This is a genomic window from Vibrio sp. PNB23_22_6, assembly GCF_052877535.1.
Window position 1 is genome coordinate 1 of record NZ_JBNFXP010000026.1, and the last position, 51,155, is coordinate 51,155.

Sequence of the window (51,155 nt, forward strand, 5' to 3'; positions counted from 1 at the left end):
CCCTGGGAGTATTTAGCAAGGTGTGAGAATAGGAAAAACTCTAAGTTAGAGTGCCACTAATCCAGGGAGGGTTACACATCGAGCATTTTAACTAAAAATGTGCTTCCCCATATCAGGACAAGTCACGGTGCTTAAGAACGGTTTTGTCCCCGCGCTGAGTGAACGTCAACCCCAGCTTTGCTTTCTAGCCATCACGACCTCCTGATAAATGCCTTCCCCAATGGAATGAGGATGAACATCATAGGCTCATACTTTGTGCCGTTAAAAGAGAACTCATACCGTGAGATACTCCTTTATCAACTGATCGTTCAATTGTTTAATATCTCCCTCTGCAACCTGACGACCACGGTCAAGAATACAGAAACGATCGCCCACTTTGCGCGCAAATGGCAGTTTCTGCTCTACCAATAATACTGTCAGTCCCATCTTCTCATTGAGCATGCGAATAATGTCACCAATCTCTTGCACGATATTCGGTTGAATCCCTTCTGTCGGCTCATCAAGGATCAGCAATTTTGGGTTCACAACTAAGGCACGACCGATCGCGAGTTGCTGCTGTTGACCGCCCGACAAGTCACCACCTCGACGATGAAGCATCTCTTTTAACACGGGGAACAAGTCAAAAATAAACGCTGGGATTTTACGATCCCCTTTTGCTCGAATTGGCAATCCAACTTCTAAGTTCTCTTTCACGGTGAGCATAGGGAAGATTTGACGTCCTTGCGGTACATATCCAATCCCTTGTCGTGGACGCTCCTCCACATTCAACTTAAGCAGTGATTGTTCTCCCATCTTAATATCGCCACTTTTCACCTTAACCAAGCCCATAATGCACTGCAACAAAGTCGTTTTACCTACACCATTTCGCCCCATTAGCACGGTACACTTGCCTTCTGGAATGGTCATATCCAAGTCCCACAAGGTGTGGCTCTCACCATAAAATTGGTTTAGTGATTTGATCTCTAACATCCTATTCTCCGAGATAAACTTGTTTAACTTCTGGATGAGACTGCACTTGGTCCATGCTACCTTCTGCCAGTACATGCCCTTGGTGCAAGACCGTCACGTGACTGGCAATCGAACGGACAAAGTCCATATCGTGCTCCACCACTACCACAGAATACTTTCCTGCTAGTGAATTAAGCAGTTCAGAGGTACGATCCATCTCTTGATGTGTCATGCCTGCAACCGGCTCATCCACGAGTAAGAGCTTGGGGTTTTGCATCAAAAGCATACCGATCTCTAGCCACTGCTTTTGACCATGAGAGAGGTTTCCGGCACTGTTGGTCGCTTCATCTTTAAGGTGAATCAGCTCCAACACTGATTCCAACTTGGCTCTCTGCTCACCGCTCATGCGGGCAGTGAACGTCCCCCAAACCGAGCGAACGCCCGACATGGAAAGCTCTAAGTTTTGCCACACACTCAAGCACTCAATCACTGTTGGTTTCTGGAACTTACGCCCGATACCCGCATTGGCGATTTCCGCTTCACTCATTTTTAGGAGGTTAATATTTGATCCTAGCCAAACCTTACCGTTGTCAGGCTTTGTTTTGCCAGTGATGATATCCATCATGGTGGTTTTGCCCGCGCCATTCGGCCCGATGACGCAGCGTAACTCCCCTTCTCGTATATAGAGGTTAAGGTCATTGAGCGCTTTAAAACCATCAAAACTCTTGTTTACCCCTTCCACATAGAGCAGAACGTTATGCCGCGTATCAATTGCAGGATGAACATCAGGCTTTAGAAAAGAAAACACTTCATCGCGACGCGTGAAGGTCTGATAGCCGACTTTGAAATGCTGAATAGATTGCAGGGCGCTCATGCTGTCACCTCCTTAACTTCACCCTTTTTTGCCTCTTGGTGAGCTTTGGGTTTAGGGTGAAATCGCATACGAATCGCCGCTGTAAGGTCGCTAACGAAACCAATCACACCTTTCGGGAAATACATCGTAGAAAGAACAAAAATACCGCCAAGTGCAAACAACCATACTTCCGGGAATTCCACCGTGAACCAACTTTTGGTGTAGTTGATGATCAGCGCCCCAACAATGGCTCCAAACAAAGTTGCACGCCCCCCGAGAGCAACCCATACCACCACTTCTATCGAGTTGAGTGGGGCAAATTCTCCCGGGTTAATAATGCCCACTTGAGGAACATAAAGCGCCCCTGCAAGTCCGGCAATCACAGCAGAAAGCACAAATACCCAAAGTTTGATGCCATCAACGTCGTACCCCATAAAACGCGTCCGTGATTCGGAATCTCGGATCGCTAAAGCCACTCGACCTAGGCGGCTCGTCACAACCATTCGGCACACGATGTAACTGAGTATCAAGACCACACCAGTGATCACAAACAGAGCCAGTTTAGTGCTGTCACTTTGCAAGCTAAACCCAAGGATGTCTTTAAAGTCTGTAAGACCGTTATTCCCACCAAAGCCCATCTCATTGCGGAAAAATGCCAACATTAAGGCGTAAGTCAGTGCCTGAGTCATGATAGAAAGGTAAACCCCTGAAACACGTGAGCGGAAAGCTAGATAGCCAAAAAAGTACGCTAGTGCACCGGGAACTAACGCCACCATGGCACAGGCAAACCAGAACTGGTCGAAGCCTTGCCAAAACCACGGTAACTCTTGCCAGTTTAGAAACACCATGAAATCCGGCAAAATCGGGTCACCATAAACACCACGATCACCGATTTGACGCATTAAATACATGCCCATAGCATAACCACCAATGGCAAAGAAAGCGCCATGGCCCAAACTCAATATACCGAGATAGCCCCAGACTAAATCAAGTGCCAGCGCCAGCATGGCATAGCTAAGGTACTTCCCCATCAACGAGACTGTAAACGTCTCGACGTGTAATGGATGTCCACTAGGTAGTAGGGTGTTAGCAAGCGGAACAAAGATAACAGCAGCTAGGATTGCCAATAGGGTCACTTGCCCACCTCGGTCGCCTTGCATTGCTGAAAGAACAAAAGATTTCGACTGCATATTGTTTTCCTTAACTTTCAGCCGTACGACCACGTTCAGGGAAAAGTCCTCGTGGGCGTTTTTGAATAAATAAAATGATGAAAATCAACACTAAAATCTTCGCCAGTACAGCCCCTGCCCATGGCTCAAGTACTTTATTGAACAAGCCTAGGCTCAATCCAGCGACTAAGGTTCCCCATAAATTGCCCACACCGCCAAACACCACCACCATGAACGAATCAATGATGTAAGCCTGTCCCATATTTGGCCCCACGTTGGTTAATTGAGAGAGGGCCACACCTGCGACACCGGCAACCCCTGAGCCCAAACCAAAGGTCATGGCATCGACCCGTTCAGAGCGGATCCCCATCGCACGGGCCATACCTCGATTTTGAGACACAGCACGGACCTGCAATCCAAGCGACGTTTTTTTGAGCACCATCAACAATCCCCAGAACACTAAGGCACAGAACAATATGATGTATAAGCGGTTATAAGTCAGTGACAGCATCGGGTTGATTTCTAACGCACCCGACATCCAATCCGGAGTGCTAACCGAGCGGTTTAAAGGAGAGAAGATAGAGCGCACCGCTTGCTGCAAGATCAAGCTGATACCAAAAGTAGCTAAAAGGGTTTCTAACGGGCGTCCGTATAAGTGGCGAATCACGCTACGTTCAATCGCGATACCGACAAAGCCTGAAACAATGAACGCCATCGGAATAGAGAGCAGCAGCGCATAGCCGATGTGGTTGGGCATTAACTGCTGCATCACGTAAGTGGTGTAAGCGCCAATCATAATTAACTCCCCATGCGCCATATTAATCACGCCCATCACACCAAACGTAATAGCCAAGCCAATCCCCGCGAGTACGAGTACGGAACCAAGACTGAGACCAAAGAAGATGGTTTCTGCCCCTGCATAAAACGATTGGGATTGCTGATAACGTGTCAGCGCCAGATTGGCGGAACTCTCAATCTCAACTGGTGGCTCACTGGCTAAAATACGATTTATCGTTTGAGCCACAATAGGAAACTTGTAGTCACCCAAGGTTTCAATCGCAACCACACGCTCTAACTCGCTGCGGCTCGCATCTTGAGCAACATCGATAGCCAGTGCAAGCTCAATAATTTCGGCGACTTTGCTGTCTCTTTCGACCGGCAAACGGGAGTATAATGCATTCAGTAGTTCATCATCATTGGTACCTAGCAAAGTCATCACCGCCTCATAGCGAACGCTCGCTTCAGCGCTGTTGATTCCCAGCGAGGCGAGCTCAGTGCGGATCTCTTTGCGTAATCGGTTATTTACTCTGACTTTCTTGAACTGACGATTGTTTTCAATCGTCAGAGATTCATTTCCCCAAGCGGACGTTGCCTGTTTTGCAGACTTCAGGTTGTCGACAACATACAGCGCTTGGTGATTTTCGGCGAACTTGTCACTGAAGTAGTAAAGATTGCCATCGAGCCAAGCGTTAAGGACTCGCTTTGCGATTTCCGCGTTTTGCGCTTCTACTAACCACTCAATAGCTTGTAATTTTTGACTGGTACTCTTTCCGATAAGAGCATCACTAAAACTCTCTTTTCCGGTCACGGCCGCCCAACTAACGTTTACTAAAAGCAGCATCAATAGCACTGCTTTAAACACATTTTTCATGACTTTCGTCCTTCATCAACCGAGCTTATTGTTTGCTGCCAGAGCACTTTGCCTAATATGTTGTTTTTGCTCGGGAACCCCGAGAAACGGTGCTCCACAGTGGAGCACCGCATAGGCAAATTAGTTACTGCCTGCGCATTTCTTGGTCTCAATGTTGAATGCACCACAGGAGAATGGTTTAGACCAGCTTGAGAAAAGCTTCGCGGATTCAGGTAAGTATTTCGACCACGCATCACCAGCAACTAAGCCTGTGGTTTCCCATACGATCTCGAACTGACCATCGCCTTGGATCTCACCAATCAACACCGGTTTAGTGATGTGGTGATTTGGCATCATGGTTGAGTAGCCGCCAGACAAGTTGGGGACCGAAACACCGATCAGAGCATCTTGTACGGCTTCCGCATCTGTTGTACCCGCAACGGTAACCGCTTGCGCCCACATATTGAAACCAATGTAGTGCGCTTCCATCGGATCATTTGTTACGCGTCCTTCACTCTTGATAAACTTGTGCCAAGCCTCAACAAACTCTCCATTCGCTTCGGTGTCGACACTCATAAAATAGTTCCATGCCGCTAAGTGACCCACCAACGGCTCAGTGTCCATGCCTGACAGTTCTTCTTCACCCACTGAGAAAGCGATAACAGGGATGTCCTCTGATGAGATACCTTGCGCACCAAGTTCTTTGTAGAAGGGAACATTTGCATCACCATTGATCGTGGACACCACTGCGGTCTGTTTACCTTCAGAACCGAACTTCTTGATATCGGAAACAATGGATTGCCAATCAGAGTGACCAAACGGCGTGTAGCTGATCATGATGTCAGCGTCGTCAACACCTTTTGATTTAAGGTATGATTTTAGGATTTTATTCGTTGTTCGTGGGTAAACATAATCGGTACCGGCAAGCACCCAACGTTCGACTTCTAGATCATTCATCAAGTAATCGACTGCTGGGATTGCCTGCTGATTAGGGGCAGCGCCCGTGTAAAAAACGTTTTTCGATGACTCTTCACCTTCATATTGCACTGGGTAGAATAGAATACTATTGAGCTCTTCAAACACAGGTAGCATTGATTTACGCGATACCGACGTCCAACCACCAAAGACAACATCAACCTTTTCCTTTTCGATCAGTTCACGCGCTTTCTCTGCAAATAAAGGCCAATTCGACGCAGGATCGACAACAACTGCCTCAAGTTTTTTCCCTAATAAGCCGCCTTTTTTATTCTGCTCATCCACCAGCATCAGCACAGTATCTTTTAGCGTGGTCTCACTGATCGCCATTGTGCCTGAAAGTGAGTGCAAAACACCGACCTTAATCGTGTCTTCTTCAGCGGCCGCTGCACCAATAGAAAGTGTTAGAGAGGTCGATAGTGCAGCAAGCGTTAATTTGAACGTCTTGTTCATAGTGGAAACTCCATCTTGTGAATTATTATTCAATTAGATGGGGTACAAGAAGAGTGCCAGATTAACACCAAAGTGGCACTAATCATTTATTCTCTAATTTTCAGTAGATTAAAACAAAACACCAAACTAGGTGCAGAAGCAACGCCGTACAATGAATCATGATGGTGCAATTCCAGAGCACTTGAACCAAAATGAGGATACTCATCGCCAAGTAGTTAGTCACTTAGAAGGTTAAAGTCGACGCTTCTATGAATTTCACCTAACTGCCGTCCCTCAATCGATAGCGATAAATCGCCTTTACTAACGTTAGACACTGCCCTTGCATAAAATTGCAAGTGGATTCATGTTTTCTTTCTACTTTATCAATGGTGGTAGACACCTTGTGTAGTCTTCTTGATGGCTACGGAGCCAAATTGAATTTTCAAAAACATACCAGTGAATTCAATGGAGAGACCATTACTACAAGGATGAAAGAGAAAATGACTGCACATTCAATCGGATTAATGTCGACGATATTTTAAATCGGATGCAGCGGCGATGACGATAGCAAAAATATTGCAGCGGAGATAACTCCTCCTACCGCTGTCGAAAATTCGTCCGCGTGTTTCAATTAAGATTTGTATCGTTTGGTACTGAAGTGTTCGAAGAATATTCACTGTCATTTAATCGCGCTAAACTCGGCACCTATACTGGACAACAAACCGTGTCGAGAACATTGAGCTATGAGGGTTATAATAATGTCTTAGAGATAGAAAGCGACCACAGGTGAAACGTTCACGTCCTCTGAAGAGCTTATTTCTGCAACAATTAATGGTAATCCGATTTAAAAGACAAAAGACACCCACGAATTTTGTTCTCCAGAACTGAAGTCTGTAAAATTAAAGACTTGGGGTCACTTTTGTCTAACACGAGACCGGCTATACGTGACGATGAATAATGAAAAACCATGTGTCTATTTGAAAAAATTGGCTTTATTAAGGAAAGAATATCAGCTAAAAACGGGCTTGGTTATAACGTTTCCAGTAAGGTGTTTTGTAACGAGACATGGAACTACAATGATTAACTGATGTAGCCGATCAGATCGTAAGTTCCTGATTTAGTTCCATCGAATTACGCAACAAACCCCTCCACTATCTTTTCCTACCATTCCAACGCATATTGGTATCTTTATCTTCATCAATCAGCTCGAAGTACGCAAAGGGGAGCGCACTGTTTTTGACCTGAACTACTCATCAAAGCCCGAATGAACCAAAAAAATACAACTATAATGATATCTAGCAATAAACAGAATGGTGTAATGATGACTACTTAAGTAAATGATCTTATACGTGCAATCATAACTAGTGACAAAATTGTCGAAGAAAAAATAAAATTAATCAATGAGGTTAGAAAAACTCGGCCTCCACTTAATGATAGATGGCTCTATCGCTTGGTCTATGGTTCCTTGGTGGCGTTACCATGGGCACAATAATTTTTTCGTTCCATACGGATGATGGCATTCCTGATGGTACTTTAGCGCTCGGCTCTGCTGCTGTTGGGGCATTAGCGGGCTTATCTCGCCACAGACAGTGGGCAATGGTGACAGTCGATAGCTAAACGAAGCCGAAAAAAAGCATGAACGCATTCGGATTGAGTGTAAACGAGCAGCAACACGTGATGTCATTCTGGGCGGGGATCACTGAAGATTACACGGTTGGCTGGGCCGATGTGACCAAATACTTCCTAACCAACAATATTTCCGGCGCTTGGTGTGGCTCATTTTTGCCAACAGTGAACGCTGGGATGCCTTACCTGAGCACCTAAAAACGTTATGCCGTTTGTGTATGGATAGCCACACGATTATCGCCAACATTGGGATTGTGGCGGCGAAGCAAAACTGCCTGTTCATGGAGACAAACTTGAGTTAACCACCATTCCAGATAAAGAGTGGAAAACGGTCGGTCAAAAAGCGCGTAAGTTCTGGGATGAAATAGCAAAAACCAGCCCAAGAAACAAACGGGTGATCGATATACGCAAGCAATATACTGTCGATATGGAAAAAGCAGGCAAACCTTACCGTTATAGCTAATCAGGTATTACACCGGATCCAGTAGCTAGTGCAAAGAGGAACAACGAATGGACGCAAGATCAGTAAAGACCATTGAAGATGCCAAAGCGATCGTTGAACATCGTAACCTTTCTCATGTCAAAGTCGGCTTATTTGATAATGATGGCATCATGCGGGGTAAATACATGTCGAGAGAGAAGTTCTTCTCCTCACTTGATAAAGGCTTCGCGTTTTGTGATGTCGTTTTAGGTTGGGATAGCAAAGACCAGCTCTATGACAACGCCAACTACACGGGTTGGCATACTGGCTATCCAGATGCTCCGGTCAAAATTCTACCAGAAACCTGCCGTGACGTGCTCGACGAAAAAGGCATGCTGCTATTTATCGCCGAGTTTGAGGAACCTGCCTCTGCTATTTGTCCACGCAGCACACTTGAACGAATCATTACAAAATATCAAAAACTAGGACTTAATCCTTTTTCTGCATTCGAATATGAGTTTTTCATTTTCAAAGAAACACCGCAATCAGTACGCGAAAAGAATTACCAAGATCTGGAGTCAATTACGCCTGATTGGTTTGGCTATTCCATGATAAGGAACTCCACCTACATCGAGTTGTATCAACAGATCTTAGATATGGGTGAAACCATGGACTTTCCGATTGAAGGGATTCACTCAGAAACAGGACCAGGCGTGATCGAGGCCGCCATTGCGGTTGATAGTGCGATGAATGCCGCCGACAAAGCCGCGCTTTTCAAAACCTATACCAAGGTGTTGATGCAAAGAAATGACATGATGGCGACCTTCATGGCGAAATGGAGCAATGACTACCCCGGACAAAGTGGCCATATTCATATTTCACTGCAGAACGACGATGCTAGCTCCGCATTTTACGATCCTAGCAAAGAGCACAATATGAGTGAAATTCAACGCCATTTTGTCGCTGGTTTACAGCGATTGATGCCAGAGTTTCTTTGCATGGTTGCACCAACCGTCAACAGCTATCGTCGCATGATTCCTGGGTTTTGGGCGCCGACCCATTCCACTTGGGCTGTAGAAAATCGCACCACATCATTACGAGTCATCCCTGGCTCAGAAAAAAGCCAGCGTGTGGAATACCGAATTGGCGCGGCCGATGGCAATCCGTATTTAGCCTTAGCGGCCGCTTTAGCTTCCGGCCTATGCGGTATTCTCAATAGATGGCAGCCAGGAGAAGCGATCGTTGGTAACGCCTACGAACAAGAGGTACCGGAAGAGCTCAAACTGCCTGCCACATTATGGGAAGCAGCTCAAATGCTAAAAGCATCCCCTTACGCGCGCGAAATGTTCGGCAATGAATTTGTTGACCACTTTGCAGCAAGCCGAGAATGGGAAGAGCGAGAGTTTCGTAAAGCCGTTACCGATTGGGAACTCAAACGCTACTTTGAAATTATCTAACGGAAAATAGGAGTTCGTGTATGGAACAGCACACCGTCTCTCCCGTTGATGGCTCCATTTGCGTATCGCGGGCGTTGTCCTCCACCGAGGAGATTCACGCAACAATTGAGCGCGCGAGCCAAAGCCAAAAAAAATGGCAATCGACCTCGCTTGAGACTCGCAAATCGATTTGCAAACAAGCCATTGCAAACTTTGTGAATAACCAGCAAGTCATTAGACAAGAACTCACCATGATGATGGGGCGCCCTCTGACACAGACTCAAGGAGAGATTGCTGGGGTAAAAGAACGGGCTTTATCAATGATCGAGCAAGCAGAACAAGCTCTAGCAACCATTACGTTGGCAGACAAATCTGGCTTCACGCGCTATATCAAGCGGGTACCCTTTGGTAACGTCCTTGTTATTGCCCCATGGAACTACCCTTATTTAACCGCTATCAACGCCGTCATTCCTGCCCTTTTGGCGGGTAACTGCGTTATTTTAAAACATTCTGCTCAGACACCACTTTGCTCTGAGCGATTAGTGCAAGCTTTTGAAGGCACGGGCTTACCACATGGGGTATTTCAGTTCCTGCATACTGACCATCCATCGACAGAACATATGATCCAACACCCGCTGATTGACTACGTGGCGTTTACTGGATCTGTCGCAGGCGGCGCAATGGTAGAGAAAAATGCCGCTGGGCGTTTTATTGGTGTTGGCTTGGAGCTCGGAGGTAAAGACCCGGCTTACGTGCGCGCTGATGCCGATATTGATTATGCCGTAGAAACCTTAGTCGATGGGGCTTTTTTTAATTCTGGTCAATCATGCTGTGGCATCGAGCGTATTTATCTGCATGAATCTATTCATGATCAGTTTGTCGAAAAAGCGGTTGCACTGACTAAGCAATATCGGTTAGGGAATCCAACCTCATCAGAGACCACATTAGGCCCTGTCGTTCGCACTTCTGCTGCCGATTTCGTTCGCTCACAGGTTGAAGATGCGATTTCGAAAGGTGCCGTTGCTCATATTAACGAGTCACTATTTTCAGAAAGCAAACCAGGGACCCCCTATCTTGCCCCTCAGATATTGACCAATGTTGACCACACCATGCGCTTGATGACTGAAGAGTCATTCGGCCCTGTCGTCGGTATTCAATCTGTTTCTAGCGATGAAGAAGCCATCGCACTAATGAATGACTCTCAGTTTGGCTTAACCGCTGCGATTTTTTCCAGTGACGTACCAACGGCCACGAGTCTTGGTGAGCACATTGAAACTGGCACCGTCTTCATCAACCGGTGTGATTACCTTGATCCAGAACTGGCGTGGACAGGCGTTAAAAACTCCGGGCGCGGTTGTACATTATCCACCATCGGCTTTGAAATGCTCACTCGACCTAAGTCGTTTCATATTAAGTCTCTCAACGACTAAAACAGATCAGGGATAGATACATGACACTGACCCATTGGAATTACCCTACCTCAATTAGCGTCGGCGAAGGCGCACTAGCAACATTGGCCGATCATTGCCGACGTTTACATATCCAAACTCCGTTACTGGTAACCGACCCCTTTTTAGCTGACCTCGACATTGTAAAAAGTACCGTAGCCTGTTGTGCCGAGCGCGGAATAGACATTACTATTTTTTCTGGTGTGCAAGGTAATCCAACCGACGAAAATGTCAGTAACGGTATTGACGCATATAACGCGAAAAACCACGATGGCATTATTGCCTATGGCGGGGGATCGAGCCTAGATGCCGCAAAGGCCATTGCACTCTGCGCTAAACAAACACTGCCACTGTGGAGTTTTGAAGATATTGGCGATAATTGGACCAAGGCAGACGATCGCCAAATTGCCCCGGTGATTGCCATCCCAACCACTGCAGGAACGGGCTCTGAAGTTGGTCGAGCATCAGTGATCACAGACTCTTACAACCACACGAAGAAAATCATTTTCCACCCCAAAATGATGCCTGTCCAGGTGCTACTTGATCCGCTAACCACCATCGACCTTCCTTCGCACATTACTGCTGCTACTGGAATGGACGCCCTATCCCATAGCTTAGAAGCCTTTTGCGCACCGAGCTATCATCCGATGGCCGACGGTATCGCACTTGAATCGATGCATCTTATTAAACGCTACTTGTATAAAGCGTATATCGATGGCCACGATATTGATGCCCGAACTCAATTACTGGTTGCATCATGCATGGGGGCCACCGCGTTTCAGAAAGGCTTAGGGGCGATGCATGCATTAGCACATACCCTAGGCGGGCTCTATGACAAACATCATGGCTTACTCAATGCCATTTTAATGCCCTATGTACTGCAAGCAAACCGCACACAAATTGAAGATAAAATGCTCACGCTCGCACAGCGACTTTCATTGCCATCGCCAGGGTTTGACGCGGTCTATGACTGGGTGATTGATTTGAGAAAAACCTTAGGTATTCCGCACACACTTGCTGAGATCGGCATCGGCCAAGAGGATGCGGTCAAGATTGGTGAATTAGCCTTCAATGACGCTGCGGCTGGATGTAACCCAATTCACTTTACTTCCGCTCAATACACACAACTGTTCTTGCAAGCGCAGACCGGTGACAAGACGACTTCATAACGGAGGCAACGATGAAAATTGGCGTATTAATCTGCGATGATGTCAATCCTGCACTGGAACCAGAGCACGGCAATTATCAGATGATGTTTAGCCGACTGTTACTTGCCGTCGATAACACACTCGATCTTCAATTTTACAGGGTGAACCACAATGAATTTCCAGAAACACTCAACGAGTGTGACGCCTATATGACGACGGGAAGTAAATCCGGTGTGATGGATGAGGCCGAGTGGATTGTACGCATGGAGGTGCTCGTTCGCCAAATTCACCACGCTCAAATTCCCTTCGTCGGTATCTGTTTTGGCCATCAGATGCTAGCGAAAGCGTTGGGCGGTGCAGTCGCGAAAGCAGACGTTGGTTGGGGCGTGGGTGCCGTGATCGCTAAAGTAAACCAACCACAAACATGGATGACGCCTTACCAAGACGAATTTAATCTATTAGTCAGTCACCAAGACCAAGTACTTCGTATGCCAGAAAGAGGACAAGTGCTCGCGGGTAACGATTTCTGTCCCATATCAATGATGCAAGTAGGGCCGACATCATTGGGGATCCAAGCACATCCTGAGTTCTGTTCTGCCTATTCTAAAGCATTAATACAAATGAGAAAGGACATCATTCCTGAAGAGGTGCAAAGGAGAGGCCTCACCTCATTGCAGCTACCTACCGATGGCCTACTCATTGCTAGCTGGATGCTGAATTTCATACGCTCGGTCTTATGAATCTGACGGTGGGGAGAACAATACACGCCAGCGCTCGCCCCAGGTTAAATCTGGCTGGCTTACCTCTTTAAGCATATCTTTCCATTCTGCAAAGGTGACCGTAAAAGGATTAAAGCTGTTTACAGGCTTCGAGATCCCATAACGAACCGCTTCAACTTCTTGTTCAAACGTACCGAACATGCGATCCCAGATGATCAGCACCCCCGCGTAGTTTTTATCGATATATTGGCGATTCACGCCGTGGTGTACGCGATGATGAGACGGCGTGTTAAACACCCACTCTAAAGGTCCAAGAGAGCGAATCGCCTGAGTATGAACAAAGAACTGCAGCCCTAGGTTGAGTAATACCACAAACACAACCCACTTAGGATCAAAACCGATGATGACCAACGGAAGCCAGAACACCCACATCCCTGCTAATGGGTACATCAGACTTTGACGAAATGCCGTGCTGAAATTCATGCGCTCTGAACTGTGGTGCACCACATGCGCTGCCCACATCCAACGGATACGATGGCTTGCGCGATGAAACCAGTAATAAAAGAAATCTTGCAAAACCATGAGTAATAAAAAGGTAGATACGGTCATCTCGATATCAAACAAGCGCCAATCAAACCACCATAAATACAGTTTGGCGATCAGCAAGCCTGTCAAAATATCTGTCGCTTGATGAAGCCCTGCAAGCACAAAGTTGCACACCACTTCCGGCAAGTCATATCGTGCGCTTTCAGGCAATCTTCCCGCACGTTGACCAAACCAATACTCTGCTGCAATACAGAGAAAGAAGATTGGTGCGAGCAACATCAGCAAAAAGTCAGGGTGTTCCGTAATTTGTGACCATTCCATCGTCTCTTCCTACCATTTCGCGTAGTGATCTTCGGTGAGTCCCATCACCTCATCGAGCTCGTGCTTCGTGCCATTGCCATCAATTAAGTGACCAGAAAAGTGGCCGACAAACTGACGGAAATTACTCTTCAAAAACCAAAAGTTCTTTTTCTCTGATCGTTGGTTCTTAGGCGTGAACACCAAATCGATGCGCTTGTCTTGTGACGTGATTCGCCATAACTCTTCTGGATGAACGCGAGAAAACTCAAACTGCACTGGCGGCATTAAATGACGTTCATCATCCACCCAGATGACGTTTTCACAAAAGCCCGTTTCGTTCACGCCCGCAGCAAGGTTCAAACCAAACTTTTTATTCTCACTACGATGATTAATACTCGCCCATCGCCAACTGGTTTCTCTTCGCATGTAACCTGCCGAGAAGTCATACCCCGCAACGGCATTGGTTAAATCTTGCTGCTGCCCTTTCACATTCAGCTCACCTTGTATGTTGAGCGTGTTGTGTTTTTGAGTGTAGGTCCAGCCCGAGTATGCCGTTGGTGTACAAAGCATCAGAGGTAAGCTTTCTGGTAAAGACTGTAGTATCAAATTAGCTTGAATGAGATGCGTAGAGAGTTGCACATGCCACTGCCCGCTTTCAATATTGAATCGGATTGTGTCATTAGCTAGGTGCGCTTGGCTGTTCCAGCTAGAGGGCTGAGTTTGATAACCGACATTGAGCGGTTTTAACCATTGCTGCTCGACGAGTTCGTGCGTTTCTGTATCGAACACATAACAGAAACCAGAAGCCAAGTAGCGTATGTCCGCTATCGCCACCCCAATGATGTATTGAGGCGTTACAATGGAGACAAACTGAAACTGTTTATAATCGAAATATTTTCGCCAACGGGAAGCCGGTTTATCCATTTCATTAAGATATTGGAAAGTATCCAACTGAAGTGATTCTGGTATCGCTTCTAGGTGACCAAATTGAGGTAAGCCGTTAGCGTGAATAAAGTGTTTCAAAGGAGTCTGCACATCCATGCTCGTTATTAATCAATGACACACTATTCAATGTTAACATTAATTTAACAGAAAACTTTTTGCGCCACTGCACAACAATGGTTCACCGGATTGACTAAAATGAACAAAAATGTGAAACCAATCACCTATATTCACGCCATTAAATGGTGTATTAGAGCTTTCACTTGGGTTCAAAACGCGCGTCCAAGAAGATTAATTAGATACGGCCTGCGTTAGAAAACGGCACCTTTCTATTCTACCAACTCTGTGACAATCTCAGTTTTAACCGAATTAGCAATAAAACAGTTTTCGTGCGCCATATTGTGCATCTTCTCTATTAACTGGCGATCAGCTCAAAGTACTCGGCTTTTAAGACGTTCTTACCGCGAATAGTGCCCACATGATGGCCAATTCTCTTAAATCTGGCGCAACAGATGCTGCAATCGTTGGGCTATCGACACTGAACTCGATTTAATTGCCGCGCATATCGCTATTGAAGAAAACCAGTACGTAGCGGCATTCAAGGGGTTAAGTGACTTGTATCGACGCAAGCCATTTACGCATTTTTATGCTCAGTTTCACCTCGCCTGGCTGTTGCACGAAATGAACTTTGAAACAGAATTCTCTCAAGCAATAACTTGGTATTTTGAAGGCTTAAGCTCTGACTCTAGTGACACTATTTTATCGAGCAAGATAACCTTAGGACGCGCATTAGAACAGAAAAAATAGTAAGCGCCAAAAGTGGATGGAAGAACAATACAAAAAGAGAAAGGGGATTTTACCCTTTCTCTTTATTGGCTTACCTGTCTAACAACCGATTTACCCAGGTTATCTCCCCATATGCAATCAGATCAAATATAGTGAAAAAAATCACACAAATAACAATCAACTTGATTAAACGTTGAATAATAAGCATCTCGTACCCTAAATTTTTCTGTCCGCTTCCAACTTCAATTCTATTCGAAGAAGGCAACTTTCAGCATTTTAAACTAAGTCATTGTTATCAATTCAATACATAATTTTCAATTATTGTATTCATCAATCTCCAATAATCTATGGCATGAAGCTATACCCGTTCAACTTGAAGATATAGGCTTCAGAGCGTTGTCACTGATTCCCTGTTTACCGAAAGTAAGCAAGGAAAACAACGCAGCGTAATAACAAGCGCTTTCCAAGTCATTCTCGCTGACCCTAGCCCCTTGAAGTGGTTTGAGTATATATTGATAAAATAGAGAACAATATTCGGGCTAAGACACTCGTTCGTAACATCGCAAGCTTGTCACGAGAACTCGGCATGACCATTGTTGCTGAAGGCGTAGAAACACCAAACCAGGCGCAAAAACTCAAAGCGTGGAAGATTGATGAGTGGCATAGGCTTCTACTTCTATAAGCCTATGCCACTTAAAGGTGTGTTCGAGCCGTTTTCAACTCGTTAGAGAAATAATCAGAGCATCAACAGAGAGAGTCATTAGAGCGCGTCGATAGGCGCTCATTCCTTTGGGTTAGGATATTTAATTCCCAGAGTCGCAAATGTCGTATCTATACTCAAAATAGAATTTTCAAAAAGTCCCGGTGATCACACAAGGAGGACTGTATGAAACGAATATGGATATGGCTTTTACCGCTCATATTTTTTACAGGTCAAGCGCTAGCAAGCACCATTTGGGTCATACCGATAAAAGGTGCCATTGGGCCTGCGACTAGCGACTACCTATCGCGTGAAATTGAGCAAGCTCAAGTCAATGGCGTTAGCTTAATCATACTGAAAATGGACACACCAGGGGGACTGGACAGTGCCATGCGCGATATTATTCACGCCATCACGACGTCTTCTGTGCCTGTCGCTACTTGGGTCGGACCATCCGGGTCACGTGCCGCTAGCGCCGGTACCTATATCTTACTGGCTAGCCACATAGCGGCAATGGCTGAAGCGACAAACCTTGGTGCTGCAACACCAGTCTCGCTCGGTGGTGCCCCTAAACCGCCTTCCACTACTGACGATGAGGAACCATCAAAAACCAAAGAGTCGGACTCTGATTCGAGCCCCTCTTCAGACCAAGTTCCAGCCAAAACCGCCATGGAAAAGAAAGTCATCAACGATGCCAAAGCGTACATCAAAGGCTTGGCTCGTCTTCATGGAAGAAATGCAGAATGGGCAGAGAAAGCCGTCAGTGAAGCGGCGAGTTTAGATGCCACAGAAGCCCTTGACCTCAATGTCATCGACTATATTGTGAATTCTCCTGAAGGACTGGTGATGGCCATTGATGGTCAGTCAGTAAAGGTGAACAACCAAGAGGTGACATTGTCACTAAAAAATCCCATTTGGGTTGAGAGGGTGCCAGATTGGCGTGCCGAAATGTTAGCGGTGATCACCAACCCTAACGTTGCTTATATTTTAATGCTCATCGGTATTTATGGCCTATTATTAGAATTCTATAATCCTGGTATCGGATTACCTGGTGTGCTTGGCGGGATCTGCTTACTTCTTGCCATGTATGCCCTACAAATGATGCCTGTCAATTATGTTGGCCTCGGTCTTGTGCTATTAGGCATCGCTCTTATGATTGCAGAAGCGTTTAACCCAAGCTTCGGCATACTGGGGCTTGGTGGCGTTGTCGCTTTTGTTCTCGGCTCAATCTTCCTAATGGACAGTGAATTACCCGGTTTCCAAGTCGCCCTACCATTGATATTTGGGATCGCGATATTCTCAGTCGCACTGATCCTGATCACCGTTGGCCTATTGCTACGAATACGGCGCAGAAAAGCCACAACCGGTCTGGAAACCTACCCGGGTAAAAGTGCCATCGTCAGTGATGATTTTATTGATGGCACTGGGCGTGTGCAATTAGATGGCACGTTCTGGCAGGCAAAAGCAGAAGAACCGTTAAAACGAGGTGACCAAGTTACCATTCTTAAAGTGAAAGGGCTGACTCTAACGGTAAAGCCCAGTGACCGCCCGAAAGGATAGGAGGCGCTTATGATGCTCTACACTGCTGCCGTAGTTCTGGTTTTATTGTTTGCATTGGCAACGCAAATGTTCAAGGTGCTGCGTGAATACGAGCGTGGTGTGGTATTTTTCCTTGGGCGCTTTCAAGAGGTGAAAGGCCCTGGCCTGATTATCTTGATCCCGTTCATCCAACAAATGGTGCGAGTCGATTTGCGAACGATTGTCTTAGATGTTCCGACCCAAGATTTGATCACTCGTGATAACGTTTCTGTTCGTGTAAACGCGGTGGTTTATTTTAGAGTGGTCAACCCTGAAATGGCCATCAACAACATCGAAAGTTACAGTGATGCAACCAGTCAACTCGCGCAAACCACGTTGCGTTCCGTGTTAGGTCAACATGAACTCGATGAACTTTTGGCGGAGCGAGAACGCCTTAATAAAGACTTGCAATCAATACTCGACCAACAAACCGATGATTGGGGCATCAAAATTGCCACTGTTGAAGTAAAACATGTCGATCTTAATGAAAGCATGGTTCGTGCCCTCGCCCGCCAAGCAGAAGCGGAACGTAACCGTCGCGCAAAAATCATCCACGCAACGGGTGAGTTAGAAGCTTCCAGTAAATTGAAAGAAGCGGCAGAAATGCTCAATGAAGCGCCTAACGCCCTGCAATTACGCTACATGCAGACGCTAACGGAGATAACCACCGACAAAACCTCCACGATTATTTTCCCAATGCCTATTAATTTGGTAGAGGCGGTGACCGATATTGCTAAGGCAGTAAAAGAGAATCAGCAAACGAAGCAGGATTAATCGTTACATCATGAGGAGTCGCGCAATACCGCTACTCCTTTTTCTGCCAACAGTTCATTTAGCCAGCACGTATTTTTTCTGTCTCACTACTTCCCTTGCCTCACCTTGCCATTTTCAACAAAACGTTGAAGGTGATTAAAAAAGCACGCACTATCAATAGGCAAGTCATCGCACTAGGTAGCCTCCTGCACACACTGGCGCGCCTAGGTATCGACTCTACAGCAATGGAAGGTGTGACTTAGCACTGATTGCGAAGAATTCAAAGCAGAGTTAGACGGTCACGTATGTGAAGTGGAACTGGCTATCGGCTACCACTAAGACGGCGAAGACTACAACCACGGTCTACCAAAAGGGCGTCTACACATGGATGACATAATTACCACTCTTTAATGAGTATCGTCTCCTAGCCTCGCTATCTGAACCATTGTTCAAATTAAAAGAGCCGCACCTTTTAGTTCTCAATCTAAGGGGTACGGCTCATTTTGTTTTTTGGAGAGGGGCAAACAAACGTTTTGAGACAAGAAACAGCTAAGCTAGGCCACTTGCTTGGACTTAAAGTTACCAAGCAGTGCGTCGTACAGCTCGTTGTCGCTCAGCACGCCCACCAGCTTGTTCTCTTCCACCAGCAAGATAGGTTGATTACTGCGTAGCTTCAGTTCAATCGCCTCGCGCATGCTGATGTCTGGATTGGCTTGAACGACCGAACTTTCGCCAATGTCATCAAGCGTGGTGGAATCACTCTCCCAATTCACCAATGACTTATCGGAATCCACCAGTGTTAAACCTTTCGGTTCTTGTTCAACCCAAATCTGCTTATCAGCACACACCAATACGCGGTCATTTTGCTGCTCAAGCTCGGTGCTGGCTTGCATCAGTGAACGACCTTTCAATACGTTGAGCGGATTAGTGTGAGCCACAAAGTCCGCCACATAATCGTTTTCTGGCGCAAGAATGATTTGCTCAGGCTTGCCGTGTTGAATCAGTTTTCCCGACTCCATAATGGCAATGTTGTTACCGATTTTCAGCGCTTCATCTAGGTCGTGGCTCACAAACAAAATCGTTTTGTTGAGCTTCTCTTGCAGTTGAATCAGTTCATCTTGAAGCTGAGCGCGTATCAAAGGATCGAGCGCGGAAAACGGCTCATCCATCAACAAGATGTCAGTATCCATAGCAAAGGCGCGAGCTAAACCAACACGCTGCTGCATACCACCCGAAAGCTCATGCGGGAACTTACTCTCCCACTCACTCAACCCAACCATGTCTAGTTGTTCACGCGCCTTTTTACGACGTTCAGCTTTGCCAATGCCCTGCATCTCAAGTCCAAACGCCACGTTGTCTAACACCGTTAACCACGGCATAAGCGCAAACTTTTGGAACACCATCGACACGCGGTGAGTACGCAAGTTACGCAGAGTCTGTTCGTCACACTTGGCAAGCTCTACCATGTCGTCGCCATCTTTGATTTTGAGCGAACCACGAGAGATCTCATTCAAACCATTGACGGCACGAAGTAAGCTAGATTTTCCCGAGCCGGACAACCCCATCAATACACAGATCTCACCTTGTTTGACGCTCATTGAGACCTTATCGACGCCAACCACTTGCCCGGTTTCATCAATGATCTCTTGGCGAGACTTGCCTTGGTCTAGTAGCGCTAGTGCTTGCTCTTGCTGATGCCCAAACACAACGTCGAGGTTTTCAATCGTAATTGCATCCATATTATGCCTCCTTTTGGTTTGGCGCTTTGCACAAACGGTCAAGAATAATCGCGACCAGAACAATTGCTAAACCCGCTTCAAAACCTTGAGAAATGTTCACCGTATTCAGTGCTCGCACGACGGGTTTACCCAACCCGTCGGCACCGACTAGCGCAGCAATCACCACCATAGAAAGCGACAACATAATACACTGGGTAACGCCCGCCATAATGCTTGGCAATGCCGCTGGCAGCTCGACTTTAAACAGCAGTTTCATGCGGCTCGCACCAAAGGCTTTACCCGCTTCAATTAACTCTTCCGGCACTTTGGTGATGCCAAGGTAAGTCAGACGAATCGGTGCGGCGATGGCAAAGATAATGGTGGAAATCAGCCCCGGTACGATACCTAAACCAAACAGAACCAGTGTTGGGATCAGATACACGAACGTTGGTACGGTCTGCATTAAATCGAGTATTGGGCGCAATAAGGTGTACAACCACGGGCGATGCGCCGCCATGATGCCGAGTGGCACGCCAATTAATACGGACATCGTTGTCGCAGCGAAGACGAGAACAAAGGTTTCCAGCATTTCTTGCCAGTAGCCGAGGTTAAGGATGGTCAGCAGCGACAACACGATAAACACCATCAATGGAATGCTGCGGTGTAAGAACCACGCAATCGCAGCAGTCAGGATGATGGGTGCTGCCGGTGGCATCCATTTGAAAATATCCACCACGAAAAGAATGATGGTTTCGAGAAAGATAGAGATAGCATCAAAGAAGCCCGACGCATTCATGGTTAACCAATCCACGCCCGTTTCCATCCATTCGCCCAACGGAAGTTTGTTGTCCGTAATAAAATTCACAATAAAACCTTTGTGTTAAAAGGCGGGCATCGCTGCCCACCTGTTCCTTAAGAGAGGAATGATTAAGCGTTTGTTTTTAGGTAAGAAGTCATCGCTTGTTTTGCGTCTTTACCGTCCAGCGTTTTCACGCCTTCTAGCCACGCTTCAAATTGTTGAGGGTTGGCATTCAACCATTCTTGCGCCGCTTTCGCTGGCTTCTGTTTTTGGTTCAGAATCGCCTCCATCAACTGGTTTTCCATCTCTAGACTGAACTCGAGATTTTTAAGCAGTTGACCCACGTTTTGACACTCAGATAGGTAGTCTTGGCGTACGTTGGTGTAGACATTCGCACCACCGTAATTAGGACCAAAGTAGTCGTCACCGCCCGATAGATATTCCATCTCAACGTTGCTGTTCATTGGGTGCGGTGCCCAACCTAGATAAACGATCCACTGGTTACGGCGCACTGCGCGAGACACCTGAGACACCATGCCCGCTTCGCTTGATTCCACTAGGCTGAAGTCTTTCAAGCCGAATGCATCGCTGTCGATCATATTTTGAATCAAACGGTTACCATCGTTACCCGGCTCAATGCCGTAGATGCGGTCTTTAAATTTGTCGGCATGCTTTGCCAAATCAGCAAAGCTTTTCACGCCTGCGTCATAGACGTACTTTGGCACTGCTAGTGTGTATTTCGCACCTTCAAGGTTTGCGCGAACGGTTTCCACTGTGCCAGCTTCACGGTATTTGGCGATATCGCCTTCCATGGTTGGCATCCAGTTACCTAGGAATACGTCAATGTCACCGTTTGCCATTGAAGAGTACGTCACAGGTACAGACAGAAGATCGGTCTTGGTTTTGTAGCCCAAGCCTTTTAGCAGTTCGGAGGTCACAGCAGTGGTTGCGGTAATGTCCGTCCAACCTACATCGGCAAATCGAACGGTTTCACATTGGTTAGCGTAAGCACCTGTCGCCACTGCACTCAGTGCGATAGATGAAAAGATTTTTGTCATCGTAGACATGTTTAAATTCCTTGTAATGATTGCTGACTTTATGAGATTGAGCTTAAGTCTCTTTTCGGCGGACGCATTCTTTGCGTCTCTTGCCAGTTCGGAGCAATCCAAACCGGTGTATTATTCGATTCTTCGAGCGCATTACCCAAGATCATGTCCGCGGCACGCTCTGCCACCATGATGGTTGGTGCGTTTAAGTTGCCATTGGGTATGGTTGGGAAGATGGATGAATCCACAACGCGCAAACCTTCAATGCCGCGCACTTGGCAAGTTTCATCCAGCACTGCCATTGGGTCATCATCTGCGCCCATTTTGCAGCTACACGATGGGTGATAAGCACTTTCCACATTTTGCTTCACCCACTCATCAATCGCTTCATCGCTAGAGATGTGAAGACCGGGTTGGATCTCTTCACCGCGGAACGCATCCATTGCAGGTTGATTGAGGATTTCACGCGTAAGACGAATACAGTCTCGCCAATCCTGCTTATCTTGTTCGGTCGAGATGTAGTTGAACTCGATTTTTGGCTTGTCATTTGGGTTAGCAGAAACCACTTCGACACTGCCGCGACTCTCAGGTTTGTTTGGACCAACATGCACTTGGAAGCCGTGACCATCAAACGCAGCACGACCGTCATAACGCATTGCCGCAGGCAGGAAGTGATATTGAATGTTTGGCGACTTCAAACCTTCACGAGAACGGATGAACGCACACGATTCAAAGTGGTTGGTCGCGCCCAAACCCTTGCGGGTCAGAATCCACTCGGTACCAATCAAACCTTTGCTGATCAAACCTAACTTGCTGTTGAGAGTGATCGGCTGTTTGCAGTGATACTGGAAGTACACTTCAAGGTGGTCTTGCAGGTTCTTACCCACGCCTTCGAGCGCGTGATTCACTTCAATGCCCGCTTTCTCAAGTACAGACTGTGGACCAATACCCGAAAGTTGAAGTAACTGTACCGAGCCAATAGAACCTGCGCTCGATACCACTTCTTTATTGACGAAACATTGTTTAATTTTGCCAGATTGCTCGAACTCAATACCGACCGCTTTTTTACCCTCAAGTAAAATTCGATGAGCGGTCACGCCTTTCATCAAAGTGAAGTTGCTGCGGTTTTTCGCACGGCTTAAGTAAGCGTTAGAGGTAGAAGCACGCACGCCTTTGTCTACCGTCATGTGCATAGGACCGAAGCCCTCTTGCTGATAGCCGTTGTAGTCTTGCGTTTCTGGGTAGCCTGCATCTTTACCTGCTTCTATAAAAGCTTGGTAAAGCGGGTTCAGCTTCATGTCGTTACCATTGCACGTCCCTACAGGACCGCTGTCACCACGGTAATCGTCAGCACCGCCCGTCCAAGTTTCCGCTTTACGGAAATACGGCAGACACGCTTGGTAGTTCCAGCCTTTCGCGCCTTCTTCTTCCCATTCGTCAAAGTCACAAGCATGACCACGAACATAAACCATGCCGTTGATCGACGAGCTGCCGCCTAACACTTTGCCGCGTGGGCAATGCAGTTGACGTCCATCTAACCCATCTTCAGCAACAGTTTCGAACTGCCATGCGTACTTTTCGCTGTTCATTGGGTAAGACAGCGCCGTTGGCATCTGGATGAAGATGCTCTTGTCTGAGCCACCCGCTTCCAACAGCAAGACTTGATGCTGACCGCTTTCACTCAGGCGATCGGCCAAGACACAGCCTGCCGAGCCCGCACCGACGATGATGTAATCGTAGTGTTGTTGCATTACAAATCCTCCTGACTGGTTACGCGTAAGGGCTGTCGAAATCACCCAAATGCACTAACACGCTCTTAGTTTGGGTGTAATGCTTAAGGGTCTCGACGCCGTTTTCACGTCCAATGCCAGACAATTTGTAACCACCAACTGGCATTTCAGCTGGGGAATCACCCCACGTGTTAATCCAACAAATGCCTGCTTGGATTTGGTGAATAACACGGTGTGCACGAGACAGATTTTGCGTAAACACGCCTGCTGCAAGCCCGTAATCGGTGTTGTTGGCACGAGCAATCACTTCGTCCTCGTCACTGAACTTCAACACTGACATCACGGGACCGAAGATTTCTTGCTGCACATGCGGCATGTCGTCTTGGCAATCAATGAAAACCGTCGGCACAACAAAATTACCGCTCGCCAAGCCGTTTTCTGTGACTTTATAGCCGCCAGTCAGCAACGTTGCATTGCTTGCTTTCGCTTGTTCAATGGCGGAAAGGACTTTTGATTCGTGCTCTTTGGAAATTAGTGCGCCGATTTGAGTTTGTTCATCAAGCGGATCGCCAACCACCAGCAGCTCAGTACGCTTCTTAAGTTGAGCGACAAACTCATCATAAATAGCTTCATGAACGAATACACGAGTACCGTGCGTACAAACCTCACCTTGGGTATAGAAGTTTGCCACCATTGCAGCAGAAACCGCGTCGTCTAGCTTGGCATCATCAAAAATGATCATTGGCGATTTACCGCCAAGTTCCATAGTGACTTGCTTTAGCGTCGCAGCGCTGTCACCCATCACAACTTTGCCAGTTCCGGATTCACCCGTGAAGGAGACTTTAACGATGTCTGGATGTGCGGTGAGCATTTGCCCTACTCGGTAGTCACCTTGAATAACGTTGAACACGCCATCAGGCAATCCAGCTTCGCTGTAGATTTCTGCCAATTTGAGTGCGGTTAACGGGGTTTCTTCTGATGGCTTAAAGATCATCGCATTACCCGCAGCCAGCGCAGGGGCAGATTTCCACATCGCGATTTGAATTGGGTAGTTCCACGCGCCAATACCCGCACAAATGCCCAGAGGCTCGCGACGAGTATAGAAAAACTGCGATTCATTCAGCGGTTGCTGTTCACCATGCATGCTAGGCGCAAGACCTGCGTAGTATTCGATCACATCTGCGCCCGTTGCAATGTCTACGCAATTCGCTTCTTGAATCGGCTTGCCCGTATCCGCAACTTCTAGTGCCGCCAGTTCGTCATTTCTTTCACGAAGTAGCGCCACCGCTTTAAGCAGGATGCGACTGCGCTCTGTCGCCGTCATGGCTGACCAAATTGCAAAACCGCGCTTGGCAGATTCAATTGCCGCTTCCATATCTTGCTGGTTAGCCTGCTTCACATTCGCAATCGGCTCACCATTGGCGGGATTGTATGTGGTGAAGTGTTCTTCTGAGCATCCTAGGTGCGTGGCACCATCGATGTAGTGTGCTTTCATATCCATTTTCAGGTTTGACTCTTTATTTTTGTTTTGAGTAGAACGTGAGTTGTTTATCGAGATAGTCGTTAATGATGACGCGTGCTTTCTCGGCATCGATGCCTTGCGGGTTGAGCGTGCCGCGTAGCCAAATGCCATCAATTAATGACGCAATACCATGCGCCACCAGCTCAGCTTGGTTTTGATCCAGCAAAGCTTTTAATTCTTTTTTCAGGTGTGAGATGAGACGTCGTTCATTGACTCGTTGCAGACGTTTGAGCTGTTCGTCATGCATCGAGTAGGACCAGAAAGCCAGCCAAGTTTTTGCTACTTGGTTCTCGGCCTGGAAGCCGACGAAATTAGCGTCAATGATGGCATTAATTCTTTGGTGGTGCGCATCACTAGGGATCTGGCTTAGATTGATTTTAGTGGTGGCGGAAAGCTGGCGAAGGATTTCACGCATGGTTTCTTCGAGCAAACCGTGCTTACCACCGAAGTAGTGATTAATGATCCCTGTAGATACTCCTGCTTCTTTGCTGATCAACGAAATGCTCGCAGCGTGTAAACCTACTCTGTCAATGACCGACATCGTCGCTTTGACTAGCTGAGGTTTTCTGATTTCAGGCATCCCAACCTTGGGCATTTTGCATCCTTGTAAATTTTAATTGAACGGTTAGTTAAATATAAAATGCCTGAAATTTAGTTCGAGTTCAAATTATTTTTCTGTTTTTTACTTATATAAACCCTCCTAAACATCCATTGAAATAGAGAATATGTCAATTCGTATACATACAATAAATAAGAAGAAATACAAATAAATACCACTATATAACAACAAGTTAAGTAAACATTCATTCAGAGCAATACTGATGTCAGCGTCATTCAACTAATCACGGAACACTTCTCATAAAGTCGCTCTCGACACAATTAAAATTTGAACTGAATGTATTTTTTGTAACCAGTGTCTTTGGTTTAATGAAGGTTGTATGGTATCGAACTAAGCGTTTTAAAAGCGCAAAAAAGGGGCCAATGCCCCTATTTGTCGATGTTTGATGATAGATTAGTAGCCTTTCCAAGGTACCAGTTTCTTCTCTAGGTAGCGCATCAGCAAATCAAATGAATACGCAATCAGTCCGATGATAATGATGCCGGCAATCACCACATCTGTCACAAGAAACTCGGCCGCATTAAGCACCATGTAACCGATCCCCGCTTCTGCAGCGACCATTTCACTTGCTACCAAGGTTGTCCAACCAAATCCGATCCCAATTCTTAATCCGGTTAGAATTTCAGGTAAAGCACTTTTAATGATCACATGATAAAGCACCTGCCCTTTGGATGCGCCCATCGAGTAAGCCGCTTGTATTTGCTCGCTTTTGGCTGATGCAACGCCGGCACGCGCACTGAGCGCGATCGGTGCAAACATAGCGAGATAAATCAACGTGACCTTGCTCGTTTCATCGATTCCAAGCCAAATAATCACTAAAGGTAAGTAAGCCAACGGTGGAAGAGGACGATAAAACTCAATCAGTGGATCGAAAACGCCTCTCACCCACACATTTGATCCAATTAAAATGCCAATTGGCACAGCAGTGACAACGGCCAAAGCAAAAGCCCCAAATACTCTGCCCAAACTCGCCAAGAGATGAGCTTCCAACGATACCCCAGAGAATCCGTTCACAAAAAGGTCGACAAATCGCTCCAGTACCGCATTAGGGGAGGGAAGAAACAACGGCTTAACCAAACCTAGTTCAGTCACAACCGCCCATAGCCCAATAAAAAACAGGGTAGAAATGACTGAGATCACGCGCGAGTTACCTTGACCAGGCTCTCCGTAATAACTTCCTGGGGTCTGGGTTTTGTTTTTTACCCACTGTACAAGCCGATAAAAAGGCGGGGTTGAATGCATTTCACTTTGTTGTGCGACGTTCGCTTGTGGCTCACCAGCAGCTTCTGACGTATGCTCTCCTTTCGCCTCTGAATGTTCAAGGCGTTCATGGTTTATTACGGCTTCACTCATAACGCTACCTCCACAATTTCATCTTGATGGATGATGGAAAGAATTTTTTCTCGCATTTCTATAAAATCAGGCATCGACTTAACCGCACGCGCATCTCGACACTCAAGAAAACGTTGATTGAAGTCTAAATTGAAACTGTGCGTTATACGCCCCGGTCGGGGGGACATCACGATCAGCTTCGAAGCCATGAACAGCGCTTCTTCGACACTATGGGTAATGAAAAACATCATTTTATTGGTCGCTTGCCATGCGTCTAACAGCAGCTCCTGTAACGTTTCTCGCGTTAGTGCATCCAGAGCACCCAAGGGCTCATCCAGTAATAGGATACTAGGGTCATTGGTTAGCGCTCGTGCAATTCCGACTCGCTGCTGCATGCCACCAGATAGCTGATAGACTTTATGCTGATGGAAGTCTTCTAGCCCAACGAGCTGTAAATACTTCGCAGCCCTTGCAAGTCGCTCTTTTTTCGCGACACCTTGGAGCTTTAAGCCAAATGCCGTGTTCTCAATCACATTCATCCATGGAAACAGCGCATGTTTTTGAAACACCACGCCTCGGTCTGCACCCGGGCCGATGATTTGATCGCCAATGTCTCGTCCCATGGTCACCCTAGGTAACCCTTCCACTTGTGAGTTGCCTAACGTAAGATAACCGGATGTTGGCGGGATGAATCCAGCCATCAAATTTAGGAGCGTTGTCTTACCACATCCTGATGCGCCAAGCGCGACAACGAGTTCACCTTGCTCAATTTGAAGATTAACTCCCGAAAGTGCCGTCACGGGCTCTCCCCCTTCCCTGCCTTCATAGATGACAGAAACATCCTCAATTTTTAGTGTTTTCTTCAAAGACATGCGCCTACTCCTTTCACGTTCATTGACTAAGTGTTGCTATTTCGCCTTCGCATTCTTTGCAAAGCTCGGATTGACAAATACGCTGTAGTCAGGCTGAAGAGCAGAGATTTTCTTTTCTTTCAGTAGGAATTCTGAAGTGGCTTTCAACGCTTGAACCGCACCACCTTCACTGCCACAACCAAGCCACTGACAAGAAAGCTGGGTATTAATGTCCATGAACTCATACAGTTTCATGGCTTCAACAACCCCTTCAGGTTCACCACCTGCAAGTTTCGCTACTGAAATCGCCATCGGGTTATCGGCTGTGAATGTCTCTTTTTGATCACGGTATTTCGCGTCCACTTCGGCTACGACCTTAATCAAATCCGTGACGAATTCTGGATGCTTTGCCGTAAACTCTTTACTCGCAATCATGCCATCAAAGGTGGGTTTTCCCCATGCACTCAATTGTTTTGAGGAAATCAATACACTGCCATCTTGCTTAATTTTGCCAAGTGCAGGATCCCAAATAAACGCACCATCAATATCACCACGCTGCCACGCTGCCATAATGGCATTCGGCTGCATGTTAATGAGTTTCACCTCTTTTTCTGATAAACCAAACTGCTCCAAGGCGAACAACATGTGGAAGTGCGTGGTGGAGACGAATGGAACCGCTATACGCTTACCCTTAAGATCGGATGGAGAGGTGATTCCGCTGCTATTTTTTACCACCAGCGCCTCAGCATCAGCGATGTTTTCCGTCACCCATACCAGTTCCATTTCAACACCATTGCTTGCTGCACTCGCAATTGGGCTTGATCCTGCAACGGTCATGTCCACCGCTCCAGCCGCCATTGCGGTAATGGCCTTCGCGCCAGAATCAAATTTGCGCCACTTGATCTCATAGCCGGTTTCTTTCTCAATCAACTTCTGATCAATGGCGTATTTCAAAGGATTAAACATTCCTTGGTAGCCTATGGTGACTTCCTCTGCGCCGACTTGAAACGAACACGCCAATACGCTAGTCATGGCTAGAGTTTTAACGAGTGTGCTTTTCAATAATGTTTTCATCTTCACTTCCTCATGTGCTGTATGACATCTTCCACACTAATGAGAAGTCACTCGCAATGTTAGTGCCAGAGTATTTCTTTATTGGTCCAGATGCGCACCAAAACTAGGCTCAGAAATGCACCCAAATTGTGCAAAATCTCTACGCAACCGGAGCTAAGAACAATCGAAGCTAAGAACAATTGAAGCTAATCAAAGAGTTTGAATTATTTGAGAGGACAATGGAAAAGAAGAAGAAGGCAACCGAGATAACAGATATGATGCAAGATACAAGAGACACACAGTAAAAAGCGAACTAAGAAGGACTATCTCGCACAGGCAACACCTAGATAAACACATTCTTACGCGTTACATCGAGCAAACTTGTTTGACAGATACGATGACGCAGTAGTATCACTGCTGCGTCATCGTGCCCTATAAGCTTTGGGCGAAAATTACGGTTTAATTAGCCGTTACAACTGATGAAAAACTTTTGCCATGATCGCCACGATCTCATCCGCTTGTTCCATTGACAAGGTTAGTGGAGGACTCAAACAGATGGTGTTGTTCAACGATGAAAACGACCGATTAGTGCGTCCAACGAGCAAACCATGTTGCATACACTTCGCAGAAAATTGCGCTAGAACGCTCTCATCTACCGGTACCTTTGTTTCTCGATCCTCTACTAATTCAAGGCCGATAAATAGCCCTTTCCCACGTACGTCCCCAATAATAGTAAACTGAGTTTGAAGCACTTCAAGCTGAGTTTTTAAGTATTCTCCTACATGGGCAGCATTCTCGACCAGACCTTCTTCCTCAATAATTTTCATGTTCTCAAGCGCGGCCGCCGGACCTATGGTGCAGCCGCCAAAGGTGCTGATATCTCGGAAGTAATCAAATTTATCACTAGGATCTTGCTTAAACAGGTCAAATACCGCTTCCGTTGTCACCGTGCAAGAAATTGCGGCATACGCCGAAGCAACGCCTTTCGCCATCGTGACAATGTCAGGCTTTAAGCCATAATGCTGATAACCAAACCAGCTTCCAGTACGTCCAACGCCACAGACAACCTCATCAACATGAATCAGGATATTGTACTTGTTACAAATCCTTTGAACTTCTTGATAGTACCCTTCCGGAGGAGTGATGACCCCACCTCCCGCCGTAATGGGCTCAATCACAATTGCACCTACCGTTTCCGGTCCCTCTCTCAGGATGACCTCTTCTAATAGTTGTGCCGCTTTAATACCATAGTTATCGCTATCTTCAAATTGACTACGATATTCACAGCAATGAGGAAACTCGACAAAACCAGGCGTAAACGGTCCGTACTGTTGACGTCGCTCCTCCTGTCCCGTTGAACTCAAGCAAGTGATGGTGGTGCCGTGATAATCTCGCTCACGATATAAGATTTTGTGTTTCTTTCCGCCATATTTCTTGTGCGCAATTTGACGCACTATTTTATAAGCTTTTTCATTCGCTTCTGAGCCTGAGTTAGAAAAGTACACTCGGCTCATTCCGGGCATTTTTTCAATCAACTTGTTGGCAAACTCTGCCATGATTGGCGAACCTGCCGTGCCCGCAAAGAAGTTAAGGCGCATTGCCTGTTCCTTGATCACGTTAGCAATTCGCTCTCGACCATAGCCAACGTTGACACACCAAACACCGCCAGAACTCGCATCAAGGTAGCGATTACCATTCACATCCCAAATATATTCACCTTTGCCCGATGACATAATCAACGGCGCTTGCTCTTCAAATGGTGCATGTTGAGTGATGTGGTGCCAAACGTGCTTTTTGTCCCACTCCACTATTTGCGCTTTCATCTCTGGGGTTAGCTGCTGATCCATATTCGTTCTCCTTCCTTGCTTTATTTCAACCTAAAGCAATGCAAGGCCTCATCAATAGATCCAGTCGCATTTATTTATGGTGACAGGCGTCGGGGAAGCTATGGCACAGTTCCTGCGTTGCCATTCATTAGCGTGATAACGCTGATGGCTATAAACAATGGATATCAAACTGCAAAGGATGCGAACATTGAAAAGCGATTACTTAATGCACATACAATTCTCGCCAGAAAGAAGCTTACAAGAACAGATTCGAGAGCACTTACTGGAAGCAATACGAAGCGGCATTTTTGGAAATAATGCCCTGCCATCGTGTAGAAAGCTCGCATCCATGTTAAGGGTGTCGCGCAACACTGTTGTACTGGTCTATGATCGACTCGTCGATGAAGGGTATCTAATTTCACAAGAGCGGAGTGGTTATTTCGCCAATCACAATGCCCTCTCAGAGAATCCGTTTCCTACACCCAACCAGCTAAATCACCTTAATCCCGACCAAATTAGTGCAAAACCTGCGCACTTTTGGTTCAAGCGCGTTAAGCATGACGTGACAACACAGCGAAACATTGCGAAGCCTTCAAACTGGAAGGATTACCCCTACCCATTCTTATTTGGGCAGCCTGATCATGCTCTATTTCCATTAAATCATTGGCGAGAGTGCTGTCGATTGTCACAGCGTGCCGGGATAGTCAAAGATTGGATTTCAGATTCGATTGACAATGACGATCTCGCGTTAGTAAAGCAACTACAAACGAATGTATTACCCAAACGATCCATTCAAGCCTCGCAAGACCAAATCCTCATCACCATTGGCACGCAGAATTCGCTTTACCTTCTTGCTCGGCTACTCGGTGACAAAGAAACGCGTTTAGCCGTTGAAGAGCCCGGATACCCTGATGTTCGCAATATTTTTTCATCTCATGGCGCAACAATTGTCCCTATAAACGTCGATTGCCAAGGCATCGAAATCAATGACAAACTTAAAAGCTGCGACTATGTTTATGTCACGCCTAGCCATCAAGTACCGACAAATGTCACCATGTCAATGCAGCGACGCCAAGCACTGCTTCACGCTGCTGAAAAATACGATTTTGTCATTATAGAAGATGATTATGAAAGCGAAATCAATGTCCTTAGCCAAGCGAGCCCCTCGTTAAAGAGCCTGGACACTAACGGCAGAGTCATTTACATCGGTAGCCTATCAAAATCACTGTCTCCCGGATTACGACTTGGTTACATGGTTGCCGATGCGCCTCTTATCGACGCAGCAAGAGCATTGCGGCGGTTAATGTATCGCCATCCCCCAGCCAACAATCAGAGAACTTGTGCACTGTTTATCTCACTAGGCTATTACGATGCCTATTTGAGGAAACTGCGCAAGTGCTACCAACAGAGATGGACCACCATGCGGCAAGCCCTCATGAACCATCTTCCGCAGTGCATCACTACTGCAACCGTTGGTGGAAGCGCATTCTGGCTAAAATTACCAAATCACACAGATTGCGAGCAATTCACTGCCGTGGCAAGGGACATCGGCGTTTTGGTCGAACCCGGGACGATTCATTTTTCTCGATTTCAAAAAGATCATCGCCGTTATATTCGTCTAGGTTATTCCGCTATCGATAGCGACAAAATTGAACTAGGGATCAAAAAGCTAGCTCAGTTACTCAACGAAAAAGCGTAACCAGATATTTGTACCAACAAATATGACTAACTGGTACTAATAGAATCACAAGCACTTACCTACTATTCCCGTAACAACTTCAATTAAAGGGAGAGAGTATGGTAAGTGAGGTCGTTATCGTTGGCACACTGATCCTAGCCGGACTCATTCGTGGATATACCGGATTTGGCTTTTCTGGTCTTATGATCGTGGCACTGTCCATTTTCTATCCTGTTGCTGATTTGGTGCCGGCCATACTACTGGTGGATCTATTCATTTCCTTACCATTAGTTGCGACTTGCTGGAAACAAGCAGATTTCACCATCCTTACTCCATTGCTGTGGGCCACAATGTTAGGTATTCCTTTTGGCTTGGGTCTCCTGTATGCCTTGTCTGATGAACTTTTGAAAGTATTGGTACCAAGCACTATCTTGACCTTAGCTTTCCTATCCCGGCACCCTAGCCTCCTTATTCAAAAGCTGTCGCAGTCAAAACTGTTATGCGGGTTCACCTCTGGTTGGACAACAAGTGCGGTCTCTTCTGGTGGAACGCCAGTGGTTATGTACATGCGACAACAAGCGTTAAGCAATAGCGTAAAACGCGCCTCTCTCATTTGCTATTTCTTTCTCGTCAACTGTTTAGCGGTAGGTGGAAATTATACCATCACCAAACAATGGGCGATGTTGCCGAGCAATCCGGTGATTTATGTATTGATCGCGTTCTTATCCGCATTAGCGGGTCGGCGGCTATTTATTTACAAGGACTTCGAATCTATCCATGAGGTTGCCTTTTACCTATTGCTAACGGTTTCCAGCGGCACCTTAATCATCGCGGTCTGGTCATTATTTTCTTAAGGAGATTACACATGAATACACGATCAACACCAACCGTTTTCATTACTGGTGCCACCTCTGGCTTTGGACGCGCAGCAGCACGTCGATTTGCGCAAGAAGGATACTCACTGGTATTAACCGGACGACGAAAAGTGCGACTTGACCAACTTGCGGACGAGTTAGCCATGGAATGCAATGTTTATACGGCTCAACTGGATGTAAGAAGCAGCGAAGAGATTGCAACCCTCATCGCGGATCTACCCTCTGAATTTGCGAACATTGAAATATTGATTAACAACGCTGGCCTAGCGCTAGGAGCAACACCCGCTGACCAAGCCTCGATAACCGACTGGCACACCATGATAGACACCAACGTCACTGGGCTCGTTAACGTCACCCATGCGTTATTGCCTACACTGTTAAAACAGCCCAAAGCCACCATCATTAACCTAGCCAGTATTGCGGCGAACTGGTGCTACCCAGGAGCCCATGTTTATGGAGCAAGTAAAGCTTTCGTGGCCCAGTTTTCCCGTAATTTACGCAGTGATTACGCCGGTACAAAACTGCGTGTCACGAGCCTTGAACCCGGGTTATCAGAAAGTGAATTTAGCCTCGTACGCTTTAACGGTGACCAAGCGAAATACAATGAGATTTACGATGAGACGAATCCTCTCCAACCCGAAGACATCGCTGACATCATGTTGTGGATTGCAGAACAGCCATGTCATATAAATATTAACAGCTTAGAAGTAATGCCTACCAGCCAAGCATGGGACAACTTTAAAATAGTGAAATCAAAATAGTGTTTGCGAATGTTCAGTCTGCACTTATCTTAAGCGCAATGCATTGTAATCTGTCTATAAGTATCGTTACCAATAAAAAACCGCGCTATCAAAAGCGCGGTTTACCGTGTGTTTTTATATACCACACCATCTTTCATGATGAGTTTCCGTGTTTGCGACATACTCAACGCCAGCAAGTGGGTTACCGTCGATGATCAACAGATCAGCATAAGCCCCCTCAACGATTTGTTCCAATTGACCGTTTTGGTAAGGGTGCTGATACGCTCTCTAATCAATTTGTTGTCAGTGCCATTAAAAACATTTGCGTTGATGATGAATTTTTTCATTTCGCTTTCCTCAGTAAGGTTGTTTTACTTAACTAATGGCGCCAGTTTAGCGAGAGCTTCGATTAATTAATTGCTATTACGCGACAGTCAAAAGCAAGCTCGAGAGAAAAACTTGCCATCCGTTACTACACTTTGAGAACACTCACTCAGTTAGGAAGCAAAACATGAGCGATAAGAGCACACATTCCAAATGTCCGGTTATGCATGGTGCGAATACCAATCAACAATCTGCAGAGTTCAATTGGTGGCCTAAAACTCTCAACCTTGACATTCTTCATCAGCATGATCAAAAGACCGATCCAATGGATTCTGGCTTCAATTATGCTGAAGCTTTTGACTCTCTCGACCTCAACGAGGTAAAAAAAAATCTGATCGATCTCATGACCGACAGCCAAGATTGGTGGCCAGCAGATTGGGGCCATTATGGGGGGTTAATGATCCGTATGGCGTGGCATTCCGCAGGGACCTATCGTATTGCCGATGGCCGAGGTGGGGCCAGTCGCGCGAATCAACGCTTTGCGCCAATCAATAGTTGGCCCGACAACGGCAACCTTGATAAAGCACGTCGCCTACTTTGGCCAATCAAAAAGAAATACGGTAACAAAATCTCATGGGCAGATTTGATCATCCTAGCTGGTAATATGGCCTATGAATCGATGGGCTTTAAAACCTTTGGCTTCGCAGGCGGACGAGAAGACATTTGGCATCCAGAAAAAGACATTTATTGGGGAGCAGAAAAAGAGTGGCTTCAGCCAACTGGTGGGGAAAACAATCGTTACTCTGGCGAGCGCGACTTAGAGAACCCGCTTGCAGCCGTAATGATGGGCTTAATTTACGTGAACCCTGAAGGGGTAGACGGTAAACCAGACCCCATTAAAACGGCACACGATATGCGAATCACATTTGCTCGTATGGCAATGAATGACGAAGAGACCGTTGCCTTAACCGCCGGCGGTCACACTGTCGGTAAAGCACATGGTAACGGGGATGCATCTGTACTCGGCCCAGAGCCTGAAGGGGCAGAGATCGAAGATCAAGGCTTCGGCTGGCTAAACAAAACGTCACGTGGTATTGGCCGCGATACTGTTACGAGTGGCGTTGAAGGAGCATGGACAAGCAACCCAACCAAATGGGACAACGGTTACTTCCATTTGCTCTTTACTTACGACTGGTGGGTGACAAAAAGCCCCGCGGGCGCTTCACAATGGGAGCCTGTAAACATCAAAGAGGAAGACATGCCAGTTGATGTCGAAGACCCAACCATTCGCCGCAATCCGATAATGACCGATGCGGATATGGCCCTTAAGTTTGACCCAGAGTATCGTAAAATTGCAGAACGCTTCCGTGATGATCCTAAGTACTTCGAAGAAACGTTCGCACGCGCATGGTTTAAGCTGACCCACCGCGATTTAGGCCCGAAATCACGTTACCTTGGTCCAGATGTGCCAGCGGAAGATTTAATTTGGCAAGATCCCGTCCCGCCAGTCTCTTACCTACTAGCAGATGATCACATCGATTCACTTAAGAAAGCGATCCTCAATAGCGAACTGTCGATTGCTGAATTAGTGTCTACTGCTTGGGATAGCGCGCGCACTTACCGTGGTTCTGATCGCCGAGGAGGGGCAAATGGTGCACGTATTCGCTTCGCGCCGCAAAAAGACTGGATCGGTAATGAACCCGAAAGATTGTACAAGGTGCTTAGCGTACTCGATTCTATCCGCTTGACGCACAACTCCCCGATTAGCATGGCCGATTTGATCGTGCTTGCCGGTGGTGTTGGCATCGAAAAAGCAGCATCTAACGCAGGGTTAAACATTACCGTACCATTTAACCAAGGACGCGGTGACGCCACTGAGGATATGACCGATGCGGAATCATTTGATGTACTCGAACCGATTCATGATGGTTTCCGTAATTGGCTAAAATCGGATTATGTCGTCAGTGCAGAGGAGCTCTTACTAGAGCGAAGCCAATTAATGCAACTGACCGCCGTTGAAATGACGGTACTGGTTGGTGGTATGCGCGTGTTGGGGGCGAACTATGACGGTACTGCACACGGTGTGTTTACTGACAATGTTGGTGCATTAAGCAATGATTTCTTCGTTAATCTGACAGACATGAATTACTCATGGCATCCAACGGGTGACAATCAATACGAAGTTCGTGACCGACAATCTGGGCAAACTAAATGGACCGCTACACGGGTAGATTTGGTGTTTGGTTCCAATTCCATACTGCGCTCTTACGCTGAGGTTTACGCGCAAGATGACAACAAAGAGAAGTTCGTGAAAGACTTTGTGGCCGCATGGGTGAAAGTGATGAATGCGGATCGCTTTGATTTATAATTCATATGGTGAATAAATAACACCCATGACAAAGCAGTGCTACATATTGCACTGCTTTCCTCATTTTACACTCTGGTGCTATATACCACTACTGAACAATAACGCTTCACGCAACGTTATTTCACTCTCGATGTTATTTCACAAAGGACGCCACACGTTGACCAAATTGTTTTGCGGTTTCCAAATCCCCAGCACAGGGAGCTTCTTCTGGTAAAGCATCCGCAGGGCTCTGCGCCAGTAACCCGGCGGACCCACCAAGATAGTTAATATCGTTACGCTGCGCGTCTTTCGTATTAGCAGGCAATGCACCTATGCCTATCCAAACCATGCCATGTTGCATCGCCAATGTGATTAGGTATGAGATTGTCACGCCTTTATCGCCATTCATTGATGCTGAGTTAGTAAAACCTGCGGCGAACTTATCTTTCCAATCCATATTGAACCAACGCTTACTTGACGCATCGGCAAATTTTTTAAATTGCCATGAAACCATGCCCATGTACGTTGGTGAGCCAAATACAATGGCGTTCGCCTCATCTAACTGCTTCCATTGTTCTTCTGTAAGTTCACCATTTTCATCGATCTTAACCAAAACGGCATTCGCGCCCTCAGCGACTGCGTGAGCTTGCTTCTCTGTATGTCCATAACCACTATGATAAACGACTGCAGCTGACATGCTTATTCCCTCAATGTGAATGATTCAAACTACATTGTAGAATCGTTTATGTGCCTCACAAGGCATCTTAGTTGTAATCTGCGAAAGTAAGCAATATCGACGAGATATTATGTCGTTGTTTTTTCTCAACCAACGTTGCGTGCCACCATAAACACCTCATCTGCTGAATACAGGTTAGAGATGGTCGCTTCAATCTCTGCACCTAAGGTGTCTTTATCCAGATTCTTGACAAAGTTATCCGCTCCCGTTGTGACAACGACATGCTTTAACACTGCGTTTTTCTTGGCAAGTTTACCTTTCACTAAAGGCAATGTTTCAGTAATCAATTTACGTGCAATACCTTATCGAGACAAGGTGTCGAGCTACAAGGTTTCGCCAAAGTAAAACTGAGTTTCTAGATCAATACACCTTTGCTCGATTTTTGCCAAAGGATCGGTGATACGCTGCATAAGATGTTCAGCGGCGATCTTACCAATTTCTTCTCTGGGGGTTATCACGGTGGCAAGTGTTGGTTTGATCACCGATGAGATATTGTGACCATGAAAACCCACGATGGATACATCTTTTGGCACGCCCACATTCTGCCGTTGACACTCATAGAGCGCACCAATCGCGATGTCATCATTGGTACAAATGATGCCGTCCACCTCTGGGTGCTCTGCCAACATGTTTTTCATCAGCGTTGCGCCAAGCGTATATGACGACGATTCCATGGTGGTTATCACCAGAGGCTTTAAGTCTTGAGCCACCATAACCTGTTCGTAACCTTTAATTTTTTGCTTGGTACGCTCATCCATCCGCGCCGCGAGATAGGCAATGCGTTTTCGGCCTCTGTTGATTAGCTCTTTGGTGGCGTTCTGACTGGCTTTGATATTGTCAAAGCCAACCGCTTGCTGAAGCGGCTGCGAAATGGAGTCCATGATCTCAACAATCGGAATACCAGACGCGTTAAGAATCTTTTTCGAGCGCTCAGTGTGATAGCTTTCCGAAAGAATGATGCCATCAACATTGTAACCGAGTAGCGTTTCAATGCGTTTTTCTTCAACATGTTTCCCGTAACCATAGTGAGCAATCATGGCCTGATAACCATTGGGCTCAATCACTCCCTCAATGCCGCGCAGAACTTCATCAAATACTTGGTTAGTCAAGGAAGGAAGAAGCACACCAATCGAATAGCTTTTCGCTTTGGAGAGTATGTCGGGAGCGCGATTCGGTACGTAGCCTAGCTCTTTGACTACCTCGTCAATTTGTACTCCTACTGCTTCAGAGACCTTGCTTGGGTCTCTAAGAAAGCGGCTGACCGTCATTTTGGTGACCCCAACACGATCAGCAATATCTTGTAGGGTCGGTCTCTGTTTTTTCTGCATCATAGGACTTCAAAATAGAATTAGGACTAGACTACTATCATTTGTTGCAGCCATCATAACCTAAGTCCATCGCTTCCATCATCTCTGTTGGCATTGATACACCTGGAATCAAGGCGATAGGCTGACTAGCGGCATGCTTGAGTAAGCGGCATGCTTGAGTAAGCGCGCAGGCGCTCTCGGAGAGATGACAAACTTAGTGCCCGCTTTATCCGCTCTGGATAGTCGTGGTAAGCTCAATGCGCACTCACCATATCGTTGTATGAGGTCACGATAGCGAGATTGCTTTTGGTAAAATCGAGAATGGACCGTTTTTCTCGCTCTGTGGCGGCCGCAACCGTGTGAGCAAGGTCCCCACACGCAAGCGTAGCGCGCATTTTTCCTTTGCTGGCTGAACGCTCTATATTGTACAAGCAATTGTACAAGTACGTTTTGCGACAGGTTTTACTTCGCGGAACAATATTGTGTGCCACTTCGGCAATTACAGTGTTAATCGTCATGATAGTTTACCGATGGGCTGCTCGCGCTGCCCATTTTCTGTCAAATCCTAGACAGGATGTCTTGAGTAATTTCTGCTGGAGTCTGTCTAATATCAATATGTAACGCTTCGCTTTCTGAAGGTTCGACTAAGGTTTCAAATTGGCTCTCTAACATAGCAACACCTTTGAAATAGTGTCCTTGCCGTGCTTTATGCCTTGACCAAATAGTCTCAAAATCCCCTTTCAGATAGAAAAAGCGCAGCTCTTCACACTCATCTCGCAAAATATCTCGATATTCGGGTTTAAGCGCTGAACATGCCACAACCAGCTCGTCCTCTGTCTTTAGCAGCCTGTTAAGCCTCAGCAACCAAGACTCTCGATCCTCATCCGTTAATGGGATGCCACTTTGCATTTTCTGGACACTGCCTGGTGAGTGATAATCATCGCCATCAAAAAACGGAATGTTTAGCGCTTTAGCAAGTGACTCGCCGATTGATGACTTCCCACATCCGGAAACGCCCATAACGATGTACTTCTTTTTCATACTTATTATCTCTATCAACGCCGTCGGACAAGCTTATTTCCACCACAGAGCAAGCTCTGGGAAAATAATCACCAAGGCCAGAACCGAAATCTGTAAACCAATAAACGGAAGTAGCGAACTAAAGATCTCACCAAGGCTAATATCCTTTGGCGCAACCGACTTCAGATAGAAGGCAGCAGGGCCAAAAGGTGGTGATAGGAAAGCGACCTGCATGTTCAAGCAGAACACTACGCCGAACCAGATGGGGTCCATGCCTAGGCTAGTAATGATGGGGACGAAGATGGGCATAGTCAGTAGTGCGACACCGACCCAGTCAAGAAACATTCCTAACACAAATAGAATGACCATCATGATCAGTAGTGTTGTCATGGCATTGCCGCCACTGAGTGCCAGAATGATCTGCTCAACAAAGTTGATACCACCCATGAGATTGTAAACACCCACCAGCGCTGAAGCGCCGATACCAATCCACATGATCATGCCGCAAGTGCGCATGGTCGCGATGGCAGACTCTTTGACCATAGTCCAATTCAGTTCACCCCGAATAGCCGCACTTACTGCGATTCCCACAACGCCAAGTGCTGATGCTTCAGTCACCGAGGCCACCCCAGTATAAATACTACCGAGGACAGTAGCGACCGATAGCAGAGGAAAGAACAGAGCTTTGAAATAACTTGGGTGCTCTTTGACATCTTCTTCTAACTCTTGGGCGGACGGCAACGGCGCTAAACTCGGATTTAACTTACAACGAATCAGTACATAAGCGATGTAAAACAGAGCAAGGATGAACGCGGGCAAAAACGAAGCTTTGAATAGGTCACCAATTGAAACCGATGCGGAAAGGCCATAAATGATGAGCACAATGCTCGGCGGTAACATAGTCCCAAGCGCGCCCCCCGCACAAGTGGTACCAATCGCCAATTTGCGGTCATAACCCAGACGGAGCATTTGCGGTAGCGCTAGAATACCCAGTAGTACCGTTTCTCCACCAATCACTCCCGACATCGAAGCAAGGATGACCGCGACAATCAGAGTTTGAACCGCAACACCACCACGGACTTTACGACCAACGCTTTTCATCGCGTCAAACAGATCTCTTGCAATACCCGAACGGTCAAGCAATGCCGCCATCAAAACAAACATGGGGACGGCGAGAAATACATAGCCATTCACAAAACTATAGATTCGACTAGTGACCAATGGCAGTGCATCAACACCGAACCAGCCAAGGGTGAAAACAAGGGCTACCAAACCTGTCACAAAAGCGAGTTGCATACCCGTTAGCAGCAGGCCAATCATCAAAGCGAGCATTAATAAGCTTCCGGAAGCGATACCAATAGACGAAAGCTCACCAAAGATCACGTATGAGGCCAACCAGATCAACGCAGCAAAAACAACGGCACCACCAGAGAAAAATGCCAAACGTAGACGATTATCTGATTCGGCTTTGGCAGGAGATAAATTAAGCATTGATCTCTTCCTTTAGTTCTTTTATTTCATTAATCAGATGTAGTAAAAACTGAATGAACATTACACAAACTGTCAACAGAATCAGTCCCTTAAGAAGTGCCGGGAATGCAGGATTCCAGGCAGTTCCTGAAGTCTCTAACCTCAGCTCGCCCCAAGGCGCGAACCATGAGCTGTTGACCATTTGCCAAGCCGCATAAACAAGTAAGCCGCTAAACAGCAAACCTGCTAAGTGGTGAAAAATATTGAGGTAATGCTTTGTTCTCTGTGAAACCGAATCATAAATAAGTGCGACTCGTACATGCTTATCGGTCGCTAGTGCGTATGCGCCGCCAATCACAAATAGCGAACCACCGATAAACGAAGCCGTTTCGTGAACCCAAATGGTTGGTGCATCAAAAACGTAACGGCTCACGACTTCATAAAATGAGATGATGACGGTGAAGGCAAACAGTAAACTGAGTATTTCGCTCACCTTAGCAATGGCTTTGTCTAGGATGTTTATGGGCATTTCAGCCACTTTTGTGTCTGAGTTTTTCATCGTGCTGTATCCAGAATAAAGGGAGATGAAACCACCTCCCTATGTGTTGTGGCTTATAGAAGACCCGCACCTTTTAGGTATGTGGTAATTGAGTCATAGACTTTTTGAGCGTTTGGCGAACGCTGAGCATATTTTTCCCATTCCCCCATCGCGATTTGACGGAACTTCTTACGCTCTTCCTGAGACCAGTCATGAATCGTAATACTTGGATTGGCTTGCGCCTCTTTAACTGCCGCTTGGTCAGCAATGCGCAGCTGTGTGGTGATGTCTTGAGCGAAATCACGTACCGAGACCGTCATAATCTCTTGCAAATCGGCTGGCAGTTTGTCCCATTTCTTCTGGCTCATTGAGATATCAATGGTAGGTAAAGAGTGGAAACCTGGCTGAACTGGGTGTAGCGCAATATCATTCATCCCAGCACTGTGGTTAGTCGAGAAAACGGTATAGTCAGCAGCATCGATCACGCCCTTGCTCAAACCGGTAAAGACTTCAGAACCCGGTAAGTTAACCGGTGTTGCGCCTGCGGCAGCAAAAACTTGCTGAACCAGACCTTCCGGTGCACGAAGTTTTAACCCTTTGAGGTCATCAACACCATTAATTGGCACTTTGGAAACGAACGATTCAACACCTGTTGTTGAGCCGCCGATATATTTCACACCGTAAGGCGCATAAAGCTCAGTCATCATTTCATAGCCGCCGCCGTAGTTGATGTACTCAAGTAGTTGGCGAGTATCTGACCAAGCACCTACCATGTTACCGATAAGACCAAACGCAGGATCTTTACCTGAGAAATAGCCCGTAGCGGTAATGTGGCCGTCGAGAACGCCCATTTTGATAGAGTCTAGCGTTTCGGTGTGTTTTACCACTGCACCTACCGGGAGTAGGTCGATTTCAATTCGACCCGCAGACATTTTTTCTACAGTCTCTGCCCACTCTTTTTGTACTTGGAAGTTCTTATCTCCAGATGGGTCACTCGACTGAAACTTGAAGTTGAAATCAGCAGCAAGTACAGAAGTGGAAAGTAGAGTGGTAGCGACAGCGAGAGATAGGGTTTTGAGGGTAATGTTCATGAGTAGATCCTTTTCTCTCTTTTATTTTAGTAATATGTTACCGGGAACCATAATAATGTTATCGGTAACATTGGGTAACATCTAAGAGACTGATCACAATTGATTGAATAGTGCTGAAGCTAAACAGCACACTATCAAGTTTAAGGAAGGCTGGGGTCGTGCTGATCATGTTCGGAGGTTTAACAACTCACTCAAACGGTTGCTGTCGATAGAGAGATGTGTCTAGAAGGTTCTGTCGTAATGTCGATTGTCGATTGTCGATTGTCGATTGTCGATTGGAGATTGGAGATTGGGGATTGGGAAAGCGAAGATTTTAAAACCCGCCGAAAGTTCACTTCCAACGCCCTATCACCAGCTATGAATTAGCTGAATTCTGCGCTCTGCTCGGCTATTCAGGCACAAAAATGGCTTCAATAATGCTAAAAACCGATGGTGCTATAAAGAGCGTCCTAAAGGAAACGATTGGGTTTACCCAAGCTCAAGGGATAGATGATGGAGAACGTGAACACATAGAACGATGTGCATCACTCATCCAAACAGAGTGTGAATACTTGCTAGCGCAAGCCGACAATGTGCCAATGACTTTGCTAAATTAGATAAACACGGATTAAGCCAGCTATTGCGAATTGCTGAGACACAAGCTTGTCAGAATAAAGAAGAGCCTGCTTCATACTTAGAAACTGTTTATTCTGATAGCTTGAGAGCGTCTTTTAATTTCGCAACTTCTGATTATGGAGAGTATGGTTTGCCCTCTTGCATAGCTGTATGTTCAACACCAGTGTAACACTTAAAAATTTAATACTAAGTGGGTAAGAGAGATAGCAATGGTTAGTAGAAAAACTTGGATGCATTGTGTATATAATAGAAGAAACTATTTCAACTTATTAATTGTTATTAATATATCGTTCAGCATTTGCAAATAACTTATCGCACAATTTTTTCTGTGCCATATACTCTGATGAACCTTCGTTCATACATTCAAGAATTTCTTTAGCTTCTTGATATTCTTTTACCATAACAGCAAATCGTTCTTCGAAGTTATTTTTCTTCGTTTTCTTGCTTGATTTTCTTACTGGTTTTCTCATATCACTTCTTACCTTATAGATCCCAATTTTTTCTTATCGTTCTAACAAAATATTTTAAATTTTATGAATACTATTAGAACAGTCATCTGTACTAGATATCTTACTTTTGTCCGTATTGAATTTATACTTCGTTGATGGTTTTTTCAAAACTCAGTCTCCTTCTCTAACCTGGATATAAAAAAATAAACTCTTCCCGCATGAATCTTTAATTTGGCCAGGATTTTCAAATTCAAAATAATGAAAAATTGAGTTCAAAGAGTCTGGTATTTAATCTAGGAAGAATATGACGCTTTAGTACATCACTATTTAACTTATGTATGGTAGCAGACCAAAAACCATCACCATCATGAAAACAACATCTTATAACGAACAAATAATTTTTTGTCCTTTGGTTATTCCCTGTTCACACAGAAAACAATACCAAATATGTCTTTCGATTAGTTTTTCGAATCATCGGACTCATTATTAAATATAAAGAAAAAAGATCTCTCCTATCGAAGAGATCTTTTTATAATCTTTATACTAAAGTAACGTTGCCAGCTTGTGGTCCTTTGTTACCTTGTTCAACATTAAAAGAAACCTTTTGGCCTTCCGCTAATGTTTTGAAACCTTCGCTAGCAATTGATCTGAAATGAACGAATAGGTCAGCGCCACCGTTGTCAGGTGTGATGAATCCAAAGCCTTTAGTTTCGTTAAACCATTTTACTGAGCCAGTTGTTTTATTTGACATAATATATCTCGATACATTGAATGAATTAAAAAGAAAGCTACTAAATAAGGAATGAAGAAAAAGGTATCGCAGGATAGATATGACGAACTTAATCGAATAAAAACTGAGAAGATCTTGAACTAAATATATTACCAATAGCTCACCGTTTGAGCTGACGACACTATACACTATGTACACATAATAGATATGTATTTCTTCATTTAATTTTATTGTCTATTAAATCAATTACTTAAACACCAACACCTGGTAAATGTATGGTTACGTAAATTGAAAATCAACAGTATTATTAGAATAATTATTGTAAAACCGATATTCGATACAAGGATGATGCCTGTTTCTAACGTCAAATGGGCCAGTTCTGCATTACGACGATACCATCATATTATGATGACTCTCTCAATCCAAAAACGTTCCATTGCCTCAAAAACATCTGCGTTATGTAGATCCGACATATAGCTATGATTAATAACATAAATTTTTTCTGCTTGCTCTTGAGCTTGAAGTCTTAATTGACTACTCAAGAGAATCGTTCCGTCACTACTTTCACCGAGACTCGAATTCCCTTTTTTATAAGCAAAAATCAATAATTGTGGCGGATATTGATTTTGAAAGGACTGACACCATCACTTAGTTTGTTAAATCTCGTCATTCTGAACCGCGAGGTACGAGCATGATTCAGAATCTACTAAACAATTTCCGTGTTGTTCAGGTCAGTCATTAGTTTAGAAGCGTACTTTCTGAGATTCCTAGTCTCGTGTGGACTCGCTGGAATGACAGCTTTCACTTGCACCGAGAGTAATACCCCTACTCTATCACTGAAAATAGAACAAAACATAAACACCAAGTTCAAAAAAGACGAGCTAATTGGTTCGCCTTGTATGATCAGGACTTGATGACTCGCTTTTGTGCAAAAAAGAGTCAGCCTAACGGTCTGACTCTTTTGAATGAGAACACACGGTATCGTGGAAGAACTTATAGGGCGGTGGCAGGTTACATTCGCTTTAAAGGTTTAACCACACTGTCTAAACCTTCAATTTTCAGTGCAAGGCAAAGCTTCAACAAATCACCTAGCTCCCCTTCTGGGAAATCCTTCTTATCAAACTAAAAGAAAACAACTTTCTTTGGGAATATCCTTCATTCTATTGCTTTAGCTCACCTATTGCCCTTGGCGGCGTTACTAACCCCATTATTTTAATTACAACAGCAAAGCAACCGTTGACTTGTCTATAGGTTCATAGTTTAAAGTCCACATCTAAATGATGAGTCCGCCCTTGTCCACACACCTCCAATGGCAGAAACCACGAGCGAGTGATACTTAAAACGATTCAATCTCAGCAATACTTAGGGTGATTCGGATAACCCGTGAACACTTCCAAGCAAAAGGTCAATCTATGAACGTCAAGCATGAAAGAAACTTCCTAAAGTTATTTTTTCTTTCCACCCTACTGCTAGTACTGTCAGCATTCAGTGGTTTCAGCACAGCGGAACCGCTTGCTAGCTCCCGATACGGCGTTGCGAATACAGACGATGGGGAAATAATTGCCTATAGCGTAACTGGGAGTGGCGATACCGCCATGATCTTTGTTCACGGTTGGAGTCTGGATAGCCGCTTATGGCAAAACCAAATTGATTTCTTTTCGCCCCAATACAAGGTAATCACGCTGGATTTGGCTGGACACGGCAATTCATCGTTCAATCGAAAAGAGTACACCATGCCTGCTTTTGCCAGTGACATTAAAGCGGTAATGAAGAAAGAAGACATCGACAACGCAATTTTGATTGGTCACTCTATGGGCGGCGGCGTGATAGCAGAGGCAGCGAAGCTAATGCCGAAAGAGGTCATTGGCATTATCGGTGTCGATACCTCGCAAAATGTGGCCGCGCCTTTATCGCAGGCCGATCTCAACATGATGACCAAACCATTTGAAGAAGACTTTCACGCTGGTATGACAGAGTTCGTAAAGAATGCGTTCCCAGCAGACGTTGATCCTGATGTGCTGGAATGGGCAACGCAAGATATGGCCTCTGCGCCCAAAGATATCGCACTTAATCAGTTCCGCCATTACTTGGGGCAGTACATCACAGGGGAGTCATATCGCGTATTTGAAAGTATCAATGTGCCTGTGGTGTTAGTAAATGCACGCTTATGGCCGACCGATTCTGAAACCAACAAAAAACACATCAAAAACTACAACGTCTATTTCATTGAGGATTCAGGACACTTCCCAATGCTAGAACAGCCAGAGAAGTTTAATCAGCTTCTCTTAAAAGCAGCGCAATCTATTCAATGATTTACAATATCAAGGCTCTTTTTGTATTAACAAAGAGAGCGTAAACCTTGCGCTTTTTAGATCGCTCGTTAGCTACTCAATTGGAATTTTTTCCAAATGTTGTAATCGTTAACGAGCGGTTTCGGATAATTTTGTAATGACGAGGTTGGAGCAACATGGCGGTCGATTCTGAATAATAACGGCGTTGATACTAGCCAGAACACTGCGCTCTGGCTTCCTTGGTTAAAAGATCACCCTGTCGATTCAGGGCTTACCGTTGCTTCGATGGTTACACCCGCTTTAACGGCCGATTCACCGATTCCAGCCCTTCTATTTTGAATTCTAGCGCCATCAACATTCCCAGCTCCCCCTCTGGAAAGTCTTGCTTTTGGAACCAATAAAAAACAAATTCCTACGGGAGTTTCATTTATTGCTGTCATTACTGAGGAAACATGACGGGAAACGCCCATCAACTCTGCCTACAAATCCAGTTACTGTTTTTATCTGCAAGCGAACTTTACTTCCCTGTAACCAGGACGCCACAGCAGAAAGTGGTACGTAGTTGCCCTTGTTGCCATCATGAAATGGCTTGTGTTGGAGTCAGCCGACCGAGTTAGCCGAAAGGCAGAAAGAATAAGGATAATGGAGACAGCTATGACAGATGGGGCGCCTATGACTAGAGCTTAACAGACTGCTCAGCTAAAGGTGTGAAGCTATCAGGCTGCACATCATACCACCGTTCGCTTCAAGAAAAGTCACATCTTATCAAGACGCTAAACTCACCAGACACAATTTACAAATAAAGAAGAGGCTCGGGCTTGTTCAACTCTGAATAAAGCTGTCGGCTGCGCGACAGCTATTCTTATTTGTTAGACGACATTTCTATGTTTGACTTCTTTCTTATACGAAGATCATTGTAATAACTCACTTTGGTGCACTCAGGTATTGCTAACTCATACAGAGAGAGCACAAACAGAAATACCAATAAAGTCTGAACGTGATCGAATGGAACATCAGTGAGCCCAGACACGGCGTACACGACTACTATCGACCCAATTGACAATTGAGATTCTGAAGACAACTCCCGCCATCTCATCAACGAACCGAATATGATCAATATCAGCAGACCAGCTCCGACCACGCCGCGACGAACCAGAGTGTCAATATATTGGTTGTGGTAGTGATCCCACCGTATAAAAGCAGGGGCGATAATCCCCTCATCCGCTAACTCCCTCCTGTGAGCCTCATGATGCTCACCCAAGCCAACTAAAGGTTTCTCCATCAATGAATGCACGCTAATCTGCCACAACCCCAAACGGATACCAATAGAGGTGTGTGTATCATTTGCCTGAATGGACTCAACCTCCCTTTGAGTCTCTTCGCTGCGCTCAATAATGGCGTTCATATTCAGAAACATAGATCCAGCCATAAGCACCAGCATCAAGCCCAAACGGCGCACTGTTCCCACTCGCTGAAACCAGCTAAACCAAAACACAACAATCAGTGCAACAAAGAACGCTAATATTGTTCCGCGACTCTGACCCATAATAAGGGAGTTAAAGCTTAAGGTTAACGCTGATACATTTACATATAGTTTGACAGGGTCGGGTTGCCACATACCACGAACAAACGCAAGCATCGCGACTGACGCAGAGATCGTTGTAAATGGGATTGCGTTAATCACCCACAAAGACCTAGGCACCATCCATACGTAATGATACAAAACAGCATTAACACACAAGACGATTGAAACAAGCAATAAGAACCACTCAAGATTCGATAATAGCCTAGAAGCCATATATTTAGGCAAAGCAAGAAAAAAAAGAAATGCAACCGCGTAGCCTCTCAACAGAGCATTTGAAACGCCACCATTATATTCTTTATACAAGACAGCCGTGACCACGAGCAAGCTTAGCACCTGTACCCAACGACTACTCTTATAACGATGCCACATGGCATGTAACCCGCAACGCCAGATTGATATCAGTACCGATAGCACCACAAGACCAACTAGAGCCTTATAGGCATCATGGGCTATCAACTGCCCCCCAAACACCCAAACCATAACTGGCAGGGCAAGGATGCAATCCCACAATATGCTAGGCGAGGTGTCGCACCTGTGCGCTTGATTTGAATAACTCATCATGACGCCTCACCTTTTTCACTAACCTCAGAAAAGTCATTAACCTTAGACTTAAGCGCCAACTGGTAGTATTCGTGACACATTGATTCAACTGTAAATTTCGACTGCTGAGGAGTAATGAAACGAGATGGGTCTCGGTCGAATTCACGAAGCTTCTCCGTTAAACTGGGTACACTCAGATCACTCAGGCAGTGCTGGTGGCTTTCGCCAACAATCTCACTAGGTCCACTTTCACAATTGGTTGAAATGATCGGCTTACCCAATAACTGTGCCTCGATCAAAACCATCCCCAATCCCTCGTAATCGGAGGAAAGTATTAAACCTTCTGACCTAGCAATCCAAGGATATGGATTACGAACAAAACCCAAAACATGGATACGTCCCGCTGCTTGAGGGTGAGCTTCCAGAATTTTCTCCACAAGCGGTGCCCACACCTTATCTTTCTGCCCAATCAACACCAGATCTCTGTCTTCGATTCCTGATGCGATGTACGCTAGAACAAGACGATCATGCCGTTTGGCTGAGCCAAAATTCCCCACATGTATTAGGTAAGGTCGGCTAAACTCAACCTTGGCTTGGGCTGCGCAACGGATATCCTCTACCGATAATCCATTGGGGATCACTCGCGTAGGTAGATCTCCCAAGCAGTTGTGCACACTTCTCTCAACACCTTCAGAGACACAAACCAACGACCCCCGACGATATATACTCTGAAATTTCTTCTTCCGTAGCCAAAGAGTCAGCCAATTACCGTTAGTGAATTTATTGCGACAAAGGTTTGTGTGAATCACATGATGGATATTGGCAAACTTGGTATGGCACATGATCTTTGACACCGCATCTTGGTGACACAAAATCAACTCTGGTTCATATGAGATATGCTGACCAATATACGCTTCTATCAGTCGAGCCTTGGCCTTATTACTGAGCCGGATATTCAGCGCAGTACGCAATTGGGTATTTACCTCATGGACATGAATACCACTAGGGACGGTCATTTTTCCCTGATAAGGTTTCGTAGTGAGAATGTGGACATCAGTGTCTGGGTATTGTCGAATTAATCCTTTACTGAGTTCAATTACTGACCTCTCCACTCCCCCCCCAGATAAATGTGGCACAATGGATAGAATGATTTTCTTATTCATATTTAACAACTTTTCTTGATATGATTCATTGAGCTGCGACATCCATAGACAATCTTTGCTCATGGTACTTGTATATGAGAAGTTCATGCCCACAAGTTTCATTTGAGACACTTTACATATCGACGCCCGATTGTACCTGATTCCGCTCACAGCGCATACAGAAACTAGCCGTCACTTACCCACCGAGCAACAGAATGGCTAAGCGAGCACTTACGGTACATAACGAAACAACGCTGGTCGAAAAAGTTGAAGTTTAGTTAATGAAAATACTGGATAAATTATGTTTTGTTGCACTTCCTTGTTATTTATGATTATTGGCATCGAAATGATGTCAATATAAGCTACAGATATACTATTTTTGCACCATCAACCTTAAGAGTTTTGGCTTATTTAGATCTTTAGGGATGCTTTCGATTTCAGGATCAGATATGCCGCCCTGAAACGGAAACATTGCTCGGATAAAATTCTTCATAGCTGTAACCTTTGATTGTCTACTTTTCAGAATTCGCTCTTGAATGGTTACAACGATATCAGTCTTTGATTACTTTTCCGATGGCTTAACTTGAGCCTTGGGCTTCTCTTTCTCCATTACTTGCACCGTTGTTTGGATTAAATGCTGAGCCAACTTCATTTTTACAGTTGGAACAGATTTTCACATGCAAATTTAACTACTTCTGTAACCCTCCCCGAAAAACTGGTCGCTCGCAATTAGAGGTTTTCCGTTTACACTGAAACAAACGGAGAACGCAT

General features: G+C 45.6%; 41 protein-coding genes and 10 pseudogenes. 18 read left to right on the plus strand and 33 right to left on the minus strand.

Annotation, left to right across the window (positions count from 1 at the left end; genetic code table 11):
* Nucleotides 1-273 precede the first annotated feature (273 nt).
* The 5 genes from urtE to urtA all read right to left on the minus strand — a co-directional run bounded on the left by urtE (nt 274) and on the right by urtA (nt 6,028).
* A complete protein-coding gene (gene urtE, locus ACVA54_RS16715) occupies nt 274-969 on the minus strand; it encodes an urea ABC transporter ATP-binding subunit UrtE (RefSeq protein ID WP_099078976.1) in 696 nt (231 codons plus the stop codon).
* Nucleotide 970: 1 nt separating this feature from the next.
* Nucleotides 971-1,822 carry an urea ABC transporter ATP-binding protein UrtD gene (gene urtD / locus ACVA54_RS16720; RefSeq protein WP_446596457.1) on the minus strand — a complete coding sequence of 284 codons (852 nt, stop codon included), beginning with the start codon at nt 1,820-1,822 and terminating at the stop codon, nt 971-973.
* Nucleotides 1,819-2,991 (minus strand): urea ABC transporter permease subunit UrtC, encoded by a 1,173-nt coding sequence (urtC, locus tag ACVA54_RS16725; protein WP_446608399.1) that lies wholly within the window; start codon nt 2,989-2,991, stop codon nt 1,819-1,821. Before urtC ends, urtD begins: the two co-directional genes overlap by 4 nt.
* Nucleotides 2,992-3,001: 10 nt before the next feature.
* Nucleotides 3,002-4,621, minus strand: a complete 1,620-nt coding sequence (gene urtB / locus ACVA54_RS16730) for an urea ABC transporter permease subunit UrtB (protein ID WP_099078978.1) — start codon at nt 4,619-4,621, stop codon at nt 3,002-3,004.
* A 120-nt stretch (nt 4,622-4,741) separates the two neighbouring features.
* Nucleotides 4,742-6,028, minus strand: coding sequence for an urea ABC transporter substrate-binding protein (gene urtA, locus ACVA54_RS16735; RefSeq protein WP_446579449.1), 1,287 nt, complete (start codon nt 6,026-6,028; stop codon nt 4,742-4,744).
* A 1,458-nt stretch (nt 6,029-7,486) separates the two neighbouring features.
* On the opposite strand from urtA, the gene ACVA54_RS16740 reads away from it, so the two are divergent.
* From ACVA54_RS16740 to ACVA54_RS16765, 6 genes are all read left to right on the plus strand, one after another.
* Nucleotides 7,487-7,624 carry a hypothetical protein gene (locus ACVA54_RS16740; RefSeq protein WP_172438100.1) on the plus strand — a complete coding sequence of 46 codons (138 nt, stop codon included), beginning with the start codon at nt 7,487-7,489 and terminating at the stop codon, nt 7,622-7,624.
* Nucleotides 7,625-7,642: 18 nt separating this feature from the next.
* Entirely contained in the window at nt 7,643-7,831 is a 189-nt protein-coding gene (locus ACVA54_RS16745; RefSeq protein ID WP_259343739.1) for a hypothetical protein, read from the plus strand.
* 312 nt (nt 7,832-8,143) lie between these two features.
* Nucleotides 8,144-9,511: a glutamine synthetase family protein gene (locus tag ACVA54_RS16750; protein ID WP_446649763.1), complete on the plus strand. Its 1,368-nt coding sequence runs from the start codon at nt 8,144-8,146 to the stop codon at nt 9,509-9,511.
* A gap of 20 nt (nt 9,512-9,531) precedes the next feature.
* Nucleotides 9,532-10,920, plus strand: a complete 1,389-nt coding sequence (locus ACVA54_RS16755; RefSeq protein WP_446649764.1) for an aldehyde dehydrogenase family protein — start codon at nt 9,532-9,534, stop codon at nt 10,918-10,920.
* 20 nt (nt 10,921-10,940) lie between these two features.
* Nucleotides 10,941-12,107 (plus strand): iron-containing alcohol dehydrogenase, encoded by a 1,167-nt coding sequence (locus ACVA54_RS16760; RefSeq protein ID WP_446649765.1) that lies wholly within the window; start codon nt 10,941-10,943, stop codon nt 12,105-12,107.
* Between the two features lie 11 nt (nt 12,108-12,118).
* The gene (locus tag ACVA54_RS16765; protein ID WP_446618926.1) at nt 12,119-12,826 is read left to right on the plus strand and encodes a glutamine amidotransferase-related protein; all 708 of its coding nucleotides are present in this window, start codon (nt 12,119-12,121) and stop codon (nt 12,824-12,826) included.
* Here the strand turns inward: ACVA54_RS16765 and ACVA54_RS16770 are convergent.
* From ACVA54_RS16770 to ACVA54_RS16780, 3 genes and pseudogenes are all read right to left on the minus strand, one after another.
* Nucleotides 12,821-13,672 (minus strand): sterol desaturase family protein, encoded by an 852-nt coding sequence (locus ACVA54_RS16770; RefSeq protein WP_446596453.1) that lies wholly within the window; start codon nt 13,670-13,672, stop codon nt 12,821-12,823. The genes ACVA54_RS16765 and ACVA54_RS16770 overlap by 6 nt on opposite strands.
* 9 nt (nt 13,673-13,681) lie before the next feature.
* Nucleotides 13,682-14,692, minus strand: coding sequence for a DUF2804 domain-containing protein (locus tag ACVA54_RS16775; protein WP_099078986.1), 1,011 nt, complete (start codon nt 14,690-14,692; stop codon nt 13,682-13,684).
* A gap of 230 nt (nt 14,693-14,922) precedes the next feature.
* A pseudogene (locus tag ACVA54_RS16780) lies at nt 14,923-15,015 on the minus strand (OsmC family protein); the annotation flags it as partial.
* Between the two features lie 106 nt (nt 15,016-15,121).
* Here ACVA54_RS16780 and ACVA54_RS16785 point away from each other — a divergent pair.
* The 5 genes and pseudogenes from ACVA54_RS16785 to ACVA54_RS16805 form a co-directional block, all read left to right on the plus strand.
* Nucleotides 15,122-15,437: pseudogene (locus tag ACVA54_RS16785) on the plus strand (response regulator); the annotation flags it as partial.
* A 450-nt stretch (nt 15,438-15,887) separates the two neighbouring features.
* Nucleotides 15,888-16,107: pseudogene (locus tag ACVA54_RS16790) on the plus strand (EAL domain-containing protein); the annotation flags it as partial.
* 158 nt (nt 16,108-16,265) lie between these two features.
* Nucleotides 16,266-17,639: an NfeD family protein gene (locus tag ACVA54_RS16795; RefSeq protein WP_446649766.1), complete on the plus strand. Its 1,374-nt coding sequence runs from the start codon at nt 16,266-16,268 to the stop codon at nt 17,637-17,639.
* 9 nt (nt 17,640-17,648) lie between these two features.
* Nucleotides 17,649-18,431: a slipin family protein gene (locus ACVA54_RS16800; protein ID WP_099078988.1), complete on the plus strand. Its 783-nt coding sequence runs from the start codon at nt 17,649-17,651 to the stop codon at nt 18,429-18,431.
* A 167-nt stretch (nt 18,432-18,598) separates the two neighbouring features.
* A pseudogene (locus tag ACVA54_RS16805) lies at nt 18,599-18,821 on the plus strand (NAD(P)H-dependent oxidoreductase); the annotation flags it as partial.
* Between the two features lie 143 nt (nt 18,822-18,964).
* On the opposite strand, the gene choV reads toward ACVA54_RS16805, so the two are convergent.
* From choV to ACVA54_RS16855, 10 genes are all read right to left on the minus strand, one after another.
* Entirely contained in the window at nt 18,965-20,149 is a 1,185-nt protein-coding gene (choV, locus tag ACVA54_RS16810) for a choline ABC transporter ATP-binding protein (protein WP_099078989.1), read from the minus strand.
* A gap of 1 nt (nt 20,150) precedes the next feature.
* A complete protein-coding gene (gene choW, locus ACVA54_RS16815; protein ID WP_446649767.1) occupies nt 20,151-20,993 on the minus strand; it encodes a choline ABC transporter permease subunit in 843 nt (280 codons plus the stop codon).
* A gap of 62 nt (nt 20,994-21,055) precedes the next feature.
* The gene (locus ACVA54_RS16820) at nt 21,056-21,994 is read right to left on the minus strand and encodes a choline ABC transporter substrate-binding protein (protein ID WP_099078991.1); all 939 of its coding nucleotides are present in this window, start codon (nt 21,992-21,994) and stop codon (nt 21,056-21,058) included.
* Nucleotides 21,995-22,023: 29 nt separating this feature from the next.
* Entirely contained in the window at nt 22,024-23,724 is a 1,701-nt protein-coding gene (betA, locus tag ACVA54_RS16825; RefSeq protein WP_446649768.1) for a choline dehydrogenase, read from the minus strand.
* A 19-nt stretch (nt 23,725-23,743) separates the two neighbouring features.
* Nucleotides 23,744-25,204, minus strand: a complete 1,461-nt coding sequence (gene betB, locus ACVA54_RS16830) for a betaine-aldehyde dehydrogenase (RefSeq protein WP_099078993.1) — start codon at nt 25,202-25,204, stop codon at nt 23,744-23,746.
* Between the two features lie 16 nt (nt 25,205-25,220).
* Nucleotides 25,221-25,820, minus strand: a complete 600-nt coding sequence (gene betI, locus ACVA54_RS16835; RefSeq protein ID WP_099078994.1) for a transcriptional regulator BetI — start codon at nt 25,818-25,820, stop codon at nt 25,221-25,223.
* A gap of 417 nt (nt 25,821-26,237) precedes the next feature.
* The gene (locus ACVA54_RS16840) at nt 26,238-27,197 is read right to left on the minus strand and encodes an ABC transporter permease subunit (protein ID WP_216360610.1); all 960 of its coding nucleotides are present in this window, start codon (nt 27,195-27,197) and stop codon (nt 26,238-26,240) included.
* Nucleotides 27,194-28,048, minus strand: coding sequence for a taurine ABC transporter ATP-binding protein (locus ACVA54_RS16845; protein ID WP_099078995.1), 855 nt, complete (start codon nt 28,046-28,048; stop codon nt 27,194-27,196). Before ACVA54_RS16845 ends, ACVA54_RS16840 begins: the two co-directional genes overlap by 4 nt.
* Nucleotides 28,049-28,084: 36 nt before the next feature.
* Nucleotides 28,085-29,101, minus strand: a complete 1,017-nt coding sequence (tauA, locus tag ACVA54_RS16850; RefSeq protein ID WP_446649769.1) for a taurine ABC transporter substrate-binding protein — start codon at nt 29,099-29,101, stop codon at nt 28,085-28,087.
* A 449-nt stretch (nt 29,102-29,550) separates the two neighbouring features.
* Nucleotides 29,551-30,927, minus strand: a complete 1,377-nt coding sequence (locus ACVA54_RS16855) for an aminotransferase family protein (protein WP_446596447.1) — start codon at nt 30,925-30,927, stop codon at nt 29,551-29,553.
* 205 nt (nt 30,928-31,132) lie between these two features.
* On the opposite strand from ACVA54_RS16855, the gene pdxR reads away from it, so the two are divergent.
* The 3 genes from pdxR (at nt 31,133) to ACVA54_RS16870 (ending at nt 34,220) form a co-directional block, all read left to right on the plus strand.
* Nucleotides 31,133-32,605, plus strand: a complete 1,473-nt coding sequence (gene pdxR, locus ACVA54_RS16860) for a MocR-like pyridoxine biosynthesis transcription factor PdxR (protein WP_446643978.1) — start codon at nt 31,133-31,135, stop codon at nt 32,603-32,605.
* Nucleotides 32,606-32,703: 98 nt separating this feature from the next.
* Nucleotides 32,704-33,438, plus strand: coding sequence for a sulfite exporter TauE/SafE family protein (locus ACVA54_RS16865; protein ID WP_446649770.1), 735 nt, complete (start codon nt 32,704-32,706; stop codon nt 33,436-33,438).
* Between the two features lie 11 nt (nt 33,439-33,449).
* Nucleotides 33,450-34,220 (plus strand): SDR family NAD(P)-dependent oxidoreductase, encoded by a 771-nt coding sequence (locus ACVA54_RS16870; RefSeq protein WP_099078999.1) that lies wholly within the window; start codon nt 33,450-33,452, stop codon nt 34,218-34,220.
* Nucleotides 34,221-34,321: 101 nt separating this feature from the next.
* On the opposite strand, the pseudogene ACVA54_RS16875 reads toward ACVA54_RS16870, so the two are convergent.
* Nucleotides 34,322-34,481 (minus strand): annotated as a pseudogene (locus tag ACVA54_RS16875) (metal-dependent hydrolase family protein); the annotation flags it as partial.
* A gap of 229 nt (nt 34,482-34,710) precedes the next feature.
* Here ACVA54_RS16875 and katG point away from each other — a divergent pair.
* Nucleotides 34,711-36,891 (plus strand): catalase/peroxidase HPI, encoded by a 2,181-nt coding sequence (gene katG, locus ACVA54_RS16880; protein WP_446649771.1) that lies wholly within the window; start codon nt 34,711-34,713, stop codon nt 36,889-36,891.
* 133 nt (nt 36,892-37,024) lie between these two features.
* Here the strand turns inward: katG and ACVA54_RS16885 are convergent, their stop codons facing one another.
* The 8 genes and pseudogenes from ACVA54_RS16885 to ACVA54_RS16920 all read right to left on the minus strand — a co-directional run bounded on the left by ACVA54_RS16885 (nt 37,025) and on the right by ACVA54_RS16920 (nt 43,032).
* Nucleotides 37,025-37,567 carry a flavodoxin family protein gene (locus ACVA54_RS16885; protein ID WP_446579421.1) on the minus strand — a complete coding sequence of 181 codons (543 nt, stop codon included), beginning with the start codon at nt 37,565-37,567 and terminating at the stop codon, nt 37,025-37,027.
* 125 nt (nt 37,568-37,692) lie between these two features.
* Nucleotides 37,693-37,908, minus strand: a pseudogene (locus tag ACVA54_RS16890) (GNAT family N-acetyltransferase); the annotation flags it as partial.
* A 21-nt stretch (nt 37,909-37,929) separates the two neighbouring features.
* Entirely contained in the window at nt 37,930-38,937 is a 1,008-nt protein-coding gene (locus tag ACVA54_RS16895) for a substrate-binding domain-containing protein (protein WP_099079003.1), read from the minus strand.
* A 230-nt stretch (nt 38,938-39,167) separates the two neighbouring features.
* Nucleotides 39,168-39,431: a hypothetical protein gene (locus tag ACVA54_RS16900; RefSeq protein WP_446644217.1), complete on the minus strand. Its 264-nt coding sequence runs from the start codon at nt 39,429-39,431 to the stop codon at nt 39,168-39,170.
* A 40-nt stretch (nt 39,432-39,471) separates the two neighbouring features.
* Nucleotides 39,472-39,954, minus strand: coding sequence for a gluconokinase (locus ACVA54_RS16905; RefSeq protein WP_099079005.1), 483 nt, complete (start codon nt 39,952-39,954; stop codon nt 39,472-39,474).
* Nucleotides 39,955-39,987: 33 nt separating this feature from the next.
* On the minus strand, nt 39,988-41,265 hold the full coding sequence (locus ACVA54_RS16910; RefSeq protein WP_099079096.1) for a TRAP transporter large permease: 1,278 nt from the start codon (nt 41,263-41,265) through the stop codon (nt 39,988-39,990).
* 151 nt (nt 41,266-41,416) lie between these two features.
* Entirely contained in the window at nt 41,417-41,962 is a 546-nt protein-coding gene (locus ACVA54_RS16915) for a TRAP transporter small permease subunit (RefSeq protein ID WP_099079006.1), read from the minus strand.
* A 53-nt stretch (nt 41,963-42,015) separates the two neighbouring features.
* A complete protein-coding gene (locus ACVA54_RS16920; RefSeq protein WP_446642068.1) occupies nt 42,016-43,032 on the minus strand; it encodes a TRAP transporter substrate-binding protein in 1,017 nt (338 codons plus the stop codon).
* A gap of 282 nt (nt 43,033-43,314) precedes the next feature.
* Between ACVA54_RS16920 and ACVA54_RS16925 the strand changes: the two are divergent.
* Nucleotides 43,315-43,628, plus strand: a pseudogene (locus ACVA54_RS16925) (HipA domain-containing protein); the annotation flags it as partial.
* 288 nt (nt 43,629-43,916) lie between these two features.
* On the opposite strand, the gene ACVA54_RS16930 reads toward ACVA54_RS16925, so the two are convergent.
* The 3 genes and pseudogenes from ACVA54_RS16930 to ACVA54_RS16940 form a co-directional block, all read right to left on the minus strand.
* On the minus strand, nt 43,917-44,117 hold the full coding sequence (locus ACVA54_RS16930; protein ID WP_099079007.1) for a hypothetical protein: 201 nt from the start codon (nt 44,115-44,117) through the stop codon (nt 43,917-43,919).
* A gap of 517 nt (nt 44,118-44,634) precedes the next feature.
* The gene (gene cspE, locus ACVA54_RS16935; RefSeq protein WP_099079008.1) at nt 44,635-44,847 is read right to left on the minus strand and encodes a transcription antiterminator/RNA stability regulator CspE; all 213 of its coding nucleotides are present in this window, start codon (nt 44,845-44,847) and stop codon (nt 44,635-44,637) included.
* 990 nt (nt 44,848-45,837) lie between these two features.
* Nucleotides 45,838-45,948: pseudogene (locus tag ACVA54_RS16940) on the minus strand (putative quorum-sensing-regulated virulence factor); the annotation flags it as partial.
* Between the two features lie 290 nt (nt 45,949-46,238).
* Here ACVA54_RS16940 and ACVA54_RS16945 point away from each other — a divergent pair.
* Nucleotides 46,239-47,138, plus strand: coding sequence for an alpha/beta fold hydrolase (locus ACVA54_RS16945; RefSeq protein WP_446596445.1), 900 nt, complete (start codon nt 46,239-46,241; stop codon nt 47,136-47,138).
* Nucleotides 47,139-47,406: 268 nt separating this feature from the next.
* On the opposite strand, the pseudogene ACVA54_RS16950 reads toward ACVA54_RS16945, so the two are convergent.
* Nucleotides 47,407-47,514, minus strand: a pseudogene (locus tag ACVA54_RS16950) (putative quorum-sensing-regulated virulence factor); the annotation flags it as partial.
* Nucleotides 47,515-47,563: 49 nt separating this feature from the next.
* Here ACVA54_RS16950 and ACVA54_RS16955 point away from each other — a divergent pair.
* Nucleotides 47,564-47,734 (plus strand): annotated as a pseudogene (locus ACVA54_RS16955) (IS91 family transposase); the annotation flags it as partial.
* Between the two features lie 245 nt (nt 47,735-47,979).
* Here ACVA54_RS16955 and ACVA54_RS16960 read toward each other — a convergent pair.
* Nucleotides 47,980-49,263, minus strand: coding sequence for an O-antigen ligase family protein (locus ACVA54_RS16960; protein WP_446649772.1), 1,284 nt, complete (start codon nt 49,261-49,263; stop codon nt 47,980-47,982).
* Nucleotides 49,260-50,405: a glycosyltransferase gene (locus ACVA54_RS16965; protein WP_446649773.1), complete on the minus strand. Its 1,146-nt coding sequence runs from the start codon at nt 50,403-50,405 to the stop codon at nt 49,260-49,262. The genes ACVA54_RS16960 and ACVA54_RS16965 overlap by 4 nt, the downstream gene beginning before the upstream one ends.
* Between the last annotated feature and the right edge of the window lie 750 nt (nt 50,406-51,155).

Coding starts and splice junctions, on each gene's coding strand:
- choV (WP_099078989.1), bottom strand. CDS start 20,149: ATGGATGCAATTACGATTGAAAACCTCGACGTTGTGTTTGGGCATCAG.
- ACVA54_RS16845 (WP_099078995.1), bottom strand. CDS start 28,048: ATGTCTTTGAAGAAAACACTAAAAATTGAGGATGTTTCTGTCATCTAT.
- ACVA54_RS16745 (WP_259343739.1), top strand. CDS start 7,643: ATGAACGCATTCGGATTGAGTGTAAACGAGCAGCAACACGTGATGTCA.
- betA (WP_446649768.1), bottom strand. CDS start 23,724: ATGCAACAACACTACGATTACATCATCGTCGGTGCGGGCTCGGCAGGC.
- ACVA54_RS16760 (WP_446649765.1), top strand. CDS start 10,941: ATGACACTGACCCATTGGAATTACCCTACCTCAATTAGCGTCGGCGAA.
- ACVA54_RS16800 (WP_099078988.1), top strand. CDS start 17,649: ATGATGCTCTACACTGCTGCCGTAGTTCTGGTTTTATTGTTTGCATTG.
- urtE (WP_099078976.1), bottom strand. CDS start 969: ATGTTAGAGATCAAATCACTAAACCAATTTTATGGTGAGAGCCACACC.
- ACVA54_RS16900 (WP_446644217.1), bottom strand. CDS start 39,431: ATGACGATTAACACTGTAATTGCCGAAGTGGCACACAATATTGTTCCG.
- ACVA54_RS16740 (WP_172438100.1), top strand. CDS start 7,487: ATGGGCACAATAATTTTTTCGTTCCATACGGATGATGGCATTCCTGAT.
- ACVA54_RS16885 (WP_446579421.1), bottom strand. CDS start 37,567: ATGTCAGCTGCAGTCGTTTATCATAGTGGTTATGGACATACAGAGAAG.
- ACVA54_RS16855 (WP_446596447.1), bottom strand. CDS start 30,927: ATGGATCAGCAGCTAACCCCAGAGATGAAAGCGCAAATAGTGGAGTGG.
- ACVA54_RS16905 (WP_099079005.1), bottom strand. CDS start 39,954: ATGAAAAAGAAGTACATCGTTATGGGCGTTTCCGGATGTGGGAAGTCA.
- ACVA54_RS16840 (WP_216360610.1), bottom strand. CDS start 27,197: ATGAGTGAAGCCGTAATAAACCATGAACGCCTTGAACATTCAGAGGCG.
- betI (WP_099078994.1), bottom strand. CDS start 25,820: ATGCCCAAGGTTGGGATGCCTGAAATCAGAAAACCTCAGCTAGTCAAA.
- ACVA54_RS16945 (WP_446596445.1), top strand. CDS start 46,239: ATGAACGTCAAGCATGAAAGAAACTTCCTAAAGTTATTTTTTCTTTCC.
- katG (WP_446649771.1), top strand. CDS start 34,711: ATGAGCGATAAGAGCACACATTCCAAATGTCCGGTTATGCATGGTGCG.
- betB (WP_099078993.1), bottom strand. CDS start 25,204: ATGGATATGAAAGCACACTACATCGATGGTGCCACGCACCTAGGATGC.
- cspE (WP_099079008.1), bottom strand. CDS start 44,847: ATGTCAAATAAAACAACTGGCTCAGTAAAATGGTTTAACGAAACTAAA.
- pdxR (WP_446643978.1), top strand. CDS start 31,133: ATGCACATACAATTCTCGCCAGAAAGAAGCTTACAAGAACAGATTCGA.
- urtB (WP_099078978.1), bottom strand. CDS start 4,621: ATGAAAAATGTGTTTAAAGCAGTGCTATTGATGCTGCTTTTAGTAAAC.
- urtD (WP_446596457.1), bottom strand. CDS start 1,822: ATGAGCGCCCTGCAATCTATTCAGCATTTCAAAGTCGGCTATCAGACC.
- ACVA54_RS16910 (WP_099079096.1), bottom strand. CDS start 41,265: ATGCTCGCTTTGATGATTGGCCTGCTGCTAACGGGTATGCAACTCGCT.
- ACVA54_RS16750 (WP_446649763.1), top strand. CDS start 8,144: ATGGACGCAAGATCAGTAAAGACCATTGAAGATGCCAAAGCGATCGTT.
- ACVA54_RS16960 (WP_446649772.1), bottom strand. CDS start 49,263: ATGATGAGTTATTCAAATCAAGCGCACAGGTGCGACACCTCGCCTAGC.
- ACVA54_RS16865 (WP_446649770.1), top strand. CDS start 32,704: ATGGTAAGTGAGGTCGTTATCGTTGGCACACTGATCCTAGCCGGACTC.
- ACVA54_RS16795 (WP_446649766.1), top strand. CDS start 16,266: ATGAAACGAATATGGATATGGCTTTTACCGCTCATATTTTTTACAGGT.
- ACVA54_RS16765 (WP_446618926.1), top strand. CDS start 12,119: ATGAAAATTGGCGTATTAATCTGCGATGATGTCAATCCTGCACTGGAA.
- ACVA54_RS16930 (WP_099079007.1), bottom strand. CDS start 44,117: ATGAGAAAACCAGTAAGAAAATCAAGCAAGAAAACGAAGAAAAATAAC.
- urtA (WP_446579449.1), bottom strand. CDS start 6,028: ATGAACAAGACGTTCAAATTAACGCTTGCTGCACTATCGACCTCTCTA.
- ACVA54_RS16920 (WP_446642068.1), bottom strand. CDS start 43,032: ATGAACATTACCCTCAAAACCCTATCTCTCGCTGTCGCTACCACTCTA.
- ACVA54_RS16915 (WP_099079006.1), bottom strand. CDS start 41,962: ATGAAAAACTCAGACACAAAAGTGGCTGAAATGCCCATAAACATCCTA.
- ACVA54_RS16870 (WP_099078999.1), top strand. CDS start 33,450: ATGAATACACGATCAACACCAACCGTTTTCATTACTGGTGCCACCTCT.
- ACVA54_RS16895 (WP_099079003.1), bottom strand. CDS start 38,937: ATGATGCAGAAAAAACAGAGACCGACCCTACAAGATATTGCTGATCGT.
- ACVA54_RS16775 (WP_099078986.1), bottom strand. CDS start 14,692: ATGGATGTGCAGACTCCTTTGAAACACTTTATTCACGCTAACGGCTTA.
- ACVA54_RS16820 (WP_099078991.1), bottom strand. CDS start 21,994: ATGTCTACGATGACAAAAATCTTTTCATCTATCGCACTGAGTGCAGTG.
- tauA (WP_446649769.1), bottom strand. CDS start 29,101: ATGAAAACATTATTGAAAAGCACACTCGTTAAAACTCTAGCCATGACT.
- urtC (WP_446608399.1), bottom strand. CDS start 2,991: ATGCAGTCGAAATCTTTTGTTCTTTCAGCAATGCAAGGCGACCGAGGT.
- ACVA54_RS16770 (WP_446596453.1), bottom strand. CDS start 13,672: ATGGAATGGTCACAAATTACGGAACACCCTGACTTTTTGCTGATGTTG.
- ACVA54_RS16755 (WP_446649764.1), top strand. CDS start 9,532: ATGGAACAGCACACCGTCTCTCCCGTTGATGGCTCCATTTGCGTATCG.
- ACVA54_RS16965 (WP_446649773.1), bottom strand. CDS start 50,405: ATGAATAAGAAAATCATTCTATCCATTGTGCCACATTTATCTGGGGGG.